General features: G+C 61.7%; 53 protein-coding genes (2 of these 53 cut by a window edge). 30 read left to right on the top strand and 23 right to left on the bottom strand.

The window, feature by feature from the left end:
* The 3 genes from GAL01_RS01615 to aspS all read left to right on the top strand — a co-directional run.
* Positions 1 to 331, top strand: partial view of a DUF2076 domain-containing protein gene (locus GAL01_RS01615; RefSeq protein ID WP_062033911.1) — the end only. The gene continues 437 nt to the left of window position 1, outside the view; only the last 331 of its 768 coding nucleotides appear in the window; its start codon lies off the left edge, out of view; it ends in the stop codon at positions 329 to 331.
* Between the two features lie 143 nt (positions 332 to 474).
* The gene (locus GAL01_RS01610) at positions 475 to 2,046 is read left to right on the top strand and encodes an FAD-dependent oxidoreductase (protein WP_062033724.1); all 1,572 of its coding nucleotides are present in this window, start codon (positions 475 to 477) and stop codon (positions 2,044 to 2,046) included.
* A 93-nt stretch (positions 2,047 to 2,139) separates the two neighbouring features.
* Positions 2,140 to 3,936, top strand: a complete 1,797-nt coding sequence (gene aspS / locus GAL01_RS01605) for an aspartate--tRNA ligase (protein ID WP_062033721.1) — start codon at positions 2,140 to 2,142, stop codon at positions 3,934 to 3,936.
* Positions 3,937 to 4,046: 110 nt separating this feature from the next.
* Here the strand turns inward: aspS and GAL01_RS15915 are convergent, their stop codons facing one another.
* Positions 4,047 to 4,511: a hypothetical protein gene (locus tag GAL01_RS15915; RefSeq protein WP_099253031.1), complete on the bottom strand. Its 465-nt coding sequence runs from the start codon at positions 4,509 to 4,511 to the stop codon at positions 4,047 to 4,049.
* A gap of 340 nt (positions 4,512 to 4,851) precedes the next feature.
* Here GAL01_RS15915 and GAL01_RS01595 point away from each other — a divergent pair, with 340 nt between their 5' ends.
* Positions 4,852 to 5,124, top strand: coding sequence for a YXWGXW repeat-containing protein (locus GAL01_RS01595; protein ID WP_062033715.1), 273 nt, complete (start codon positions 4,852 to 4,854; stop codon positions 5,122 to 5,124).
* 42 nt (positions 5,125 to 5,166) lie between these two features.
* Here the strand turns inward: GAL01_RS01595 and xth are convergent, their stop codons facing one another.
* A complete protein-coding gene (xth, locus tag GAL01_RS01590; protein WP_062033712.1) occupies positions 5,167 to 5,943 on the bottom strand; it encodes an exodeoxyribonuclease III in 777 nt (258 codons plus the stop codon).
* A 4-nt stretch (positions 5,944 to 5,947) separates the two neighbouring features.
* Entirely contained in the window at positions 5,948 to 6,292 is a 345-nt protein-coding gene (locus GAL01_RS01585) for a HesB/IscA family protein (protein ID WP_062033909.1), read from the bottom strand.
* Between the two features lie 200 nt (positions 6,293 to 6,492).
* On the opposite strand from GAL01_RS01585, the gene GAL01_RS01580 reads away from it, so the two are divergent.
* The 10 genes from GAL01_RS01580 (at position 6,493) to GAL01_RS01535 (ending at position 16,355) form a co-directional block, all read left to right on the top strand.
* The gene (locus GAL01_RS01580) at positions 6,493 to 7,668 is read left to right on the top strand and encodes a deoxyguanosinetriphosphate triphosphohydrolase (RefSeq protein ID WP_062033709.1); all 1,176 of its coding nucleotides are present in this window, start codon (positions 6,493 to 6,495) and stop codon (positions 7,666 to 7,668) included.
* A 43-nt stretch (positions 7,669 to 7,711) separates the two neighbouring features.
* On the top strand, positions 7,712 to 9,520 hold the full coding sequence (gene argS / locus GAL01_RS01575; RefSeq protein WP_062033706.1) for an arginine--tRNA ligase: 1,809 nt from the start codon (positions 7,712 to 7,714) through the stop codon (positions 9,518 to 9,520).
* Positions 9,517 to 10,653, top strand: coding sequence for an SPOR domain-containing protein (locus GAL01_RS01570; RefSeq protein ID WP_062033695.1), 1,137 nt, complete (start codon positions 9,517 to 9,519; stop codon positions 10,651 to 10,653). Before argS ends, GAL01_RS01570 begins: the two co-directional genes overlap by 4 nt.
* Positions 10,654 to 10,663: 10 nt before the next feature.
* Entirely contained in the window at positions 10,664 to 11,422 is a 759-nt protein-coding gene (locus GAL01_RS01565; protein ID WP_062033691.1) for a segregation and condensation protein A, read from the top strand.
* Positions 11,419 to 12,018, top strand: a complete 600-nt coding sequence (gene scpB / locus GAL01_RS01560; RefSeq protein WP_099253061.1) for an SMC-Scp complex subunit ScpB — start codon at positions 11,419 to 11,421, stop codon at positions 12,016 to 12,018. Before GAL01_RS01565 ends, scpB begins: the two co-directional genes overlap by 4 nt.
* Before the next feature lie 9 nt (positions 12,019 to 12,027).
* Positions 12,028 to 12,639: a Sec-independent protein translocase protein TatB gene (tatB, locus tag GAL01_RS01555; protein ID WP_062033685.1), complete on the top strand. Its 612-nt coding sequence runs from the start codon at positions 12,028 to 12,030 to the stop codon at positions 12,637 to 12,639.
* Positions 12,636 to 13,421: a twin-arginine translocase subunit TatC gene (gene tatC / locus GAL01_RS01550; RefSeq protein ID WP_062033683.1), complete on the top strand. Its 786-nt coding sequence runs from the start codon at positions 12,636 to 12,638 to the stop codon at positions 13,419 to 13,421. The genes tatB and tatC overlap by 4 nt, the downstream gene beginning before the upstream one ends.
* A gap of 24 nt (positions 13,422 to 13,445) precedes the next feature.
* Positions 13,446 to 14,708 carry a serine--tRNA ligase gene (gene serS / locus GAL01_RS01545; protein ID WP_062033681.1) on the top strand — a complete coding sequence of 421 codons (1,263 nt, stop codon included), beginning with the start codon at positions 13,446 to 13,448 and terminating at the stop codon, positions 14,706 to 14,708.
* Between the two features lie 12 nt (positions 14,709 to 14,720).
* A complete protein-coding gene (locus tag GAL01_RS01540) occupies positions 14,721 to 15,488 on the top strand; it encodes an META domain-containing protein (RefSeq protein ID WP_062033679.1) in 768 nt (255 codons plus the stop codon).
* Between the two features lie 255 nt (positions 15,489 to 15,743).
* Entirely contained in the window at positions 15,744 to 16,355 is a 612-nt protein-coding gene (locus GAL01_RS01535; protein ID WP_174694417.1) for a helix-turn-helix domain-containing protein, read from the top strand.
* A gap of 38 nt (positions 16,356 to 16,393) precedes the next feature.
* Here the strand turns inward: GAL01_RS01535 and GAL01_RS01530 are convergent, their stop codons facing one another.
* A complete protein-coding gene (locus GAL01_RS01530) occupies positions 16,394 to 18,913 on the bottom strand; it encodes a helicase-related protein (RefSeq protein WP_062033904.1) in 2,520 nt (839 codons plus the stop codon).
* 135 nt (positions 18,914 to 19,048) lie between these two features.
* Here GAL01_RS01530 and GAL01_RS01525 point away from each other — a divergent pair, with 135 nt between their 5' ends.
* From GAL01_RS01525 to GAL01_RS01515, 3 genes are all read left to right on the top strand, one after another.
* Positions 19,049 to 19,936, top strand: coding sequence for a ferredoxin--NADP reductase (locus GAL01_RS01525; protein WP_062033678.1), 888 nt, complete (start codon positions 19,049 to 19,051; stop codon positions 19,934 to 19,936).
* Positions 19,937 to 19,964: 28 nt separating this feature from the next.
* Positions 19,965 to 21,359 carry a glutathione-disulfide reductase gene (gene gorA, locus GAL01_RS01520; RefSeq protein ID WP_062033677.1) on the top strand — a complete coding sequence of 465 codons (1,395 nt, stop codon included), beginning with the start codon at positions 19,965 to 19,967 and terminating at the stop codon, positions 21,357 to 21,359.
* Positions 21,360 to 21,439: 80 nt separating this feature from the next.
* Complete coding sequence (locus GAL01_RS01515) at positions 21,440 to 23,479, top strand: FUSC family protein (protein WP_062033676.1); 2,040 nt, start codon at positions 21,440 to 21,442, stop codon at positions 23,477 to 23,479.
* Positions 23,480 to 23,485: 6 nt separating this feature from the next.
* Here GAL01_RS01515 and GAL01_RS01510 read toward each other — a convergent pair whose 3' ends face one another.
* Both GAL01_RS01510 and GAL01_RS01505 read right to left on the bottom strand, forming a co-directional pair.
* Positions 23,486 to 24,310 carry an alpha/beta fold hydrolase gene (locus tag GAL01_RS01510; RefSeq protein ID WP_062033674.1) on the bottom strand — a complete coding sequence of 275 codons (825 nt, stop codon included), beginning with the start codon at positions 24,308 to 24,310 and terminating at the stop codon, positions 23,486 to 23,488.
* 66 nt (positions 24,311 to 24,376) lie between these two features.
* A complete protein-coding gene (locus GAL01_RS01505; protein WP_174694416.1) occupies positions 24,377 to 24,790 on the bottom strand; it encodes a hypothetical protein in 414 nt (137 codons plus the stop codon).
* Positions 24,791 to 25,020: 230 nt separating this feature from the next.
* On the opposite strand from GAL01_RS01505, the gene alkB reads away from it, so the two are divergent.
* The 5 genes from alkB to gltX all read left to right on the top strand — a co-directional run bounded on the left by alkB (position 25,021) and on the right by gltX (position 30,218).
* Complete coding sequence (alkB, locus tag GAL01_RS01500; RefSeq protein WP_062033668.1) at positions 25,021 to 25,674, top strand: DNA oxidative demethylase AlkB; 654 nt, start codon at positions 25,021 to 25,023, stop codon at positions 25,672 to 25,674.
* Between the two features lie 47 nt (positions 25,675 to 25,721).
* Positions 25,722 to 27,110 (top strand): class II 3-deoxy-7-phosphoheptulonate synthase, encoded by a 1,389-nt coding sequence (locus tag GAL01_RS01495; protein ID WP_062033665.1) that lies wholly within the window; start codon positions 25,722 to 25,724, stop codon positions 27,108 to 27,110.
* Positions 27,110 to 28,324, top strand: a complete 1,215-nt coding sequence (locus tag GAL01_RS01490) for a beta/alpha barrel domain-containing protein (RefSeq protein ID WP_062033662.1) — start codon at positions 27,110 to 27,112, stop codon at positions 28,322 to 28,324. Before GAL01_RS01495 ends, GAL01_RS01490 begins: the two co-directional genes overlap by 1 nt.
* The gene (locus tag GAL01_RS01485) at positions 28,321 to 28,785 is read left to right on the top strand and encodes a hypothetical protein (protein WP_062033659.1); all 465 of its coding nucleotides are present in this window, start codon (positions 28,321 to 28,323) and stop codon (positions 28,783 to 28,785) included. Before GAL01_RS01490 ends, GAL01_RS01485 begins: the two co-directional genes overlap by 4 nt.
* Positions 28,786 to 28,883: 98 nt before the next feature.
* Positions 28,884 to 30,218 (top strand): glutamate--tRNA ligase, encoded by a 1,335-nt coding sequence (gltX, locus tag GAL01_RS01480; protein ID WP_062033656.1) that lies wholly within the window; start codon positions 28,884 to 28,886, stop codon positions 30,216 to 30,218.
* Between the two features lie 46 nt (positions 30,219 to 30,264).
* Here gltX and GAL01_RS01475 read toward each other — a convergent pair whose 3' ends face one another.
* From GAL01_RS01475 to cysS, 4 genes are read right to left on the bottom strand one after another with little or no spacing between them, the layout of a single operon-like run.
* Positions 30,265 to 31,149: an aldose 1-epimerase family protein gene (locus GAL01_RS01475; protein WP_082790822.1), complete on the bottom strand. Its 885-nt coding sequence runs from the start codon at positions 31,147 to 31,149 to the stop codon at positions 30,265 to 30,267.
* Positions 31,146 to 32,156 carry an ion channel gene (locus GAL01_RS01470; RefSeq protein WP_082790821.1) on the bottom strand — a complete coding sequence of 337 codons (1,011 nt, stop codon included), beginning with the start codon at positions 32,154 to 32,156 and terminating at the stop codon, positions 31,146 to 31,148. Before GAL01_RS01470 ends, GAL01_RS01475 begins: the two co-directional genes overlap by 4 nt.
* 4 nt (positions 32,157 to 32,160) lie before the next feature.
* A complete protein-coding gene (locus GAL01_RS01465) occupies positions 32,161 to 32,937 on the bottom strand; it encodes an RNA methyltransferase (RefSeq protein ID WP_062033653.1) in 777 nt (258 codons plus the stop codon).
* A gap of 2 nt (positions 32,938 to 32,939) precedes the next feature.
* A complete protein-coding gene (cysS, locus tag GAL01_RS01460) occupies positions 32,940 to 34,298 on the bottom strand; it encodes a cysteine--tRNA ligase (protein ID WP_062033898.1) in 1,359 nt (452 codons plus the stop codon).
* Between the two features lie 85 nt (positions 34,299 to 34,383).
* Here cysS and GAL01_RS01455 point away from each other — a divergent pair, with 85 nt between their 5' ends.
* Positions 34,384 to 35,781: an MATE family efflux transporter gene (locus GAL01_RS01455; protein WP_062033650.1), complete on the top strand. Its 1,398-nt coding sequence runs from the start codon at positions 34,384 to 34,386 to the stop codon at positions 35,779 to 35,781.
* Here GAL01_RS01455 and GAL01_RS01450 read toward each other — a convergent pair.
* The gene (locus GAL01_RS01450; RefSeq protein WP_062033647.1) at positions 35,735 to 36,949 is read right to left on the bottom strand and encodes an MFS transporter; all 1,215 of its coding nucleotides are present in this window, start codon (positions 36,947 to 36,949) and stop codon (positions 35,735 to 35,737) included. The two genes, GAL01_RS01455 and GAL01_RS01450, sit on opposite strands and share 47 nt — an antisense overlap.
* Before the next feature lie 99 nt (positions 36,950 to 37,048).
* Positions 37,049 to 37,519, bottom strand: coding sequence for a BON domain-containing protein (locus GAL01_RS01445; protein ID WP_062033644.1), 471 nt, complete (start codon positions 37,517 to 37,519; stop codon positions 37,049 to 37,051).
* Positions 37,520 to 37,884: 365 nt separating this feature from the next.
* Between GAL01_RS01445 and rpsD the strand changes: the two genes are divergently transcribed.
* The 3 genes from rpsD (at position 37,885) to GAL01_RS01430 (ending at position 40,832) form a co-directional block, all read left to right on the top strand.
* On the top strand, positions 37,885 to 38,502 hold the full coding sequence (gene rpsD, locus GAL01_RS01440; protein WP_062033641.1) for a 30S ribosomal protein S4: 618 nt from the start codon (positions 37,885 to 37,887) through the stop codon (positions 38,500 to 38,502).
* 163 nt (positions 38,503 to 38,665) lie between these two features.
* Complete coding sequence (locus GAL01_RS01435) at positions 38,666 to 39,070, top strand: hypothetical protein (protein WP_062033638.1); 405 nt, start codon at positions 38,666 to 38,668, stop codon at positions 39,068 to 39,070.
* A gap of 214 nt (positions 39,071 to 39,284) precedes the next feature.
* Positions 39,285 to 40,832, top strand: a complete 1,548-nt coding sequence (locus GAL01_RS01430) for a peptide chain release factor 3 (RefSeq protein ID WP_062033635.1) — start codon at positions 39,285 to 39,287, stop codon at positions 40,830 to 40,832.
* 38 nt (positions 40,833 to 40,870) lie between these two features.
* On the opposite strand, the gene mtnK is transcribed toward GAL01_RS01430, so the two are convergent.
* The 8 genes from mtnK to aroB form a co-directional block, all read right to left on the bottom strand.
* Positions 40,871 to 42,058 (bottom strand): S-methyl-5-thioribose kinase, encoded by a 1,188-nt coding sequence (gene mtnK / locus GAL01_RS01425; protein ID WP_062033632.1) that lies wholly within the window; start codon positions 42,056 to 42,058, stop codon positions 40,871 to 40,873.
* Positions 42,055 to 42,753, bottom strand: a complete 699-nt coding sequence (locus GAL01_RS01420; RefSeq protein WP_062033629.1) for an NUDIX hydrolase — start codon at positions 42,751 to 42,753, stop codon at positions 42,055 to 42,057. The genes mtnK and GAL01_RS01420 overlap by 4 nt, the downstream gene beginning before the upstream one ends.
* A 69-nt stretch (positions 42,754 to 42,822) precedes the next feature.
* Complete coding sequence (locus GAL01_RS01415; RefSeq protein ID WP_062033625.1) at positions 42,823 to 43,665, bottom strand: exonuclease/endonuclease/phosphatase family protein; 843 nt, start codon at positions 43,663 to 43,665, stop codon at positions 42,823 to 42,825.
* A gap of 17 nt (positions 43,666 to 43,682) precedes the next feature.
* Positions 43,683 to 44,366 (bottom strand): carbonic anhydrase, encoded by a 684-nt coding sequence (locus GAL01_RS01410; RefSeq protein ID WP_062033621.1) that lies wholly within the window; start codon positions 44,364 to 44,366, stop codon positions 43,683 to 43,685.
* A gap of 117 nt (positions 44,367 to 44,483) precedes the next feature.
* On the bottom strand, positions 44,484 to 47,123 hold the full coding sequence (alaS, locus tag GAL01_RS01405) for an alanine--tRNA ligase (protein WP_062033619.1): 2,640 nt from the start codon (positions 47,121 to 47,123) through the stop codon (positions 44,484 to 44,486).
* Positions 47,124 to 47,205: 82 nt separating this feature from the next.
* Positions 47,206 to 47,769, bottom strand: coding sequence for a GtrA family protein (locus tag GAL01_RS01400; protein WP_062033617.1), 564 nt, complete (start codon positions 47,767 to 47,769; stop codon positions 47,206 to 47,208).
* Positions 47,770 to 47,936: 167 nt separating this feature from the next.
* The gene (locus GAL01_RS01395; RefSeq protein ID WP_062033616.1) at positions 47,937 to 49,076 is read right to left on the bottom strand and encodes an OmpA family protein; all 1,140 of its coding nucleotides are present in this window, start codon (positions 49,074 to 49,076) and stop codon (positions 47,937 to 47,939) included.
* A 316-nt stretch (positions 49,077 to 49,392) separates the two neighbouring features.
* A complete protein-coding gene (aroB, locus tag GAL01_RS01390) occupies positions 49,393 to 51,084 on the bottom strand; it encodes a 3-dehydroquinate synthase (protein WP_082790820.1) in 1,692 nt (563 codons plus the stop codon).
* Positions 51,085 to 51,143: 59 nt separating this feature from the next.
* Between aroB and GAL01_RS01385 the strand changes: the two genes are divergently transcribed.
* The 3 genes from GAL01_RS01385 to GAL01_RS01375 all read left to right on the top strand — a co-directional run bounded on the left by GAL01_RS01385 (position 51,144) and on the right by GAL01_RS01375 (position 53,537).
* The gene (locus tag GAL01_RS01385) at positions 51,144 to 51,566 is read left to right on the top strand and encodes a hypothetical protein (protein ID WP_062033613.1); all 423 of its coding nucleotides are present in this window, start codon (positions 51,144 to 51,146) and stop codon (positions 51,564 to 51,566) included.
* 10 nt (positions 51,567 to 51,576) lie between these two features.
* Complete coding sequence (locus GAL01_RS01380) at positions 51,577 to 52,500, top strand: tyrosine recombinase (RefSeq protein ID WP_082790819.1); 924 nt, start codon at positions 51,577 to 51,579, stop codon at positions 52,498 to 52,500.
* Between the two features lie 62 nt (positions 52,501 to 52,562).
* Entirely contained in the window at positions 52,563 to 53,537 is a 975-nt protein-coding gene (locus GAL01_RS01375; protein WP_062033608.1) for an acetyl-CoA carboxylase carboxyltransferase subunit alpha, read from the top strand.
* A 44-nt stretch (positions 53,538 to 53,581) separates the two neighbouring features.
* Here GAL01_RS01375 and GAL01_RS01370 read toward each other — a convergent pair whose 3' ends face one another.
* Entirely contained in the window at positions 53,582 to 54,352 is a 771-nt protein-coding gene (locus GAL01_RS01370) for a competence/damage-inducible protein A (RefSeq protein ID WP_062033605.1), read from the bottom strand.
* A 99-nt stretch (positions 54,353 to 54,451) separates the two neighbouring features.
* On the opposite strand from GAL01_RS01370, the gene GAL01_RS01365 reads away from it, so the two are divergent.
* On the top strand, positions 54,452 to 55,345 hold the full coding sequence (locus tag GAL01_RS01365) for an SMP-30/gluconolactonase/LRE family protein (protein WP_062033602.1): 894 nt from the start codon (positions 54,452 to 54,454) through the stop codon (positions 55,343 to 55,345).
* A gap of 1 nt (position 55,346) precedes the next feature.
* Here the strand turns inward: GAL01_RS01365 and GAL01_RS01360 are convergent, their stop codons facing one another.
* Positions 55,347 to 56,351: a bifunctional GNAT family N-acetyltransferase/(deoxy)nucleoside triphosphate pyrophosphohydrolase gene (locus GAL01_RS01360; RefSeq protein ID WP_062033599.1), complete on the bottom strand. Its 1,005-nt coding sequence runs from the start codon at positions 56,349 to 56,351 to the stop codon at positions 55,347 to 55,349.
* Between the two features lies 1 nt (position 56,352).
* A protein-coding gene (locus GAL01_RS01355; RefSeq protein ID WP_174694415.1) for an aromatic ring-hydroxylating oxygenase subunit alpha crosses the window boundary here: on the bottom strand, positions 56,353 to 56,914 show its end. The gene runs 608 nt beyond the window's last position; 562 of the gene's 1,170 nt are visible here — the last part of the coding sequence; the start codon falls outside the window, past its right edge; its stop codon occupies positions 56,353 to 56,355.

Below are 56,914 nucleotides of genomic sequence, written 5' to 3'. Positions count from 1 at the left end.
CCAGCCGGGCATGTTTCAGCGCGGCGGTTCGGGCTTTCTCGGCTCGGCCCTGACGACGGCTGCGGGTGTGGCCGGCGGCATGATGGCCGCCAACGCGCTTGAAGGCCTGTTCTCCGACCATCACGGTGGCGGCGGCGACGCAGCCGGCGGCTGGGGCGCGGGTGGTGACACGATCATCAACAATTACGGCAGTGATGCGTCGACGGCCGATCCCTTTGGCGGTTCGGGTACCGATGCCGGTAACTTCTCCAACTCCGATTTCGGCGGTGGCGATTCCGGTGGAGGAGACTTCGGCGGCGGTGACGGCGGCGGATTCGACGACATGTTCTGAGTCTGTCTCCACCGGACAGATATTTTTCAAAAGCCCGTCCGGACGTGATGTCCGGGCGGGTTTTTTGATGTTTGCCAACCTGTCGCCTTATGCTGCGTTCGCTCTCATGACTGACCTCTTTCCCAACCGGGAGGCCCCATCCGATGTCCCATTCCGTCCAGAACGCCGATTTCCGTGATCTTTCAGCCTTCGACGCGCTTGAGGACGGCAGGATCACCTCGTTTTCCCTGGACGGGGTGCCGGTGGTTCTCATCCGCGATGGCGAAGAAATCCACGCCTTCGCAGGAAAATGCCCGCATAAGGAAGCGCCGCTGGAACAGGGGGCGTTCTGCCGGACCGAAAAAGGCAGCGTGCTGGTCTGCCCCTGGCACAAGGCGGTTTTTGATGCGACGGATGGAAGCCTTGTCGAACCGCTGGCCCTTGATCCGCTGCCGCGTTACCCGGCCCGGATCGTTGATGGACGCGTTCTGGTCGGGCTGAAGCCGGTGCAGCGTGTCGCGCCGCAGAAACGACAGGAAGGCGACAGCGTCCTGCTTCTTGGCGCCGGTGCGGCGGCTGTCAGCGCGGCTGTGACGCTTCGGGCGGAAGGCTTCGCGGGCACCATTACGATGGTGAGCGAGGAAAAGGATCTTCCCTACGACCGCACGGCCCTGAGCAAGACTGTTCTCGTCAGCGAATCCGAAAAAGCGCATGCGCCTCCGGTCCGGGAAGAAGAATTCTATACCGAGCGCGACATCACGCGCATCCGGGGGCATGTGGCGCAGTTCGATCCGCAGACCCGGACCGCAACCCTGGAGGGCGGGACGAAGCTGACAGCCGATCATGTCCTGATCGCCACGGGTGCGGTCACTAAAAAGCCTGATATTCCCGGGGTGGATATGAAAGGCGTCTATACGCTGCATCGGGAAGCGGACGCTGAGCGGATCGCCGCCATTCTGGACCCCGACTTGGCGGTGACGATCGTGGGCGCGGGATTCATCGGGCTTGAAGCAGCCTCATCCCTGCGACAGCGGGGCGTTGGTGTGACAATCATTTCCGACAGCGAAATCCCGATGGAAAAGCAGTTCGGCCGCGAAATTGGCATTCGTCTCCGTCAGTTGCATGAAGAAAACGGCGTGGCGTTCGTCTCGGACGCGCGGGTGACGAAGATTTATGCCGATGACGGCAAAGAGGGGACGGCGTCTGGCGTTGAACTGGACGACGGCACGCGTCTGCCCGCCGCTTTTGTGCTTCTGGGCGTCGGGGTGATGCCGGTTACGGATTATGTTTCGGGTCTCGAACGCGACAAAAGCGGCGCGATTGTCGTGAACGGCCAGATGCGCGTGACGCGGGGCGACGACGTTGGGGCCTATCCCAGTGTCTATGCCGCGGGAGACGCCTCGGCTGTCTTCCATGACGGTGCCCCACGGCGAATCGAGCATTGGCGTCACGCCGAAGTGCAGGGGCGGATCGCGGCTCTGGCGATGATGGGACATGATACTCCGAACGTGCCCATGCCGTGGTTCTGGACGCAGCAGTTCGGCAAGAAAATCGAGCTTCTGGGATGGGGCGAGAGCTTCGACAACGTTGCGCTGGAAGGCGATATCCGCGGTTTCAAGTTCCTTGCGACCTATCTGAAGGATGGCAAACCCATCGCGCTGGCCGGAGCAGGCCATGCGGCCGACATGGCGCGGGCTGCGGTCGATTTCGACGGCTTCATGAAGGAAAAGGTCTGAACGCGCCCCTGAAGTCGCAGAAAACTTGACATCAGAGGGCCGTCCCGGCTTCCTGCGCCCACTTATCCGCACAGGACGTTGAAGAGGCCCGACATGCATCCATACCGCACCCATGACTGTAGCGCCCTGCGTGAAGAGAACGCCGGGCAGACCGTCCGTCTTTCCGGCTGGGTGCACAGCAAGCGCGATCACGGCGGCCTGCTGTTCATCGACCTGCGCGACCATTATGGCGTGACGCAGATCGTCATCCCCTCGGGCACGGATCTGCTGGAAAAGGTCGAGCGCCTGCGTGTCGAGAGCGTCATTACCGTGACCGGCAAGGTTGTGGTGCGGCATGGATCGCAGCGCAACGCGAACCTGCCGACCGGTGACGTCGAAGTTCTGGCCGAGGCTCTGGACGTCCGTTCCAGCGCTGAAGTCCTGCCGTTCCAGGTTGCGGGCAACGAGCATTACCCCGAAGAACTGCGCCTGAAATATCGCTACATCGACCTGCGTCGCGACAAGATGCACCAGAACATCCTGCTTCGCAGCAAGGTCATCACGAGCCTGCGTCAGCGCATGATCGCGCAGGGCTTCACCGAGTTCCAGACGCCGATCCTGACGGCCTCGTCCCCCGAAGGCGCGCGTGACTTCCTCGTCCCGGCCCGTCTGCATCCGGGCAAGTTCTACGCCCTGCCGCAGGCGCCCCAGCAGTTCAAGCAGCTTGCCATGGTTGCCGGTTTCGACCGTTACTTCCAGATCGCACCCTGCTTCCGTGACGAAGCCTCGCGCGCGGACCGAAGCCCGGGCGAGTTCTATCAGCTCGATTTCGAGATGTCCTTCGTCACGCAGGAAGACGTCTTCACGGTGCTCGAACCCGTTCTCGCAGGCGTGTTCAACGAGTTTACGCCCGAAGGCTGGAAAATCACGGACGGCGCATTCCCGCGCATTCCGTATGCCGACGCCATGCGCGACTACGGTTCCGACAAGCCGGATCTGCGCAACCCGCTGATTATCAAGGATGTGACGGAAGCGTTCCGCGATTCCGGTTTCGGTCTGTTCGCCAAGATCGCAGCGTCCGGCGGCCAGATCCGCGCCATTCCGGCTCCGGGTGCGGGTGACCGTCCGCGCGGCTTCTTCGACAAGCTCAACACCTGGGCGCGTGAGAGCGGCGCCGGTGGCCTGGGCTACATCATTTTCGAAGCCGAAGGCGGCAAGGGCCCGATTGCCAAGAATCTCGAAGCTGATCGTGTCGAGAGCATCCGTGAAGCCTGCGGGCTCAAGGCTGGGGACGCCGTGTTCTTCGTAGCAGGCAAGGGGGACGAAGTTGCCAAGTTCTCTGGCGTCGTCCGCACCAAGGTCGCAACCGAACTGGACCTGATCGAGAAGAATGCGTTCCGCTTCTGCTGGGTCGTGGACTTCCCAATGTTCGAGCTGAACGAGGAAACCGGAAAGGTCGACTTCTCGCACAACCCATTCTCCATGCCGCAGGGCGGGCTTGAGGCGCTGAAAACGCAGGACCCGCTGACGATCAACGCCTACCAGTACGATATCGTCTGCAACGGCGTGGAGCTGTCCTCCGGCGCGATCCGGAACCATCTTCCGGAAGTTATGCTGCGTGCCTTCGAGATCGCAGGCTACGGCCCGGAGGTCGTGGAAGAGCGCTTCGGCGGCATGCTGAACGCCTTCCGTTACGGTGCCCCGCCGCATGGTGGTGCCGCACCGGGCGTGGACCGTATCGTGATGCTGTTGGCCGATGAGCCGAACATTCGCGAAGTCATTCTCTTCCCGCTTAACCAGAGTGGCGAAGACCTGATGATGGAAGCCCCGGCCCCGGTCGAACCGGCCCGTCTGAAAGAGCTTCATCTTGCGCTCGACCTGCCGAAGCCCAAGCCGACCGCCAGCAAGTAAACCTTAAGCAGCCTCATTCGCTGTTTCAGAACCGGCATCTTCCATTCAGGAGATGCCGGTTTTTTATGCTGCCTGTTCTGCTTCGTTATTTCCAGGTGTGGGCCGCGGAACTACCAGTGGACCCGGATGCCCGCGGTCACAGCTGCACTGCCGCCTGCGGCACCCTGGATGGTATCGCGGTGTCCTCCGAAGAAGCTCGCCGTCAGGTCCACGCCCGGAAGTGATTTCAGCGGATAGGCAAAAGTCGTCGTCACGCCTTTTTCTTCCATCAGCGGCGATTGTGCTGCCCGTTCGACGTCCAGAGGGCCAATTTTTGAGAGATTCGACAGATCCAGCTTCATCCACTCCCGTCGCACCACGGGGGACGTTCCTGTCTGGTCAAAACTTAATCCGCCTGACCCGGATCGACCTGTCATGCTGTCCAGCAGCGCAGGATCCCGCAGGGCATCCGGACGGGGCATCCGTGTGCGGGCGGTATGATGTGCGGGCATGAAATAGGCGGGGACCTGGGCGCGAAGCGGGAAGGCCCAGACGCTGCCGAGAATACAGGCCGCAAGCCGCCAGTCTGTGTACATGATGAAACCCCCAACGAAAAAACGAAATGAGGGTCTGCGGTAATGGCGTGCGAACCGGATGTGCAAGATGTAGGCGCACACTACGTTGTGCGTCAAAAATGATACAGTCAATATAAGATATTCAAATTCAAAGACTGGAAATAAATTCAATTCTAAATTTGTATCTTAAAAGACACATATCAACTTGTGTATCTTTCCGTTACAGGCGTAGGGAAAGGCATCATGCATGAAACACAAAATCATGGTTTGCCCGGATTCCGCCACAGATGCGCCTCAGCTGCGACAACACATTCCCGGCATCATCTTTCCGTGACAAGGCGTCATGAGAAGGAGAGCATTGATGCTGAAACATCTGTCAGGGATCTTGGCTGTTTCCGCCCTGTTTGCAGGTACGATGGCGATTGCGCCGATGTCGGGAACAGCCCATGCCCAGTTCGTGCCCTATAGTGGCCCATATCGGCAGCCCCCGCCGCCGCCGCATACGCTTCCGGAGACCATTCCCCCCCATCGCGGAGACCTGCACTGGGTGCCGGGCTACTGGCGCTGGAGTGGCAACGGGTATCAGTGGCAGCCGGGCCATCTGAGTCGAAAACCCAGTCTGCGACACGCATGAGGGGACGTAAGGGGGGCAGGGTGGACTGTTCCCCTTACGCCTTCAAACCGTAACGAGAACCGGAACGTGATCGGAGGCCTTTTCCTTCGTCCGCTCGTTCCGGTCGATCACGAAGGCTGTCAGACGCTCCGTCAGGCGGGGTGACAGGAGCGCATGGTCGATCCGCAGGCCCGAATTTCGCTGGAACGCGGCCGCCTGATAATCCCAGAACGTATAATGTCGGCCCGCAGGGTGAAGGGCGCGCAGGGCATCCGTTAGCCCCATCCATTTTAACCTGCGGAACGCCGCGCGCGTCTCGGGTCGCACCAGTGCGTCATCCGGTGAGAGCGCGCCGGGCGCCAGGTCCTCGTCTGTCGGGCAGACATTGAAATCGCCGATGAACGCAAACGGCTTTTCCGCATCGAGCAGAACACGCGCGCGTTCCGCTAAAGCGTCAAAAAACGCCAGCTTGGTCGCGTAACCGTCTTCGCCGCCGGAATTGCCGTTGGGCAGATACAGATTGCCGATCGTGATGCCGTCGAGTTCCGCCTCGATATAACGGGCAGACGGATGATCGAAGCCCGGAAGCGTATGGTGCGTCACCGTGAAAGGCCGGCGTCCGATCAGGGCGACGCCGTTATAGGCTTTCTGTCCCGAGGTTGCGACATGTAGCCCGGCTTCTGCGAACACGGCCGGAAACTGGCTGTCTTCGCATTTGATTTCCTGAAGGCACAGCAGGTCACAGTCCGGATGGCGCTCCAGCCAGTCCTGAACGTGATGGACGCGGGCGCGTATGGAGTTGATGTTCCAGCTCGCGAAGGTGAACGGCGTCGTGCTCATTGGATCAGGCCAGCGAGAAGCTGGTGCCGCAGCCACAGGACGAGGCCGCATTGGGGTTCGTCACCGTAAAATGCGCCCCCATCAGCTTGTCCACGAATTCCAGCTCCGCGTTTTCCAGCAGGTCGAGGCTGGTCGTATCCACGAACACGCGCGCGCCGTCCCGCTCGATGATGACATCATCCGCTGCCTGATCGCGTTCCAGTTTGAACTGGTACTGAAATCCGTTGCATCCTCCGGCCAGAACCGCAACGCGCAGCGCAAGCCCCTCAGGTTCGGGCTGGGCTGCGATGATCTCCTTGATGCGGGCGGCCGCACTGGCGGAAACGCTGAAAGGCACGGTGTCGGACATGGGTTCTGTTTCCCGGACTCTGGTAAAGACACTCTGAAAAGACAACTGCGGTCCTGATTATATGGCCAGAGCGTCCCCCAGAGCAAAGGGGTGGGTAGAGGAGGCATGCTTGCGCGGGCACAATGCTGGCGTAGAATGGTCCCGTGGGCCGCCCGAAACGGCGCTCTCTCGGCCCGACGGCTCACGCAGGACATGTCTTGATGGTAGCGATCTACGCGGTACAGGATTCCGGCTCCCCTACGGATTTCAGGGGCCGACTCTACCCCGAAGTGGAAAGCCCGGTCCGCTCGCCCTGGCAGCGGGACCGTGACCGCGTACTGCATTCTGCGGGGTTCCGGACCCTGCAATACAAGACACAGGTCTTCATCAATCACGAAGGCGATTTTTTCCGCACACGCCTGACACATTCGCTCGAAGTCGCGCAGATCGCCCGCTCCATCGCCCGCAATCTGGACCTTAATGAGGATCTGACCGAAACCGTGGCGCTTGCTCACGATCTCGGTCACACGCCGTTCGGCCATGCCGGGGAAGACGCCCTCGCACTTGCGATGAAGGACTGGGGTGGCTTCGATCACAACACCCAATCCCTGCGGCTCGTGACTGCGCTCGAAGCCCGCTACCACGCCTTTGATGGCCTGAACCTGACATGGGAAGCGCTGGAGGGCCTCGCCAAACATAACGGCCCGGTCAAACGCCCGACGCCCTATTTCGCGGAATACGACGCAAAACATCATCTGGACCTGCAAAGCCATGCTTCGGCGGAAGCGCAGGTAGCCGCCATGTCGGACGATATCGCCTATCACGGCCACGATCTCGATGACGGTCTGCGCGCCGGGCTGCTGTCTTTTGAGGATATTGAAGACCTGCCGCTGGTCGGAGACGCCCTGCGCCGGTCCCGCGAGATGGAGCGTCAGATCGGGCGTGAGGCGTCTGATCAGGCCCAGCGCGTGCGTCATGAAACCATCCGCGTCGTCATCAACCAGCTCGCCACCGACCTGACGGACCAGACGCGCCGGAACCTCGAAGCGCTCAATCCGCAATCGGCCGACGACATCCGTAATGCCGGCTATCCCGTGGTGGCGTTCAGCCCGGAAATGCGTGAGGCCAACAAGACCATCCGCAAGTTTCTCTATGCCAACATGTACCGCCACTGGCGCGTCAACCGCATGGCGCGGAAGGCCAAGATCGCCGTGCGCGAAATTTTCGACATCCTGTCCGAAGATCCCGGCCTTCTGCCCGATCCGCTGCGGGGCCGGGCGAAAGCCGCCGATGACGTACAGCGCAGGCGTCTGGTGGCCGATTATATTGCCGGAATGACCGATCGTTTCGCCATGGAAGAACATCGACGGTTGACGGACCTCTCCGTGCTGGGCTGATAGAGCCTCTGATTTGAAGACGCGTTACAGGAATCGAGCTGAAATGGCCGCTGACACCACGACCCTTACGACTGACTGTCTCTTTGCCCGCACCCGGGTTCAGGTGTGCGATGCTCTGCGATCGGTCGTCCCCGGCCTGCCGGAAGAGGTGGTGCAGCGCGTCGATCTGACCCCTACCCGTGATCCGTCCCACGGTGATATGGCGACAAACGCCGCCATGCTGGCCGCCAAGCCCGCACGCCGCAAACCCGCCGATATTGCCGCCGAACTGGTCGCGAAGCTCTCCGCACTTCCGGAGATCGCGAAGGCCGAAGCGGCAGGGCCGGGCTTCGTGAACCTGACGCTCAGGCCCGAAGTCCTGCAGGGCGTGGCCGTCTCGGTTCTCAAAGCTGGCGAGCGTTATGGCCGCTCCACAATGGGGCAGGGGACGCGCGTGAACGTGGAATACGTCTCCGCCAACCCGACCGGCCCGATGCATGTCGGTCACTGTCGCGGCGCGGTGGTCGGTGACGCGCTGGCAAACCTGCTCGAAGCCGCAGGCAGCCCGGTGACGCGCGAATATTACATTAACGACGCCGGAACGCAGGTCGTCGCTCTGACCTGGGCCACATACTGGCGCTATCTTCAGGCCATCGGCACGGAGATTTCCGCAGACGATTTCAGCCCGCTGACCCCGAATGGCCTGCAATATCAGGGCGAGTACCTGATCCCTGTTGCCGAGAGCATTGTTAAGACGCATGGTCGCGCGCTCGCCAATGCCGAAGGTGGTCCCGCCGATCCGTCCGTCTGGTTCGAGACGGTGCGCCGTGAAGCCCTGACGCAGATGATGGCAGCCATCCGCGAGGATCTGGAAGCGCTGGGCATTTCGCACGAAGTCTTCGCCAGCGAAGCCGAAACGCTGGCCAGCGGACGCGTCGATGCCGCGATCGCCAAGCTCGACAGCAAGGGTCTGCTCTATGAAGGCGTGCTGGAGCCGCCCAAGGGCAAGATGCCGGAAGACTGGGAAGCCCGTCCGCAAACGCTGTTCCGCTCCACCGAATTCGGCGATGATCAGGACCGCGCACTCCGCAAGTCCGACGGCACCAACACCTATTTCGCCAACGATATCGGCTACCACGCCCAGAAGGCGGAGAATGCCGACGTCCTGATCGACGTCCTCGGCGCCGATCACGGCGGGTACGTTTCCCGTATGCGCGCGGCGATTTCGGCCCTGACGGATGGCAAGACCGGCTTTGAGGTCGTGATGTGCCAGATCGTGCGCGTCGTGAAGAACGGCGAGCCGGTGAAGATGTCCAAGCGCGCTGGCACGTTCGTGACCCTGCGCGATCTGCTCGACGAAGTGGGCCGTGACGCCGTGCGCTTCACGATGCTGACCCGTAAGGCCGACGCGCAGATGGAATTCGACCTGGACGCCGTTGTCGCCCAGACGCGCGACAACCCGGTGTTCTACGTCCAGTACGCCCACGCCCGCTGCCGCTCGGTCCTGCGTTCGGCCGAGACGATGTTTGGCGCGGATGCCGTGACGCCGGAAGCCCTGTGCAGCGCTGACCTGACCAACCTGTCTTCGGACGTCGAACTGGCCGTCCTGCGTCGTCTGGCGGCTTTCCCGCGCAGTGTCGAAGCCGCGGCTACGGCCCGTGAGCCGCACCGCATCGCGACCTATTGCATTGATCTGGCCTCCGACTTCCATGCCCTGTGGAACCGGGGCCGCGAAGATACCACCCTGCGCTTCCTGCACGAGAACGACCGCGCAACCAGCCTCGCCAAGTTGGCGCTGGTTTCGGCCATTGCGGGAACGCTGCGCTGTGCCCTCACCATTCTCGGCGTCGTGCCGGTAGAGGAAATGCGATGAGCCCGGAAAACGATCAGGATCGCAACCGCCCCGATCCCGGCGATTACGCCCGCGCCCCGAAACAGCCTGCGGGTCCGGCTTCCGGACCACGCCCGCAGGCGCGTTTCGACCGCGAGCGGCTGAGCAACGATTATGACGACGAGCCCTCGCCGCGCCGCCGTCCGGCTGCTGCCGGGGGAGCCTCCGGAGCCGGGCGTCTGACATCGGTTCTGGGTAGTGATCCTGCCACGCGCAAGCTGGTCGGCGGTGCGGTTGGCATCGGCGTGGTGCTGATGCTGGCGGTCGGCGGCTGGTCGCTCATGGGCGGCCACCATGGTGGCATCCCCATCATCGGTCCGCCGCCGGGCCCCGTGAAGGACCGTCCCGCCGATCCGGGCGGAATGCAGATCATGAGCGGTGATGACGGAGAAACCGACATGACCGGCAACGGCGAGGCGCATCTCGCGCCCGGCCCCGAGCAACCCGATACGAAGGCGCTGGCCCGTCAGTACGGCGTCCCTCCCGGCACACCGGCACCGGGAACATCTGCAACAGACGCACCGAAAGCGGATGCCCCGGCACAGGGAGCCGCCACTCCGGACAAGGCTTCGACAGCCCAGACGCCTGCGATCCCGCCCGAAGGGGCTGCGCCTGCGGATACGGGGCAGATGTCTCCAGGGACCGCGCTGCCTGCCACAGTTCCGGAAAAGCCGCAGGATCAGGCTGCTGCCCCGGCCGAGCCTCCAAAGGCTGCGCCTGTCAAGGAAGCCTCCAAGAAGGAAGAGGCGCCCGTCCATCATGCGGCGCGACCGGTGGAGAAGCCGCTGCCCGCGCCTGTGCCCAATCCCGATGCTGTCGCATCGCCCAAAGCCGCCGCTCCGGCTGCGGAGAAAGCCGAGACGGCCGGTGGTTCGCATGAAGTGCAGCTCGGTGCGCTCGACAGTGAAGCCGCGGCCCGCAAGGAATGGGACAGTCTGCGCCATCAGGCTCCGGCCCTGCTCGCCGGGCATACCCCGTTGTTTGAAAAGACCACGCGTGGGGATCATACATTCGTGCGTCTGCGGATCGGCGGATTTGCGGATCTGAAGGCTGCGCGGGCTTACTGTGTGAAGCTGCACGCACAGTCCGTCGCCTGTACGCCAGCCCAGTTCTGAGCGCTGGCGTTTGAGCGAGACACTGCATCTGACGCTTGACGGGTTTGAGGGGCCGCTCGATCTGCTCCTCGATCTGGCCCGCAGGCAGAAGGTGGATCTGGCGAAAATCTCCATCCTGCAACTGGTGGAGCAGTATCTGGCCGTCGTGGACAAGGCCCGTGCGGAAGCGCGTAGCCTGCGGCTGGAACTGGCGGCGGACTGGCTCGTCATGGCGGCCTGGCTTGCCTGGCTGAAATCCAAACTGCTGCTCCCCGCCGAAAACGAAGACCCGGACGCCGAAGACGCCATCGAGCTGCTTCAGGAACGCCTGATCGAACTCGAACGGATGCGTGCCGCCGCCCGGTGGCTGGCCGAACAGCCCCGGCTTGCTCTGGACGTGTTCCGGCGCGGGGAGGGCGAGGACCATACTGAAATCGACCGCTCCGGCCTGCGCGTGGACATGCCTGCGCTCATCACCGCCTATCTGTCTGCCCGGCGCAGAACAGGGCGCCGGACAGTCTATGCGCCGCGTGCCCGCCGCTACTGGAGCGTGCAGGACGCGCTGTCCCGTCTCAAACGCCTCCTTGGAACGGATAGTGTGGTCGGCTGGCACACTCTGACCTCCCTCCTCCCGGACCCGAACGAACTGGATGGCGAAGAAGGGCCTTACGGACGCAACGCAGCACTGGCAGGGACGCTCCTCGCGGGGCTGGAGATGGCGAAAGGCGGGGCGCTGGAACTGCGGCAGCCCGAGGCTTTCGGTATCATCGAATGGCGCGCCGTATCATGAGCGACTCCGGAATGCTCGACCGGGCCTGCCGCCTGGTGGAGGCACTGGTTTTCGCCAGTCCCGAACCCGTCAAACCGTCTGCAATCGCAGAACTTCTCAGAGCCCAGTCCGTTGCCGTCGCAACGGAGGAGGCGATTGAGGCCGTCCGTACACTCTATGTCGATCATGCCATCGAAATGGTGCTGGTCGCGGGGGGGTGGCAGTTCCGCACCCGCCCCGAATATGCCTCGGCTCTGACGAAAATCGTGGAAAAGCCGCGTCGCCTGAGCCGGGGGGCCATGGAAACGCTGGCGATCGTGGCCTATCACCAGCCTTGTACCCGTGCGGAAATCGAAGCCATTCGAGGTGTTTCGCTCGGGCAGGCCATTCTTGACGCCCTGCTGGAAGACAGTTTGATCGCTCCGAAAGGGCGCAAGGAGGTGCCCGGTCGCCCTGTCCTGTGGGGCACCACGGCCCATTTTCTGGAAAGTTTCGCCCTCCCGGATCTTGCCGCTCTGCCGCGCAGGGAAGATTTCCTGCTGGATCGGGCCTCCACAGAAGTGGAAGACGATGCGCCGAACGGTTCTACCGTAGGCGGAACGGAGCAGACAGGCTAGGAATGTCGCATGTTTGACTTCAGTTTCTCGGAAATCGCGCTGTTCGTGATGGTGGCGATGGTCTTCATCCGCCCGAAGGACCTGCCGGTTGCCATCCGCACCCTGTCCAACGGGCTGAAGGCGATGCGGCGCATGGCCTCGGAGTTCCAGTCCCATGTGGACGAGATGGTCCGTGAGGCCGATCTGTCCGAGGCGCGGGACCAGTTCCGTGATCTGAAGAGCTTCAACCTGCGCGACCGCGTCACGAAAGCCATCGACGGTGACAATTCCATCCGGCGCAGTCTGGATCTGGATGCCTCCACGAAGGCTTCGGCCGCTGCACTGCCCAGGGTTCCGGCCGCACCGCCGCTTCCGCCACCGCCTGCGTCGTCCCTGACCGATCTGGAAACGGTGCCCTACAATGCCCGTCCTCAGTTCGAGCCGGCCGTGGACCTGCCCGCGCAGGAGGAGCCGGACGTCAACGAAGATGTCGCGGGCGCTCCGTCCATTCTGCCGCCCAGCACGGCCCGGCGGCTTCAGCATGAACGTTCCCGCTGGCGTGCCCCCGACATCCTGCCGCCCGTCCGGGCCATCCATGCTGGCCGGCGCATCCCCATCGCGAGCGGAAAGGACGGCGAATGACCGACACCGACAGCATCAACGACACGCCGATGCCGCTCCTTGAGCATCTCGTGGAACTGCGCAAACGCCTGATCTGGTCGATCGTGACCTTCGTGATCGCGTTTGCCATCTGCTACCATTTTTCGGGCGAGATCTACCGCTTTCTGGCGGCCCCGCTCGGCAACATCATGCGCAAGAACGGCGAACAGCCGCACCTGATCTACACCGCGCTGTATGAGGCTTTCTTCACCTATATCCGCGTGGCCGTTTTCGGCGCGACCTGCCTGTCTTTTCCCATGATCGCCATCCAGGCCTGGATTTTCATCGCGCCCGGACTGTATCGCAGCGAAAAACGCGCCTTTGCGCCGTTCCTGATCGCCACGCCCATCATGTTCCTGATCGGCGCGGCACTCGCCTATTATGTCGTGTTTCCTTACGCGTGGCAGTTCTTCCTCTCTTTCCAGACGCCGCAGAACACTGATGGCGGCATGCAGATCGAACTTCAGGCGAAAGTCTCGGAATATCTGACGCTGGTGACGAAAATGATCCTGGCGTTCGGGGTCTGTTTCGAACTGCCCGTCATTCTGACGCTGCTGGTCCGTGTCGGCCTGCTGAGCGTGGCGCAACTCAAGCGTTTCCGTCGCTATGCCGTCGTCGCGTCCTTTGCGGTTGCGGCCGTCATTGCGCCGCCGGATGCGATTACGATGCTGAGCCTCGCCATTCCCCTCGTCGCACTGTACGAGGTATCCATCCTGACGGCCCGGTTCGTGGAACCGAAACCGATGGCCGCCGACGAAGACTGATGACACCTGCCGGAGCCCTGAACCATGCATGACCTGAAAGCCCTGCGCGCCGACCCGGCCGCTTTTGACGCTGCTCTCGCACGTCGGGGCCTGTCACCCGTGGGACAGCAACTCGTCAGCGAAGACGAAGAGCGCCGCGCTGCTCTGGTCGCGCTTCAGGACGCACAGGCCGCCCGCAAGACGATCGCCAAGGAAATTGGCCTGCTCAAGCGGCAGAAGCTCGACACTGCTGAGATTGAAGCAAAGGCCGTAGCCCTGCGGGATCAGATCGCCGGGCTTGAAGAGCGTGCCAACACGATCCAGACCCGGATCGACGATGTGCTGAAAGCCCTGCCAAACCGTCTTGACGCCTCCGTCCCGGACGGCAGGAGCGAAGACGACAACGTCGTCGTCCATGTCCGAGGCGAAAAGCGCGAGCTGGCTTTCGAGCCGAAACAGCATTTTGAGCTTGGCGAAGCGCTGGGCCAGATGGACTTCCCGACCGCGGCCAAACTGTCGGGCACGCGTTTTGTGGTTCTGCGCGGTGCGCTGGCGCGTCTGGAACGCGCCCTTGGCCAGTTCATGCTCGACACCCATACGACCGAGTTCGGCTACAGCGAAACCAGCGTGCCGCTTCTGGTCAATGACGACGCGATGTATGGCACGGACAAGCTGCCCAAATTCGCCGAGGACTCGTTCCGGACTGAAGACGGCCGCTGGCTGATCCCGACCGCCGAAGTGCCGCTGACGGCCTCTGTCATGGGCGATATCCTGCCCGCCGATGCCCTGCCGATCCGCATGACCGCACTCTCGCAGTGCTTCCGCTCCGAAGCTGGCTCCGCCGGGCGTGACGTGCGTGGCATGCTGCGCCAGCACCAGTTCACGAAATGCGAACTGGTCTCGGTCGTGCGGCCGGAAGACAGCGAGGCCGAGCATGAGCGCATGACGCAGGCTGCTGAGACGGTTCTGGAGCGTCTCGGCATCACGTTTCGTCGGATGCTGCTCTGCGCGGGCGATACGGGGTTTGGCGCGGCCAAGACGTTCGATCTGGAGGCCTGGCTGCCGGGCCAGAAGGCATGGCGCGAGATTTCCTCATGCTCCAACACGCGCGATTTTCAGGCGCGCCGGATGAATGCGCGCTATCGTGCGGAAAATGGACCGGCCTTCGTCAACACGCTCAACGGGTCCGGTCTTGCTGTCGGCCGGACGATGATCGCGGTCATGGAGACCTATCAGAACGAAGACGGCAGCATTGATATTCCCGAGGTTCTGCGTCCCTATATGGGTGGGCTGAACCGCATCGGTTGAGGAACCCTGCGCATGATGATCACGCTCCGCCGCTTCGTCCTGACCTTGTTGGCCGCAGGTTCTGTCCTGTCCAGTTTGCCTGTTTATGCCGCCAGTCCGACGGTGGATCGGGCGAATGCCATGCACACGCTGCACGGTCAGGCGCTGTATCGTGAGCGCATGGCCCTGCCGCCGGGCGCGGTTCTGAGTGTCTGGATCGAGGATACGGGCGCCACGCATGGCGCCCCCCTCGTCATGGCCGAGCAGCGCGACGAGATCCATCATGGCGTTCCCATTCCCTATACGCTGACCTATCCCGCGCTGCCGCCGGGGGGGCATTATGTGCTGAATGCGGAAATCACGGTCGAGGGACGGCGGCTTTTCGCCACGCCGGATGGGGGCGTACCACTCGATCACCCGCAGCTTCTGCTGCGGCGTGTCGCGGAAACGACCGTTCGGGCGCCTTACGGAACGTGGCGAATCCAGAGTGTCGGTGCCCTGAATTTCCCCAATATGCCTGAAGCACCGGGCCTGACCCTTCAGCAGGACGGGACGGTTTACGGAACGGATGGCTGCAACCGCCTAATGGGCCACTTCAGTCTTGAGGCCCGGACACTCCGCTTTCAGCCACTGGCCATGACGCGCAAGGCGTGTCTGTCGCCGCTGATGGAACAGGAACGGCAGATCGGCGCATTTCTGCCGACCGTGACGTCTTGGTCGCGGGAAGGAGAGAATCACCTTGTCCTGCACGGGAGCAAGACGTCTGACACGATGGTGCTCGTTCCGCAGGATGCACCGTAAGCAGACTCAAAAAGACGGGGTCTTTCAGGAAACCTTTCGTCTTGTGAATTTTTAAAAGGGCAGGGGGGTATGATCCCTCTTTTCCTGAAAAGCGAAAGAGGACTAATCTGATCCAGCTACCGCTATCTTCCAAAATGGATCGAGCAGACAGAGGCTTTTGCGCGACGGCGCGGGAACCCTGACGGGCGGGAAATTTCTGTTGCACGACAGGCGCAGAACAGAACGCGCCGTGGCCGTCAGTTCGGAGGCTTAGACATGAAAACGACACTTCAGCTCGGGCTTGGGCAGAAATGGACGTCTTATTCCGCATCTGATTGGTCAGTGCGCGAGGTCCGGGAAATCGTAACGCTTGCGGCAGGACGTGTCTGTTTCAGAACTGAAGGGAAATCGCTTGTTCCAACACAGACTTCCGAAGCGGCATACAAGGCATGGATCAGAGAAACGGAGGCCGTATTGACCAAAAATGCCATTCCACAGGCGCAGCTTTCCCCCGGACTTGAGCTTGGGCGTCGTATTCGGCTTCTGCGGGAAATGGCCGGCCTGAGCCAGAATCAGCTGGCCGAAAAGGTCGGAATTTCGCGTTCGGCCGTGGCTTTCTGGGAAACGGGGCACTCAGGCCATGTGGGAAAACATCTGGGCGGTCTAGCCGAGGTTCTGGGAGTGGAGCCCGAAGTCCTTCTGACGGGCATGGCTTACAAGGCGATTCAGGCCACCCTGACGCCTGATGAAGACACGATGCTTGCCCTCTACCGGCAGCTCGATCCGCTCATTAAGTTGCAGGCCCAGAAATGGATCGAACGACGCGTGCGTCATAGTGAAAGCGAAATCCAGAACGCAAAAACGGGTCGTTCGCCTAAGTCCGCCTGATTAAAACCGGCCTGACATCCGTCAGGCCAGTGCGCGAATTACGAAGGTCGTTTGCGCGTGCTCCCCGAACGCTTGCCGCCTTTCGCAGGAAAACTCCGCCCGCCCGGATGGCCTCCCGGCTTTTTCGGCCCGGAAAAGGAGCTTCTGTCTCCCGGTCTGCCGCCGGATCTCTCGCCGCCGCGCCCAGGACGCCCCCCGATACGCTGCTGTTTCTGGCTTTCGCGCATCCGGCTCTGGGTCCGCAGAACCTGTTCGATCCAGTCATTGAGAATGGATGTGTTGATTTCCGCGTCCTGACGCGCCGGATAGGCGTCCGGGAAGCGCAGTGCGAGCCAGCGCCAGGCCACCAGCCGCTTGTGACGTTTCTCGGCCCGCTCCAGTTCTTCGCGTCCCGCCTGCTCCGGATGCGGCAGACGCCCCGTGCCCGGCGGCGGTACCGGTCGCCCGGCCGCATGATCCGCCGCCCACTGGACAAGGCGCTGGATCCCGTTGTCCCGCTCGTCGATCGGGCACATGGCATAGGTCCAACGTGTCGAAAGATCGAGGTTTTCCACGCCTTCCAGAGCGGCTGCGATTTCCAGCGCCTGTTCCATGTCGGCAAGGCGGTAGTTCGGGTCATCCGCACGCAGAACGGCGTGTTTGATGCGTGTCAGAACGCCGTAGAGACTGTCGCTGGCAATTTCTTCGGCAACGGCCCGGACGATATCCGAATCCGGCTGAACCAGCGGGCGGAGTTCCGTGACGACTTCAGGTGGCGCACTCAGCATCTTTTTGACGAAGGTCGGGCTGCCCGCTCCGGCCAGCACGCAGACAAGTCCGTTTTCATGCTTGCCATAGCGTCCGGCGCGACCGCCGATCTGTTTGACTTCCTGCGAGACCAGATCGCGCGTCTGGCGTCCGTCGAATTTGCGTAGTGCACTGAACACGACCCGCCGGATCGAGAGGTTCAGCCCCATACCGATGGCATCCGTCGCGATCAGGATATCGGCCTCGCCATTGTTGAACCGGGCGGCTTCGGCACGACGGACTTCCGGGCTCAGAGCGCCGTAGACTACAGCTACGCGACGCCCGCGCGCCATGAGTTCGGCGCGCAGATCCAGAACTTCGCGGCGCGAAAAGGCGATGACTGCATCGCTGGGCTTCAGTTCATCGAGATGCAAGGTCTCACCCGCTTTGAGCGGGCTTTTGCGTTCGAGATGGATCTCATCCACCGGATCATCGCAAAGCTCGGCGATGCGCTTGACCAGCGGGATACAGTCCGGCGCGCCAAGGATGAAGACATGCCGTGCCGGAACACCCATGATGGCAGCCGTCCAGGCGGCCCCACGGTCCGGATCGGCGAGCATCTGCGCTTCGTCGATAATCGCGACATCCACCGGATTGTGGAACGGGCACATCTCGACCGTTGCCGCCAGATGGCGCGCGCCGGGCATTTCGATCCGCTCCTCGCCCGTGGAGAGGGATGCCGGAACGCCGCGTGAGAGCAAGGACTCGCGGAATTCATGGGCGAGCAGGCGCAGGGGCGCGAGCGCCAGGCCGCTCTCGGCATTCGCCAGAGCATTGAGCGCTGTGTAGGATTTTCCGGAGTTCGTCGGACCCGTTACCAGGGTGATACGCCGTTTCAGCGCGCGTGCCGTGCGGAAATGGGCCGCGAACCGGTCCAGAGCCGCGACACGGGCAATGGCCGCATTGCCCGCCTTGTTGCCCAGATCCAGAACTTCCGGCCGGTCTTTCGTTTCGCTGCGCCACTGTGGCAGGAATGTCCGAAGCCGTTTGAGTTCTATGGGATCGAAAAAGAACAGCTCGATTCCGTCCGGTCGCGTTTCGCGGCGCGCAACGGGAATCCGGTTTTCCGCAACCCAGCGCAGCGCCTCGCGGCGGGAGCAGTGCAGAACGCCGGGCAGATCATCGAAGCTGACGAGTCCCTCTTCCCACTGCCGCAGGCGTTCAAGCTCACGGGCACGGCGTTCTTCGGCACGGGCCTGAATGTCGGCCTGTTCGCGAGCGCGGCGTTCTTCCGCAATGCGCAGATCGTCCTCAAAGCCCAGATCGACGCTGCCGAAGGCGCTAGCAATGCTCTGTGAGAGCTTTTCAAGCTGGCCGCTCGACAGGATCAGTCCGGTGTCGGCGAGATCGGCACGCACATCCTCCAGAACGGCGCGCGGAGAATCGCCCATCTCCTGCCAGCGCGTCATCAGGACATCGTCCAGTGTCCGGCGCAGGGCAGGCATGTCGGCGCGCGGGTCATGGGTGCGGGCCGCCGCGTCCTGCGTGTCGGCTTTACTCACCCAGACTTCACCGGCCCTGCGGCACAGATTCATGAGCTGGGATGCCCAGGTCTTGCGGCGCACAACGCATAGCGCCTCGATCAGCCCATCATGGGACAGGCTTGCCTCCGGGCCTTCAAGCCGGCGCGCAACCTGACGCAGCAGGGCAGGGCGTTCGCGCGATGTAATTTCGAGCGGGCTTCCGAAGTCAGCCTCGGCCCGCGCAAGGGCGCGTTCGGCCGGAGAGAGTGTGTCGGAAAGAGGGGCGTCCGGCATGGAGTCGTCTGTCATAAGAGTCTTGTGCGTCATTCCGGCATGCGCTTCAACGCACATGGGTTTCCCGAGCGGTGACGATTGGGCTAAAAGACCCGACCCTTATCAGGTCCGAGACCTGTTATCCGTTCCGCACCGGAGACAGAACCAGACATGTCTACCCCGACTTTTGCCGCCCCTACTCCCGAGATCGACGAGCCCATCACCGGCTTGGTGCCGTTCGAAGGTCATCCGAAGCAGTATCGTCTTGCCGAACCGAGCAAGGAATACGCGCATCTGTATCCGGCCAAGGTGCTGACGGTCCACCACTGGACGGACCGCCTGTTCAGCTTCACCACGACGCGTGATCCGGGCCTGCGTTTCGAGAACGGCCAGTTTGCGATGATTGGCATTGAAGTCGAGGGTAAGCCGCTCCTGCGCGCCTATTCGATCGCGTCCGCGAACTACGAAGACCACATGGAGTTCCTCTCCATTGCGGTTCCCGATGGTCCGCTGACCTCGCGTCTGCGCCATGTGAAGGTCGGCGATACAGTTCTGATCGGCCGCAAGCCGGTTGGCACGCTGCTGCTCGACAACCTCAAGCCGGGCCGCAACCTGTATTTCCTGTCCACAGGCACGGGTCTGGCACCGTTCATGAGCCTCATCAAGGATCCCGAGGCCTATGAGCGCTATGAGAATGTGATCCTCAGCCACACCGTCCGCATTTCGGGCGAGCTAGCCTATGAGAACCACATCCGCCACGAACTGCCGGAGCACGAATTCCTTGGCGAGTACGTGAAGGATAAGCTGCGTTACTACCCGGCTGTGACCCGCGAAGACTATGCCGTGACCGATCGCATCACCAAGCTGATCGAAACGGGCAAGATCTTCGAGGATCTGGGCATCGACAAGCTCGATCCCGAGCATGACCGCGTCATGATCTGTGGCTCGCCGGAAATGCTGGCTGACACCGAAGCTCTGCTGGAGCGTATGGGTTTTGAGGAAGGCAATATGAGCACGCAGGGTTCGTATGTCGTCGAGAAGGCCTTCGCCGAGCGCTGAGGTCTCAAACAGGGTACGAAAGGCCGGAATGATGCAGGATTTTGATCTGTTCGTTATTGGTGCCGGATCGGGCGGTGTGCGCTGCGCGCGTATCGCCGCCCAGAACGGAGCGCGCGTCGCGATTGCGGAGCGCCGTCACTGGGGCGGAACCTGCGTCAATCTGGGCTGCGTGCCCAAGAAACTGATGGTTTATGCGGCCGATTATGGCCGCGAGATCGCCGATGCCCCGTCCTATGGATGGGACGTCGCGCCGGTCCCGCATGACTGGTCCACGCTGATCAGCGCCAAGGACCGCGAGATCGAGCGCCTGAACCGCATCTATGTCTCGATGCTGGAAAAGGCCGGGGTCACGCTGTTCACGGGCGATGCGCGTTTCGTGGACGCCCATACGGTCGAAATCGGCCCGTCTGAACTCGCACCGGATGCGTCCGTCCAGCAGGTCCGTGCGAAGAACATCGTCATCGCCACGGGTTCCACGCCCACGCGTCTGAACATCCCCGGCGCGGAACATGCGATCGTCTCGGACGATGCCTTCCATCTGGCGGACCGCCCCGAGCGCGTCGCCGTGATCGGCAGCGGCTATATTGGCCTTGAATTTGCAGGCATTTTTGCCGGGCTCGGCTCGAAGGTGGATCTGGTCTTCCGCCAGCAACATCCTTTGCGCGGCTTTGACAACGAACTGCGCGCCCATCTCTCCGAACTGCTGCCGCTGAACGGCATCAAGGCGCATCCCGGTCGCTCCCCGGAGCGGATCGAGAAGGTCGGCGAGGCTTTCCGTCTGCATCTTGATGGTGGGGACGTCATTGAGACGGACTGCGTGTTCATGGCGACGGGCCGTCATCCCAATCTGGCTCCGCTGAAGCTTGACAATGCGGGCGTGGCCACATGGGATGGTCGTATTCCGGCCAAGCCTGACGATGCGACGACGAACGTGCCCGGCATCTATGCTATCGGGGACGTGACGGATACCTACAACCTTACGCCCACCGCCATTGCCGAAGGTCACATTCTGGCCGAGCGCCTGTTTGGTGAGCCGGGCCGCGAATGGTCCTTCGCCACGACGCCCAAGGCCGTGTTTTTCTCCCAGCCGCTCGCCACGGTTGGTCTGACGGAAGAAGACGCCGTGCAGACGCATGACGTGGACATCTACACGTCCAGTTTCACCCCGATGCGCCAGACGCTGTCGGGCCGTAAGGGCAAGGCCCTGATGAAGCTGGTCGTGGACGCAAAGAGCCAGATCGTGCTTGGCGCCCATATGGTCGGCCCGGATTCCCCGGAAATCATTCAGGGCCTTGCCATCGCGATCACGGCAAAGCTGACGAAGCGGGATTTCGATCGCACGATCGGCCTGCATCCGACCAGTGCGGAGGAATTCGTGACCATGCGAAGCCTCACGCGCCACGTTCCCCGAAAAGCAGGCTGACACATCATGACGGCGCGTACTGGTCTCACGGAGGCCCGGCAGTCGGGCCGTCACAGAATTTCTGAAGGGCAAGACCGGGCATGAAGTTTGGCTGGCTGTTTGCCCCGTCCATCACGTCCGTCATGTTCGCCCTCCGCACCACGGTCGCCTCGCTTCTGGCTCTGGCGATTGCGCTGTGGATGGAACTTGGTGAGCCGCAATGGGCCGCCATGACCGTCTGGATCGTCGCCCAGAATTCACGCGGCGAGAGTATTTCCAAAGGACGCTGGCGTCTGGTCGGCACCGTCATCGGGATGGTGATGGCCATCGTGCTCATGGCAGCGTTCCCGCAGTCTCCATGGCTGTTCCTGCCGGCTCTCGCCATCTGGGTCGGGCTGTGCGCGGGCCTTGCCACGCTGACACACAACTTCCGCGGTTATGCGCTCGTGCTTGCGGGCTATACCTGCACCATTATCGCGCTGGGCGCGGTGAAAGAGCCGGATCACGTCTTCAACATCGCGATGGCGCGGGGAACCTATATTTTCCTCGGCGTAATCTGCGAGACGGCGATGGGCATGATCGCGCTGCCCAACGTTGCTGGTCGTGCGCGTGAAGAGCTGCGTAACCGTCTTCAGGCCATTCTCACCCGCGCCGTCCCGGCGCTGACGGCCGTGCTGCGCCAGAAAACGGGCGCGACGGATGATCTGTCCGCACTGCTGGGCTCTCTGCAGGCCTCCAGCGATCAGATCGAGTTCAGCCGCATCGAGATCCGCAGCGAAGGCAACGAGGTCGAGCACGCCTATGTCACGCTCGGGCTGGTTGCGCGCGTCCTGTCGCGTGGACTGGGTCTGCGCACCCGCATGACGTCCGTGACGCATCAGCCCGAAGCCCTGCGCCCCTTCATGGAAAGCATGGCCAATGCTCTGGACGGCTTGCCAGAGCGTCTGGTGACGGATCGTCGCGGCATCGGCGCCCTGATGCAGGCCGAAGCCCTTCTGGCGGAGTGCCGGGGGCGCATGCAGACGGTTCTGCCCCGCGACGACGAGGACTCCCTGAACGAAGGAATCATTCTCACAGGCGTGGAAGTCATGCTGTCCGACCTGTGCGAGACCCTGCGGTCCTATCGGGCCAGCGTGGATGGAGCCCCGGTCTCGGAGCGGCATCGCCTGACCCGCAATCCGGACTGGCGCGCATCCATGCGAAACGGTATCCGCACAACGGTCGCGCTGCTGTTCGGGGCCTATGTCTGGGAAGTCACGGCCTGGCCGCAGGGCAGTGTGTTCCTGACCTTCATCGCCGTGGTCTGCGCGCGTTTCGCAACCTTTGAAAACACCGTTCTGCTGAGTTCCGCATTTTTCTACGGTGCGGTTTTCGCGGCTCTGGGAAGCATCATCCCGGTCTTTATCGTTATGCCGGTTACGGCGAATTATCCGTTCTTCTGCCTCGTGGTCGGGTTCTTCATGATGATCGGCGGGCTGGCCGCCCGCAATCCGTCCACGGCGGTCATGGCGGCGTCCTATGGGACATTCTTTCCGTTCCTGCTGGGGATGGACAATCAGGGACGCATCAACGAGCTTGGCTGGTTCAACACCACCATTGCCCTGCTGCTGGGCCTCGGGGCGGGTGTGGTGATCTTCCGTGCTATCCTGCCGTTTACGCCCGCCCGTGCGGGCGAGGTTCTGCGCTATCAGCTCAAGCGTAGCCTGCGACGGCTGGCTTTGCCGGGTGTCGTGATGGACGAATATGTCTGGATCAACGAAGGCACGCAGAGCATGGAGCGCGCCGTGCGCTTTGCGGGCTCCCTGTCCAGTGACCGGGCGGAGGCCATGCTGCGCGGAACGCTCTCGGTGCTGACGGTCGGGCGAAACGTACTGATGCTGCGCAAGCTGGCACAGCATGGAAGCCTGCCGGACACGGCAGTGGCGGCGGTGGACGGGCTGGTCCGCAACCTGTCCCGCCGCAAGCTGCCTCTGACGCATACAACAGCGACCATCGACCCGACGCTGGATGAACTTTATGCACTGGAACGCCAGTCGCAGGATCCGTCGATCCGCCACGATCTGGTTCTGGCCATTGGTTCCCTGCTGATCGTGCGCACTGAAATGCCGGTCAGCAGGGCGTTTCTCAAAGGGGCGTTCTGACGCGTCTCAGGGCGTGGCGAGGAAGCGGAGCAGATCTTCGTTCACGCGCTCGGCATGGGTCATGAAAAGTCCGTGCGGGGCGCCTTCATAGGAAATCCAGGTCGAGCCCGGAATGGCGGCCGCGGCTTTCTCGCCGGAGATGCCAGCCGGAACGGCAGAATCGGCCGTGCCGTGGATCACCAGTGTCGGGACGGTGAAGGCCTGCAGGTCCGAACGGAAATCGGTCGTGCCCCACGCATCCACACAGTCCAGCGTGGCCATCGGACTGGCCATGCTGGCCAGCAGGAAGGACCAGTCCAGCACGCCCTGACTGACAGGGTGATGGAGCATGCTGACGCCGTAGAATTCGGGAATGAAGTCTTTCAGGAAGCCGAAACGGTCCTGACGGATTTTCTGTTTGATGCCGTCGAACACGGAGATGTCCACGCCCTTGGGATTGTCGGACGTCTTGAGCAGGAACGGCACGACGGACGACAGCAGAACGGTCTTGGAAATGCGCGAGCGGCCGTGGCGGCTCAGATAGCGGGCGACTTCACCGCCCCCCATGGAGAAGCCGACAAGCGTCGCATCCCACAAATCGAGCTGTTCGAGAATGACAGCCAGATCGTCGGCGAAGGTATCGTAGTCGTAGCAGTCGATCGGATGGCCGGACTGGCCAAAGCCGCGACGGTCATAGGTGATGACCCGATAACCCGCTTCCACCAGTGCCAGCGTCTGCTTTTCCCACATGTCCCCGGTTAAGGGCCATCCATGGATCAGGACAACGGGCTTGCCTGCGCCCATATCCTTGACGTGAAGGCTGGTTCCATCAGTGGCGGTGATATACGGCATGGTTCTGATCCTCGAAGGAGTTCATACGGGGATCAGAACTTGCTGCCGGGGTTTTGGTTGCGTGTCTTACCAGCCGTTTCCGCGCGGTGCGACGTAGCCGTTGCCGGTGGCGTCGCCGAGCTGGCCAGACTGCGTGTTGTTGCTGCCCTGATAGGACGATCCGAACTTGGACAGGTTTGCGCCCGTTACGGAATCACGTTCCACCCCGGCCTCGTGATCCGGATCCGGACCATGCTCGAAATCGTTGGACGGCGTATCGGAATAGCCCGGAGGCGGCTTGCGATGGCCGCGCGCACGGAAATGCTCGCCGCCGGTTGTGGCCTGCTGCTTGGCATCCGTCTGGCCCTGATCCGGCTGCACGGGAAGGGTCGTGCCGGAGGCATAAGGCTGACCGAATGTCGCGGTCTGGGCTTGTGCCGCCCCGGCCACCAGGGCAGTTGCCAGCAGGGCATGGCAGAAGAAACGGGAAGAGGACAACATGTGATCCAGTCCTTGGCCGATCATAACAACAAGACTGCCTTCCGGACGAGAGAGAACGTCATGTTCCGACCTTCCCGGCAAGACGGCATATGACACTATAATCGGCCTGCTTTGAGCCGGGTTCAAGAGTTCTTTTCCCCTGACAGAGGCCGCAGAAGGCTCCCATATGAAAGTCATGCCGATATTCGAGATGTTTTATCGCCGTTTGAAAGCGTCTGAGGAATAACCGGATGGAGGATCTTTTCGCCTCTCTGCGTCCCCGGACCGTTCTGGCGGAAGGTGCGGTATGGCTGCCCGGTTTTGCCTTGCCCGATGCCCCCGCGCTCCATCAGGCCATTGCGGATGTGAGCGCCATCGCGCCCTTCCGGCATTTCCACACGCGCATGGGGGCGATGTCCGCCGCCATGACCTCCTGCGGAGCCTGCGGCTGGACGGCCGATCCCTCCGGATACCACTATACCCGGACCGATCCCGAAACCGGCGAGCCCTGGCCACCAATGCCGGACGCACTTCGTCATCTTGCAATCCGGGCCGCATCGGAAGCGGGGTATGATGGCTTCGAACCGGAGTCCTGTCTCATTAACCGCTATATGCCGGGAGCGGGTATGGGGCTCCATCAGGATCGCGATGAGGGGCGGCCGGAAGCGCCGGTTGTGTCGGTTTCCCTTGGGATCCCGGCACGCTTTTCGTTTGGCGGCACGAGCCGGAGCGATCCGAAGCGTATCATCGAACTTCTGGATGGGGATGTCGTGGTCTGGGGTGGGGCATCGCGCTTTGCATGGCACGGGGTCTCCCGCATTCGCGAAACATTCCATCCGCAGACAGGTGCCATGCGATACAATCTGACGTTTCGCGCTATCAACGCCGCGCTTTTTCGGCCATAACCAGCCCCCCGCAACTCCTGCATTCACATCCTTCCGGAGGGCATTTGATGCACCCCTCGAGCCAGACCCCGACGTCCACCAACACGATGTCCTGGTCTCCTGCAAGCTGGCGTTCCCGCCCCATCGTCCAGGCTCCATCCTATGCGGATGAAGCGGCGCTTGCTGCTGTCGAAGCTCGTCTGCATCGATATCCACCGCTGGTCTTTGCGGGGGAAGCCCGCCGTCTCAAGACGCGTCTGGCCGCGGCGTCGCGCGGGGAGGCCTTCGTCCTGCAGGGCGGCGCCTGTGCTGAGAGCTTCGACGAGTTCACTGCCGACATCGTGCGCGACACATTCCGCGTCCTGCTCCAGATGGCGGTCGTGCTGACATTCGCCGCCAAGGTTCCGGTCGTGAAGATCGGGCGCATGGCCGGACAGTACGCCAAGCCCCGCTCGTCCAATACCGAGACGATCAATGGCGTGACGCTGCCGTGCTATCGCGGTGACATCATCAACGGTCCGGAATTCACGCCCGAAGCCCGTATTCCCGATCCGCGCCGTATGGAAACCGGATATTTCCAGTCCGCCGGCGTGATGAACCTGCTCCGTGCTTTCGCGCATGGTGGTTACGCGAACCTGCATCAGGTCCATAGCTGGAATCTGGGCTTCGTGGAGCGCTCGCCGCTCGCCGCGCGCTATCAGGATCTGGCCCATCGCATTGACGAGACGCTGTCCTTCCTGCGTGCCTGCGGGTTCGACGGCTCGGCTTCGCAGATCGACGAGACGGAGTTCTACACGTCTCACGAAGCCCTGTTGCTGCCGTATGAACAGGCCCTGACCCGCGTGGACAGCACGAGCGGCGATTACTATGACTGCTCGGCACATTTCCTGTGGATCGGTGACCGCACGCGCCAGCCGGACGGTGCGCATGTCGAGTTCCTGCGCGGTGTGCAGAACCCGATTGGTATCAAGGTGGGCCCGACCACGACGGTTGCGGATCTCGAGAAGCTGCTCGAAATCCTGAACCCGAATGACGAGGCCGGTCGCATCACGCTGATCTCGCGCATGGGCAAAGACAAGGTGCGCGAGCATCTGCCGCCGCTGCTCGATGCCGTGAACCGCACGGGCCGCACCGTGACCTGGCTGTGCGATCCGATGCATGGTAACACCACGACCACGTCCAGCAAGATCAAGACGCGCTCTTTCGACAACATCCTTGGCGAAGTGCTCGGCTTCTTCGACGTCTTCGAGGCTGCAGGCCGTCGTCCGGGTGGCATCCATCTTGAAATGACGGGTCAGGATGTCACGGAATGCATCGGCGGCGCACAGTGCCTTACCGAAGACGATCTGGCTGGTCGCTATGAAACATTCTGTGATCCGCGCCTTAATGCGGAGCAGTCCCTTGAAATGGCCTTCCTTCTTGCTCAGGAATTGACGGGACGAGCAGGAAAGAAATAATGACCGCTTCCGATCCCCAGAAGACTCCACAGGCCGCGCTCCGGCGCGCGCTTGGCACTCTCGGCCCGCTGGACGAGAAAACCATCGAAGCGCGGACGGACGCCTATTTCGGGCGAACGCGGCACATCGTGGAGCATTTCGGGGATTCCCGCGTCACCTATGCGGTGTTCATCCGCCGTCCGGTGATTGCGGCCTGCGGTCTGGTCACGCAGTGGCTGAAGAACGTGGCGGAAGCGCAGGGCTTCGACCTTGAATGCCGGGAAATGTACGCCGAAGGCGAGTGGGTCGGCGCGGGTGAACCGCTGCTCTACCTGAGCGGCAGTTTCAGCCGTCTGGCGCCGTTGGAAACGCTGGTGCTCCAGCGGATCGGCTCGACCTGCGTGGCCGCACATAATGCCTATCAGATGGCCATGGCACTCCCCTCCATCCCGTTCCTTGCCATGGACGCCCGTCACTGCGCGGGCTTTGAGATGCAGGAACAGATGGCCTATGCAGCGGGTGTCGGCTCCCGCGCGGCCCGAAAGGAAGGCGCACGCGGCTTCATCGGCAACGCCAATGACGCCACGGCCGGTTTTTTCGGTCTCGAGGCAGGGCTGGGCACGATGCCCCATGCCCTGATCGGCTATGCAGGCTCCACGCTGCGTGCGGCGGAGATGTATGACGAGGTGTATCCGAACGATCCGCTGACGGTTCTGGTGGATTACTTCGGACAGGAAATCACGGATGCGCTCGCCGTCTGCCGCCGCTTCCCGGAGCGTGCTGCGAAGGGCCATCTGAGTGTCCGTCTCGACACACATGGCGGTCGCTTCCTTGAAGGACTGGACCCCCAGACCTCATATGGAGTGCTTGAGCGTCACACGCCGGGCACCATCCGCCGCTACCGTTCCGATCAGGAACTGCGCGATCTGGTGGGGACGGGCGTGTCGGCGGCGGCGATCTGGCGCATGAGGGAGGCTCTGGATCATGCAGGCTTCCATCATGTCAGAATCGTTGCGTCTTCCGGCTTCAACGTCGCCAAATGTTCGACGATGCGGGACGCTCATGCCCCGATCGACGTGATCGGCAGCGGGTCCTTCATTCCCGACCGCTGGTCCGAAACCTATGCAACGGCTGATATCGTGGCCTATGACGGGCAGCCCCGCGTCAAGCTCGGACGCGAGTTCCTGCTCCAGAAGGTCCGTGACAGCCACGAGACATCCAAGGACATTTCATGACCGACGATACGATTGACCCTGTCGAAGGCGCCCCCGAAAACGGCACTGAGGCGGGGACGTGGAACGTGCGCATCATCGACCTGTCAGGCGCGACGGAAGGCGAGGATGATACGGTCGAGGTGGTCAAGGACTTCATCGACCTGATGCACGCCAACGCCTATGCCCGCGCCTATGTTCGCGACAGCATCGAGCGCTGCCGGACGCCGGGTGCGAGCAGCAAGGAAGTCATCGAGAACTGGCTGGCGTTCGGTGAAAACGCCGAAGTCGTGGATGCCGGCGAAGATGGCTGGAAGTCCTCCACCGAGCTCGAAGACTTCGCGGCCAGCCGCGCCACGCCGATGGAGCGTGACTGGCGCGCCATTGATCCGCGTCGCCTGGTTGACGACGAGGAAATCAATGGTCCGCCGGATGAGGATGATGACGAAGATGACGAAAACCGTCACGAAGTGATCCGTCACTGAATATCCGCTGCAAAGGATGGGGAGGCTCCCCATCCTTTGCGCAGCCTTCCTGAAAACCCGCTCTGGCAACGCGGCGCATCATGCGGCATTAAGGCGTCATGAAACTGCGCTTCGCTCCGTCCCCGACCGGTTACCTGCATGTTGGCAATGCGCGCCTTGCCGTCGCCAACTTTCTTTTCGCACGCCATAACGGCGCAAAATTCCTGCTGCGGATCGACGATACCGATACCAGCCGGGGCAAGCCCGAATATGAAGAGGCAATCGGCAAGGACCTGTCCTGGCTGGGGCTGAAATGGGACGAATATGTCCGCCAGTCCGAGCGGCTGGACCGTTATGCCGAAGTTATTGAAAAGCTGAAGGCAACAGGCCGTCTTTATCCCTGCTTTGAAACGGAATACGAGCTGAACGCCAAGCGCGAAGCCCGCATCCGCTGCGGCAAGGCGCCGATCTACGACCGCGCCATGCTCAAGCTCACGGCCGATCAGCGTGCCCGCGCTGAAGCCAACGGCAAGACGCCGCACTGGCGCTTCCGCCTCAGCGATGGTAGCCGCAAGTGGAACGATCTCGTCATGGACGAGTGCTCGGTCAAGCTGACGGCCATTTCCGATCCGGTTCTGGTGCGTGGGGACGGCACGATCCTCTACACGCTGGCCTCCGTGATCGACGATCTGGACATGGGCATCACCCATATTGTCCGCGGCGAAGATCATGTGACCAATACCGGCGTGCAGATCGACATTGCCGAAGCCTTGGGTGCCAAGCCCAACCGCTTCACCTTCGCGCATCTGCCGCTGTTGCTGGATTCCGATGGCGGGAAGCTGTCGAAGCGGTTCGACTCGCTCGCGCTGAAATCCCTGCGTCAGGACGGGCTGGAGCCGATGTCGATCGTCTCTTATCTCGCCCGAGTGGGGTCCTCGGATGATCCGCAGATCATGACGATGGACGAGGCCATTGCGGCTTATGACATCTCGCATGTGTCCAAATCGGCCGCGCGGTTCGACATGACGCAGCTTCTCGCTCTGAACCGCCGTGCTCTGCACAGCCTGCCGTTCGAGGCTGCGAAGGCGCATCTTCCGCCAGAAGCCGACGAGACGTTCTGGAATGCCGTGCGCGGAAACGTGGACCTCTCCGCCGAAATTCCGCACTGGTGGGACGTGGTACACGGCACGATCGTCCCGCCGTCCCAGCCCGAAGATCGTGAGTTTCTTCAGCAGGCCCTCGACACTCTGCCGGCCGAGCCGTGGGGCGAGGACACCTGGAAGGACTGGACCAATACGCTCAAGGAAGCCTCGGGCCGCAAAGGGCGCACCCTCTTCATGCCGCTGCGTCTGTCCCTGACGGGTGAAGATGCCGGCCCGGAACTGCATGTTCTGCTCGGTCTGATGGGACGCGAGCGCACGGTGGCCCGTCTGCGGGACGCCATTCAGGCCTGAGCCTGTTGCCCGTCGCGCTCGTTGAAAAGCACGACGGGCCTGTTTTTCAGATTGCCTTAACGGACCAGAAGGCAGTCCAGCTTTCGCCCGGCTTCAGGTGCAGAAGACCGGGTTTCTGTGAAAAATCCCCCTTGAAGCCGGCCGGTGTCGCATAGCCATACCAGGGCTCGATGCACAGGAAATCGGCTCCCGGTTTCGTCCACAGACCAAGCTCTTTAAATCCGCCCCAGACGAAACGGAGACCTGCGCCGTCCGGCCCGACCATGTCCACGGACCGGCTTTCGGGCTTCTCCATGATGAGAGCGTCTTTTTCAAAAAGCTTATCCGTCAGCGCAAGGACATTGTCCCGGACCGGCGTATGCTGTTTTTCCGGCAGAAGCAGGCCGTCAGCGCCAATACGACGGACGGGCAGCGGTTCGTCGTATTCAAAAATCAGCCGGTAGCTGTCTTTGGCGACACCATCCTTCAGGGGCCAGCGGAACGCCGGGTGTGCGCCAAGGGAGGCATGGAGCGTGCTGGTGCTGTCCGGATTGTGCAGATGATACGAGACGCGCAGCGTGTTGTTCTCGATCAGATAGACCATCCGCAGCCGGAAGGCGGACGGGAAGAGCGCGCGGCTTTCGCCATCGTCCACCAGTTCCAGCGTACAGCCCTCGGGCGTCCGCGCTATCCAGCGGAAGGCCCGGTCCCGCGCCAGGCCGTGCTGTTTCAGCCGGACAGGCGTGCCATCGAGCGTGATCTCATGTTCGGGGAGCCTGCCGATGATCGGGAACAGGACCGGCGACTGTCTGGGCCATGCCGGTCCTGCGTTCCAGAGCAGATCGTCCGTCCCGTTGCTCAAGGCGACCAGTTCGGCGCCATGGCTTCTGACCGAGGCCTTCAGCAGGCCGGTCCCGAAATCATGTCTGTCGTCCGTCACGATATCCGTCATGGGATGTCTCCTGTCAGGGGGGTAGGATCAGGCGTTTGCGGCGTATCGCCCGGCTCGGTCGTGTGGAAGCGACGGAAATCGACCTCCACGCGTCCATCCGGACGATTGGCGATCATATCCGAAAAACGGTAGCCGTGTTTCACATGTCCGATTTCGTAGGCATGACGGGCGAAAACGGTCTGGGACGAGATTTCGTCCGTGCCGTCCATCGTGATGATGATTTCCGCGTTCTGATCAATCAGCGTCTCGGCTGACAGACCGAAAAGCGGGCTCTGTGCGTCGATCAGATGGGTCGCGTTCAGACTGATGCGAAAGATCGGCATGTGGGACTGCACCAGCGTAAGCCGGTCGAACCGCCGGACCAGACGTCCGCGCTCGTCCGGCATCAGGCGGGTGAGCGTCATCTCGATATTGGCGGACAGGATCAGGGTGCGGCGCTGGTTGGCGATGCGGATCGTGAGGGTGGGGATCACGTCGTCATAGGAGACGACCGCCACATGACTGAAGAGCACGCGGGCGCGGGGGCGGGAGAAGCGGGCGAAGACCAGTCCTGTGGCGAGCGCGTTCAGCATCATGCCTGCCAGAACTTCGAACGAGACGATGGTGTTCGTCAGGCGTCCGACGGGCGACATGGTGCCGTAACCGACGGTCGAAATCGTTTGAACGCTAAAGAAAATATCGTCGAGGAAATCCCCATCCGCAATGCCGCTGACGCTGTGCGGGATGACGTAATACATCAGCGCAAAGGCGATATTGATGACCAGATACAGCCCGATCGAGGCCCAGAAGAACATGAACCAGCTCATGGTCATCAGGGTATGATAGAGGTCTCCAAGAGCTCCTGAATCCAGACCTGTGCGGATGATGTCGCTGCGGCCGTTCTCTTCGAGGACATGCGCCCGGATCCTGTTGACCGTCTCGACGACGGTGGGATGTCCGTGCTGTGATTCTGGCGCCCCCGGATCAGGTCGGGCTTGCATCCGTTTCCGGTGGCGCCAGTGGATCATGGGGTCAGCTCCTGTTCCTGCGGGCGCTGCTCAGTTCGCTGACAACGCCGTGAAGGGTGCGAAGCTCCTGTTCCGTCACTTCGCCTCGGGTGAAGAAATGACGCAGGTTCCGCAACATTCCGGGGCGTTTCTGCTCATTTCTGAGGAAATTGGTCTCATCCAGATCGCGGACGAGGTGGGACATGAAATTCTCCATCTCCCCCTTCGTCGCCACATGCGTCTCGTTAGTCATGAGTTCGCGCGGTGGCGTCATGTCTTCGGTCAGGAACCATTCATAGGCCATGATCAGCACGGCCTGTGCGAGGTTCAGCGACATGAATTTCGGGTTGAGCGGATAGCGGACCAGCGTATCGGCGCGGGCCATATCCTCGTTATCCAGACCGGCGCGTTCGGGCCCGAACAGAATGCCGGTGCGCAGGCCACGGGTGGAGGCGACACGCAGTTCGGCGGCGGCACCTCGCGCAGTCATGACCGGCTTGACCACATGGCGCGGGCGCGGGCACGTCGCGAAAATGCGGTGCAGGTCGGCCACGGCATCGTCCACCGTCTCGAACACCTGAGCCGCGTCCAGGATCCGGTCCGCGCCCGACGATGCATACCAGGCGCGTTCCTGTGGCCAGCCGTCGCGCGGGGCGACAATGCGCAGATGGAACAGGCCGCCATTCGCCATGGCGCGCGCCGTCGTACCGATATTCTCGGCAAGCTGCGGGCGTACCAGGATCACAACCGGATCAAAATCTCCAAGGGGGCCGATATCCGCCCCGCCGTCACGTCCGGTCATGGTTACGCCTTCCGCCAGGTTGTGCCACCGGGGCCGTCTTCAAGGGTAATGCCATCTGCCGCAAGCTGCGCACGGATGGCATCGGCACGGGCGAAATCGCGGGAGATGCGGGCAGCAAGACGTTCTTCGATCAGCACGTTAATAACACGAGCATCCACACCGGACTGGAACCACTCTGCAGGCGTCACATTGAACAGACCCAGCATTTTTCCGGCAGCCAGCAGGCTGGAGGCTGCGTCCTGATCGCCCTGCATGGCGGCATCCGCTAGCGGGTGAAGGGCGGCGATGGCCAAAGGCGTGTTCAGATCGTCGCACAATGCGTCCATGACCGCTGCCGGAACAGCCGCACCCGGCTGCGCATCGCCACGTTCAAGCGCACGGTACAGCCGGTCCAGAACCCGACGCGCTTCCTCCAGCTTGTCCCAGCTGAAATCCAGCGTAGAGCGGTACTGCGCGCCCAGATAGAGCAGCCGCAAAGGCTCAGCAGGCGAGCGGTCCAGCACTTCGCGGATCGTGAAGAAATTGCCGAGCGATTTCGACATTTTCTCGCCGTTCGACAGCAGCATCCCGTTATGGACCCAGTGCGTGGCGAATTTGCCATGCGGATGGCAGCACATGGACTGCGCGCGTTCGTTTTCATGATGTGGAAACAGCAGGTCGTCGCCGCCGCCATGAATGTCGAAGCTCTCGCCCAGATAACGGTGCGACATGGCCGAGCATTCGATATGCCAGCCCGGACGTCCGCGCCCATAGGGGCTGTCCCAGCCCGGCAGGTCCGGCTCGGACGGCTTCCACAGCACGAAATCGCCCGGATCACGCTTGTAGGGCGCGACTTCAACACGGGCGCCCGCGATCATGTCATCGAGCGAGCGGCCCGAAAGTGCGCCATAGGACGGGAAGCTGCGGACTGCGAACAACACATGCCCTTCGGCTTCATAGGCATGACCGGTCTCGATCAATTGCGCGATCATCTCCAGCATATCGTCGATATGATGGGTGGCGCGGGGCTCGATATCGGGCGGCAGAATGAAGAGTGACGCGAGATCTTCATGAAAGGCCTGCGTCGTGCGTTCGGTCAGGGCGGAAATGTCCTCGCCGTTCTCTTTCGCGCGCGCGTTGATCTTGTCGTCCACGTCGGTGACGTTGCGGACGTAAGTGACGCGCGGATACAGCGTCCGCAGCAGGCGAATGAGGATATCCGCGCACATCATGGCGCGCAGGTTGCCCAGATGCGCGCGGTCATAGACGGTCGGTCCGCAGAAATAGACGCGCACATTCTCAGGATTGAGGGGCGTGAACGGTCGCTTTTCGCGAAGATGGGTATCGTGCAGGCGGAGCACGTGTGCAGCAGGATCGGCCATATGCCGATCAATGCGCCAGCCTTGGTTTGGGCGCAACAGGCTTTGTTACTCTTGTCGGCAGGTTTGACGCCTGTATTAGGGGAGCATGAGCAGCACCTTTTTCAGTCATCCGCCGTCTGACCCGACAACGCCACGCAATCATGCCCTGACGCTGGTGCGGATTGCGCTGCCGCTGGCCCTGTCGCAGCTCTCCGAAATGGCGATGGGTGTCACGGATACGGTCCTGCTCGGTGGACTGGGTGTGACGGAACTGGCCATTGGTGGTCTGTCCAGCACGTTTTTCTTCACGACGATGGTGACGTTCCAGGCCGTTCTCGGCGGGGCAGGGGTGCTTCTGTCGCATGGACGCGGCGCGGAAGATCATGGCCGCACGTCCCATGACGGGCGCAGTGTCATGAGTGCGACGCTCGTACTCGCCATTGCGGTTTTCGTTCCGTGCGCCCTGCTGCTGGCTTTTTCGAAAACTATTTTCACGGCCATCGGTGAACCGGCGGAAGTCATCACGCATGGCAGCCGTTTCATTGATATTCTGCTGCTGTCACTTCTGCCTGATCTGGCCGTTATCGGGGTGCTGCGTGTCGCGCTGCCGGCGCTGGGCGCCGAGACGCTGCTGCTCTGGATCATGCCGGCCATGGCGATCTGCAACGGGCTGACCAATGCGGCGCTGATCCACGGCTGGGCGGGGCTTCCCGCGATGGGGCTTTACGGTTCCGCAACGGCGACGACCCTGACCGGCTGGGTCGTCAGTTTTGCTCTGTTCGGCCTCTGTCTGACCCATCAGCGCGTGCGGGCGGTACTGAAACCCGCGCCCGTGCAGTGGGCCGTCATGAAGGATCTGCTGAAGCTGGGCGGTCCCATGATGATGGGAGCGGCGGCCGAAATCCTGATGTTCCAGATCACCAGTCTGCGCGCCGGTGAGCTCGGAACACACAGCCTCGCGGCCCATCAGGTGGCGGTCAATGTTAGTTCGCTGCTGTTTATGGTGTGTCTGGCGATCGGTCAGGCTACGAATGTGCGCGTGGCGTACTGGCGGGGAGCGGGCCGCATGGAGCAGGGTCGTCGTGCGGCTCTGACCGGAATCGGCATCGTCCTGATGTGGAGCTTGGCCACTTCCTCGCTACTGCTGCTCTGGCCGGAAAAGATCCTGCCGCTCTATTTCTCGAATCGTGCGCCGGACCCCGAAACCACGGCGCTGGTCGTGACACTTCTCAAAATTGCGGGGCTCTACCAGATCGCGGATGGCCTGCAATGCGTCTTCAGCGGCGCACTCCGGGGCTGCGGAGACGCCGTGACGCCGATGCTGATTGCCGTGGCAAGCTATGGTCTGGTCGGTCTGGTGTTCGGAGGATGGCTGGCCTTCCACCAGCATGTTGGTGTGGAAGGCCTCTGGATCGGCATGGCGCTGGCGCTGGCCACGACCTGTGTGGCCTTCGGGATCAGGCTGCTTCGCGTGATGCGCAAGCCCGTGCCTGCCACATCGTGAGCCCGTAGATCACCAGTCCCAGTGCCGAGAACAGCGCCCCGCCCCAGCCAACGGATCCCAGGCCGAGCCCTGAACTGACCAGCACCGCCCCCAGCCATGCTCCGAAGGCATTGGCGAGATTGAACGCCGAATGGTTGAGCGAGGCGGCGAGGGTCTGTGCATCCCCGGCGACTTCCATCAGGCGGGTCTGGAGGGCAGGGGAGAGCATGATGATCCCGGCCGGAACCAGAAAAGTGACCGGCAGCATGGCGTAGGGCGAGGGCAGCAGCAGCCAGAACCCCAACATGAAGACAATGCTTCCCGTCAGGGAGACGATCACCGTCCGGTCGATGCTGCGGTCAACCATGGCTCCGCCAAACGCATTGCCCGCCACCATGCCCAGTCCCCACACGACCTGATAGACGGCCACCAGCCAGCCCGGAAGCTGTGTGACCTCCGTCAGGCCGGTCGTCAGGAACGTGTAGATCCCGAAAAGCCCGCCAAACCCGACCGCGCTGGTCAGCAGCGTCAGCAGAACCTGCGGGCGTTTGAACGCACCGAGTTCGGTCAGTGCGGTTGCGCCCGGATGCGGCCTGTCACGCGGTGCGAAGAACCAGATCCCCACAAAGCATACGGCGCCCAGAGCCGCGATCGTGCCGTAGGCCACGCGCCATCCCACGTGATTGGCGGCATAGGTCGAGAGGGGCGACCCGATAACAGTCGAAATCATGATGCCCGACAGCACCCGTCCGACCGCCCGTCCGCGTCGGGCACGCTCGACCATCGAGGCGCCGATCAGAGCCGAAACGCCAAAGAAAGCCCCGTGAGGCAGGCCCGTGATGAAGCGCATGAGTTCGATGCCCGCGAAGCTGGGCATCAGGATGCTGCCTATATTGCCCGCAATGAACAGGCATAACAGGCAGAGCAGGAGCGTGCGGCGTGGCAGGCGCGCACCCAGGATCGCAATCAGCGGGGCACCGATGACGACGCCCATGGCATAGGCCGAAATAGCCCAGCTTGCCTGCGAAATGGTGATGTTCAGGGAGTGCGAGAATTCCGGCAGCAGACCCATCATGGCGAATTCGCCGGTGCCGATGGTGAATGTTGCCAGCATGAGGGACAGCATGGCCGGTCCGACACCGTGGGGTGGGCGCACCCGTTCGACGTCGAGAGGTTCGATGGAGTCCATAAGGGGAATTCCGGGAATGGAGGTCAGGACCGTCCTGCCAGTACCGGATCGTGAAACGCTGTCGCGGCTCCCCATCTCGGAGGAGCCGCGACGAACAGATCAGTTCTCGGTCGGCAGTCGGATGGTCTGACCCGGATAAATGTCATCCTTGGCTGTGACAAGCGGTTGATTTGCGTCAAGCAGCTCATCGCCGGTGATGTCCTGCGGCAGCTTGTCAGCCACTTCGTCCAGCGTTTTGCTCGTCTTGATTTCCAGAAACTCTGGCTCCGGCGTTCCGGCCGGAACGGCGATTTCGGCTTCAACCGCCGAGACGCCCGCGACATTGCCTGCCGCAAGGATCATCTGGTCGCGGTCCTTGGCGTTGTCCGCCTTGCCGCGCAGATAGATCGTGCGGTCGTCGATCACCAGATGGGACATGTGCATCTGGGCGAGGCCGAATCTTTTGAAGGCACGCTTGATGACGCTCTCCCCGGGCTTGGGGGGCAGAGGCGCATCAAGGGACTGCACCAGTCCTTCGAGGGAACCTTCGCCGATACGGCCGGCTTTGGGATTGAAGCGGTAGGTTTTCATGCGGAAACTCGAAAAAACGTGTTGCTCCCCTTCAGGAGTGCTCGGGAAAAAGCGAAGGGGAGTTCCGGACAGTTAGCGCAGCCGGAGTTGATGTGGTTGCGTACTTTCCGCGCCCCCACTGCAAGAAAATGACATGGCTTGCAAGCAGGTTTTGATTGACCCCGTCCGGGGACTCCTGTAGGCGCGACGGCACAGCCGGAAACGTGGACGTACCGGCCGGTCCAACAGCGCGGGAGTCTGCAATCCCGCCGGTCCGGCATCTGGGTGCGCGCCCGCCCTTTCCAATCCGGGAGAGGGCCTACCGGCACAACAAAACGGACCGCCATGCAGCATGGGGCGGTTCTGATGAGTACAGGGGTCAACCCATGTCAAAGCGTCTTGAGAGCAAGTACAAGATCAACCGTCGCCTCGGCGTCAACCTGTGGGGCCGTGCCAAGTCCCCGGTCAACCGTCGCGAATACGGCCCCGGCCAGCACGGTCAGCGCCGCAAGCAGAAGCCGTCCGACTTCTCCATCCAGCTGATGGCCAAGCAGAAGCTCAAGGGCTACTACGGCAACATCAGCGAGAAGCAGTTCCGCAAGTATTATGACGAAGCCGTTCGTCGCAAGGGCGATACGTCCGAGAACCTGATCGGTCTGCTCGAGCGTCGTCTGGACGCCGTTGTGTACCGTCTGAAGTTCGCGATCACGCCGTTCGCATCGCGTCAGTTCATCAGCCACGGCCATGTCACGGTCAACGGCAAGAAGGTGAACATCCCGTCCTACCTGGTGAAGGAAGGCGACGTCATCGAAGTCCGCTCCACCTCCAAGCAGCTCGCCATTGTGCTCGACGCTGTTCAGACGGGTGAGCGCGACACGCCGGAATACGTTGAAGTCGATCACCGCCAGATGAAGGGCACGTTCCTGCGTGTTCCCGTTCTTTCGGACGTGCCGTACCCGGTGCAGATGGAACCAAACCTGGTCGTCGAGTTCTACTCCCGCTGATCCTGAGCCGGGCTTTATTGCCCGGATCGGAATGCGACCGGAAAAAGCCGGATGGGTTCTCCCATCCGGCTTTTTTTGTGCCAGGGCCGCAGGCTGCCGTATCCTGTTGCACGGATAGTCTACTGGTCATTACTGTTGCATGACGTTTGCAAAGGATCCGGGGATGCGCGCTCTTACCGCTGCGGGATTATGCCTGATGCTTCCGGCACTGCTCAGTGCGCCTGCCCTTTCCCGAGGGATCAATACTTTTGTCCCGCCAGTGCACGTCCCGGTCGACCTTCCACGGAATTACACCGTGACGTCTGCGCAAACCTCTGAAGGTTCCGGGCATTATGTGGACGCCCCGCAGGCACGGGCCATGGCGCCGCCCCCACTCCGTCTCACGCGTGCAGGAAAAGCCTGGCAGTTCCTGCGCAGCGTTCTGCCCGGCGGGAAGGGAGATATCTCTAATTCTGGCAGTCTACATGACCCTGTTTCAGGGAGCGCCATCGGGAAATTCGGCGAGGCCTATGCAACATCCGGCCCGATGGGAAGCGGGATCGCACCCCATGGGAACACCGTGGACTAGGAAGAGGTGCCGCCAAACCGGCATTTCCCGGAAGAGTAGCCCTCCGGTCTCTTGACGGGGCAGGGGTCCTTCTGCACATTGCCGCCTCCCGATGGAATAGGCTTCGATCAGGGTTGTCCTCTGCTTCTGCTGCCCGGTGATCTGCCTGCCTGGGCACTCTGTCTGGGCACCATGAAGGTTCCAGTCCCGGGTCTTTCTTTTTACCGGAGGCATCATGTCAGAGGCATTGAGCGCAGAAATTAACCGCGAGATCGCACGTCGGCGCACCTTTGCCATCATCTCCCATCCGGATGCCGGTAAGACGACCCTGACCGAACGCATCCTGCGGGCGGGTGGTGCGATCCAGATGGCGGGCAATGTCCGGGCCAAGGGCGAACGTCGCCGTACCAAGTCCGACTGGATGGGCATTGAACGCGACCGTGGCATTTCCGTCGTGACCTCCGTCATGACCTTCGAATATGGCGACTGCGTCTTCAACCTGCTCGACACGCCGGGCCATGAAGACTTCTCCGAAGACACCTACCGTACCCTGACGGCCGTGGATTGTGCGGTCATGGTCATCGACGCTGCGAAGGGTATCGAAGAGCGGACACGCAAACTGTTCGAAATCTGCCGTCTGCGCGACATTCCCATCGTCACCTTCATCAACAAGATGGACCGTGAAGCGCAGGACTGTTTTGCGCTGCTCGACGAAATTGCCAACACGCTCGCGCTGGACACGTCCCCGGCGACATGGCCGATCGGACGCGCGGCCAAGTTCATCGGCACGTATGACCTGCGGACGCAGGAAGTGCACACAAAAGAACCCGTCGGCGAGGATGATCCCCGCATTGTCCAGATGCGCGAGGAAGTCGAACTGGCCGAAGCCGCATTGCCTGAGTTCGACCGGGAATCCTTCGACGCCGGCCATCTGTCCCCGGTCTTCTTCGGTTCTGCCATGAAGGAAATCGGCGTCACGGATCTGCTGGACGCGCTCGTGGCCTACGGTCCCGCACCCCGTGCGCAGCAGACCGAAACGCGCGAGGTCAAGGCCTCCGAAGATCAGGTTACGGCGCTGATCTTCAAGATTCAGGCCAACATGGACCCGAACCATCGAGACCGTATGGCCTTCGCCCGTGTGTGTTCCGGTCGTCTGACCCGCGGGATGCGCCTCAGGCATGTCCGGACCGGCAAGCAGTTTGCCCTGCATACGCCGCAGTTCTTCTTCGCCCGTGACAGGCAACTGGCGGAAGAAGCCTTTGGCGGTGACGTCGTGGGTATTCCGAACCACGGCACATTGCGGATCGGCGATACGCTGAGCGAGAGCGAAGATCTGCGTTTTACGGGCGTGCCGCACTTCGCGCCCGAAATTCTGCGCCGTGTCCGTCTCGATGACGCGATGAAGGCCAAGAAGCTTCGTCAGGCTCTCGTGGAGTTGGCCGAGGAAGGCGTGGTTCAGCTCTTCCGCCCGCAGGACGGCCTTTCGCCGATCGTGGGTGTGGTCGGAACGCTTCAGCTTGACGTGCTCCAGTCCCGTCTTCTGGGCGAGTATGGTGTGACCATCGGTTTCGAGAGCACTCCCTACTCGCTGGCCCGCTGGGTGACCGGAGACCGCGCCAAGATCGAGATGTTCCAGGACATGAACCGCTCCGCCATGGCCGATGATCTGGATGGAGATCCGGTTTTCCTCGCAACATCCTCCTTCATGATGCGCCGGACTATCGAGATGAACCCCGATCTGGCGTTTCACGACATCAAGCAGATCGGCATGTCAGCCACCTGAGAGGAAAACCCCCGCTCTGTAAGGAGCGGGGGTTTTTCTTACAGTCCCATCAGGGACAGGATGTCGGCAAAAGATCGCAGCGGCGTCCCCTGCACAACCAGCGTCCGTCCGATCTGGAGCGCCTTCTGGCGTGCGAGCAGGCGCGCTGCATCCGTGTTGCACAATCCATAATCGGCGACCTGTGCAAAGCCAACTGTGCGCCGGATCATCTCGAGCCCGCAGAACCCTGCCGTATCGCGCAGGATGCCGTTCAGGAACGTCTCGATCAGGTCCTGACGGGCCGCAGGGCCGGAAAGCGCCCACAGATCGCCACCTTCCTTCGAGAGGCTGGAGCGCAGTTCTTTTGAGAAGCTCTGCCAGAAGGCCTGCATTTCGTCTCTGAGCATCGCAGCCTTGTGGGGGGCCGCGCAGAGATGCAGCGCCAGATTGCCCAGATAAAGCCCGCAATCGAATCCGACCGGCCCCATCGTCGCGAATTCGCCATCAATAACGCGCACATCCGAACCGTCCAGCATGATGGAACCGGTATGCAGGTCGCCGTGAAGGAGCGCCTGTCTTGCCGTCAGGAAGCGCTCCTGAAGTCGGCCGACAGCAAGATGCAGCGTCTGGTCGTTCTGAAGCGCTTTCACATCCTCACACAGACCGGCTTCCGGCGCCGGATTGCGGCCGCAGACGCGATACGGGTCCGTCAGAATCAGATCGACCGTAATGCGGGTGAGGGCGGTATTGCCGGAGAACTGCTCCAGCAGGCGCGCGCCCGTTTCGAATGGCTGGTTCACCCATCCCGTCGCCTGCACCGTTTTGGCGACATACGTCCCGATGACGGCAGAAAATCCCGGCACGGCCCGATCCGCGATCAATGCCGATCGCAGGACTTCATGGGCCGTCAGGCATTCCATGACGATCAGAAACAGATCGGCATCATAGGCGAACAATTCCGGCAGCAGCCCCGGAACCGCAGGCGCCACAGTCTGCATATAGCGCGATTCATACAGAGCCCGCTCCAGCGGCATGGGCCAATCCGGTGCCACGCGGACATGAGGCAGCGCCTGTTTGCAGCACAGTGCCCCCGTCGGACCCGTGACCAGAAATACCGTGTTGAGGTTGCCGTCGCTGACCTCCCGGATGGTCCAGTCCGCAGCCTCACCTCCAAGCCGCTCTGGTAGATCCGGCTGCTGTGCAAGCCATTCCCGCAGCCCCGCAGCGTCCAGAATATGATAGGTCATCGGTTTTGCTCCAGCATGGCGGAGAGAGTTGGGACGAGAGGCGTGGGTAGTGTCATCTCAGGCCGGATCAGCATCAATGTTTGATATTCCGCATTGCCCAGACGGCTGCAACGCTCTTTCAGCGTTTCGAAATCCAGCGAGGTGGTGATGTTCATCCCGACATCCACGATATGCGTCTGCGGATGTTCGCAGGCCAGAAGACACGCTCCGACCTGACATGCCACATCTGTCAGCCCCAGTTCTTCAAGACATTCCGCCGCCAATTGTGCGGCCAGATCAATCCGGGTTTCACCTTCGCGGCTTTCCACATTCCCCGCTGGCGCGCCCTGCCAGTATCCAGGCAGATAGATGGAGTTCTCCGACCGCTGCCCGATCACGATCCCGTCCGTTGTTCGCAGCAGTCCTACAACCGCCAGTGGACGCAGAACTTCGGGTCCATAAATATTAGGGTCCCGCATCTGGGCCAGAACCCGCCGGTATTCCGACCAGTGCCCGCTGATGATCTCTGCTCCGATCACGTCGGCACAGAAAACGCGCCCGTTATAGAGTGTGGGATGTTTTGCCAGCGCTGTGTTCCAGTGCGATGCCACACGGCTTTCGATCTCCGGAGACAGGTCCGGCATTCCCCGCTCAACCCGGACCATGACCTGAGGGGCTAAAGGGGTCACGGGCCATGCGGATCGGAAATCAGGCATCGGTCGCTCCGGACAGGACGGCGGAAAGGGCTCTTTCATGGACCGGAACCTCCGGGCCCGCAACGCCTCTCAGGGCATGTCCAGCCGGACCGAAACCGGGCAGTGATCCGAAAGTCCGGCGGGGATCGTATCGTTTCTGTAAGTCATGACCCGCAGGCTGTCCGGCACGAGCCAGTTGCGTGCGGCATTGCCCAGCAGGATATGGTCGATGAAATATTCGCCGCCCCAGCAGGGACTGGCCTTGCCCGCAGTCGTCAGTGTCACGGGCGTTTCAGTCTCGATCTGCTGCATCAGGGGGTCATGCAGCGTCAGGCGCCGGTTGAAATCTCCTAGAACGGCATAGGCCTCGCCCTCGTCCTGTCGTTCGAGCATCCAGTCCTGCATAACGCGAACCTGCTGGTACAGGGTAGGGCAAGAGTGCTGACGCTGGTTCAGCGGCTGGTCCCAGCATCCCGTCTTGAGATGCACGACAAGCAGGCGCAAACTAGCATGCGCGTCGCTGATGGTGACATCCAGCCCGCCGCGGAGTTGATGGGGCGCGCTGGGTGCCGCGACATTGAGGGCAGAGAGTTCTTCATTGACTGTTACACGCAGATCGCGCCGTACGGCGACCCCCACCCTCTGCACCACCGCATCAGGCGTCATGACGATCTGGTATGTTTTGGGGCTGAAAACGCGGGAAGCGACGATCGGACCGTCCACTTCCTCAAAGGCCACAACATCTGAATCCAGATGCCTGGCATAGGCCGCGAGCTTTGAAAAATTGCGATGCTCTCCACCTGGAACATCATCGGGCAGCGCCTCATCGCCCGAAGGGCGCAGGGTCAGCCAATCCATGTTCCAGGTCGAGAGTTTCAGAATATGTGCTGAAGCCGTTCCCATGCTGCCGATCCCGATGAGACCGGCCAGCATGGAAGCAGTGGCCTGTTTCAGGCCGCCTGTCCTTCGGTGGCGCACATTTCCTCAAGCACGTTCTCGACGGAGCGTGTCTTGCGGGTGCTCTCATCAATGATGAGGATCTCGCCCTTGGGAATATCGTAGAACCAGCCCTGAAGCTTCAGTTCGCCCTGCGCCAGTGCCCGTACGACGGCAGGGTGGGTGCGAAGATGCACAAGCTGGAGCATGACGTTGTATTCGGCCAGAGAACGGATATCTTCCGGACCGGCATCTTCGGCCTTGAGATTCCCAAGGGCCGCACGGGCCGCTTCGCCATGACGCATCCAGCTCTTGACCGTCGGAAGATTGTCCAGCTTTGGGGAATTCAGATCCATCAGGGCGCCCATGGCGCCACAGTTGGAATGCCCGCAGATAATGACGTTCTTCACCTTGAGCGCACCGACCGCATATTCGATCGCGGACGACACTCCGCCGAGCATCTCGCCATAAGCCGGCACGATATTGCCGACATTGCGTACGATGAACAGCTCACCCGGCTCTGTCTGGGTGATGAGACTTGGGCTGATCCGGCTGTCTGCGCAGGTGATGAACAGGGTTGATGGAGACTGGCTGGAGGCCAGGCTCTCGAACAGTTCCGCACTCTCGGGATAAACGTCGGTTTCGAATTTCCGGACGCCGCCCAGCAGTTTCGCCAGAGTATCACGACCACAGGCCATGGTGTTCTCCTTCATCTTGAACTACCGGGCAGTTAGAAGGCTTTATCAGGACAGGTAAAGCATGATTCCGGCCAACCCATGCTTTGTCACTGCCCTGACATACCATGATGCGATTGCTTATGCTGCTCCCAATGTCGTGCGCAGCATTGCAAAGACCACATCCGCATTGGCATCCGGACCGCCAGCCTGAGCCATATCCGGCCGTCCACCGCCGCCTTTTCCGCCCATCAGGGCAGATGCCTCGCGCACGAGTTTGACCGCATCCAGACGGTCCGTCAGGTCTTTTGTTACGGCAATCACAATACTGCCACGACCATCGGCATTGGACATCAGCGCCACCACGCCGGACCCAATCTGCTGGGAGATGCTTTCTGCCAGTCCTTTGAGCTCCTTGGGGCTGACATCTCCCAGATCGCGCGCCGAAAACGTGATGCCGTTGATGCTTTCCGTGGCGCTCGCTCCTTCGCCGGTCGCAAGCTTGCGCTGAAGATCGGAAACCTGCGACGTCAGGGATTTGCGCTCTTCCAGCAGTGCTGCCACGCGGGCGGCAGCGTCGGTCACGGGAACCTTGAGCAGATCCGCGATCTGCTTCAGCCGGTTCTCGGTTTCCAGTGCCAGCGCTTCCGCTGCCAGACCACAGACCGCCTCGATCCGGCGTACGCCAGCCGAGACACCGCTTTCCGACACGATGCGGAACGGTCCGATTTCGCCCACGCGGCCCACATGCGTGCCACCGCACAGTTCGATGGAATAGGCCGTACGATCATCGTCGCCCTTGCCCATCGACACCACGCGGACCTCGTCGCCGTATTTTTCGCCAAAGAGCGCCATGGCGCCTTCCGCAACGGCTTCTTCCTGCGTCATCAGGCGCGTCTCGACCGGAGCATTCTCGCGGATGCGGGCATTGACCTCCGCCTCGACTGCGGCAAGTTCCTCATCCGTCAGCGGACGTGGCTGGCTGATGTCGAAGCGCAGACGCTCCGGTGCATTCAGACTGCCCTTCTGTGTGACATGGGTTCCGACCTGGCGGCGCAGGGCTTCATGCAGCAGATGGGTCGCGGAATGGTGGCCACGAACCGCTGTGCGACGGGCATGATCAATTTCGGCATGAACCGCCATGCCCGGCTTCAGCGTACCTTCGACAACCTTGCCGTAGTGCACGATCAGATCGCCGTTACGCTTCTGCGTATCCGTAATCTCGACGCGCACACCCGGAGCCGTCAGCGTTCCATGATCGCCGACCTGACCGCCGCTTTCGCCATAGAATGGTGTCTGGTTCAACAGGATCGCAACCGTGTCGTCGCCGGCAGATGCCGAAGCCAGTTCATCGTTGCCGCGGAAAATGCCCTGCACTTCCGCATCGGCCTTTTCCGAAACATAGCCGAGGAACTCGCTGGGGCCGTGCTTGTCCCGCGCATCGAACCAGACCGTCTCGGCAGCCGTATCGCCCGAACCGACCCAGGCCGCGCGCGCGCGCTTGCGCTGTTCGGCCATGGCAGTTTCAAAGCCGCTTTCGTCAACCGTGCGTCCCTTTTCGCGCAGGGCGTCCTGCGTCAGATCGAGGGGGAAACCGAACGTGTCATACAGTTTGAACGCCACATCACCGGGAAGGGCTTCCGTCTCGCCCAGACGATCCAGTTCGTCGGACAGCAGCGTGAGACCGCGTTCCAGAAGGGCTGTGAAGCGTTCTTCTTCGCCTTTCATCGTCTGGGTAATGAGTGCCTGATGCTGAACCAGTTCGGGATAGGCCGCGCCCATCTGCTGGATCAACGCCGGGAGCAGACGATAAAAGACGGGTTCTTTCGCGCCCATCATATGCAGATGGCGCATGGCGCGGCGCATGATACGGCGCAGCACATAGCCACGCCCTTCCTTGGATGGCAGGACGCCGTCGGCGATCAGGAAAGCGGTAGAGCGCAGATGGTCGGCGACAACGCGATGGCTGGACTTGAAAGCACCATCCGCGTCCTGATGCATGACATCGGCCGAGGCTTCGATGAGCGCTCGCATTGTATCGGTATCATAATTGTCGCGCTTGCCCTGCATGATCGCGGCAAAGCGCTCCAGTCCCATACCGGTATCAATGGAAGGCCGGGGGAGAGAATCACGAGAACCGTCCGGCTGATCGAGGAACTGCATGAACACGAGGTTCCAGATCTCGACAAAGCGGTCGCCATCTTCATCCGGGCTTCCCGGAGGACCGCCGAACACGCTGTCGCCATGATCGTAGAAAATCTCTGAACACGGACCGCACGGTCCCGTATCGCCCATCCGCCAGAAATTGTCGGACGTGCCGATGCGGATGATCCTGTCATCGGACAGGCCAGCAATTTTCTTCCACAGTTCTGCTGCGTCTTCGTCTTCCGCATAAACGGTGGCGAGCAGCTTGTCCTTGGGAAGGCCAAAATCGCGGGTCAGCAGCGTCCAGGCGAATTCAATGGCTTCGGGCTTGAAGTAATCCCCGAAGCTGAAATTTCCCATCATCTCAAAGAACGTATGATGGCGCGCCGTGTATCCGACATTGTCGAGATCGTTGTGCTTGCCGCCTGCGCGCACGACTTTCTGCGCCGTGGTTGCGCGGGAATAGGGGCGGGTTTCCTGACCGGTGAAGACGTTCTTGAACGGCACCATGCCAGCGTTGGTGAATAGCAGGGTCGGGTCGTTCTGCGGCACGAGGGACGCCGAAGGAACGATGCGGTGGCCCTGCGCACCGAAGTATTCGAGAAAGGCCGATCTGATATCGTTGGTGCTGGTCATGATAAGGGAGCGTCAGTTCCGGGAAGACAGGGAAATATGCTGTCTGTCCTAGACTATTGTGGCCGCCTTGGAAATGCAGCCGTCAGTCAATGCGGTCATGCGATCTGAGGCTGTGATCCTGAAGGCCCGACAGGTCCGGTTCGGGTTCCGGTGCTGTCAGTCCGGCGGCGGGGATTTCTACAGCCATCTGCACGAGTTCCAGCGGAGTTTCCGGCGTCTGAGCACGAAAGACGAGGCGTCTCGAAAGATTGAAATTGGCCACCATGCCGCACAGCGCTCCCGCCGCCAGCGCCAAGGCAGGAAAATGCACGGTCAGCGGAACCGTAGCGTATAGAAGGAAAACCATTCCGCGGTTGAGGAGAAAGCCGAACGAATTGGCCAGCAGGAATCGGAGCCATTGCAGGATCATGTGCTGGTTGTCGGCGGCTGAGAGCCGGAAAGTCCAGAAGCGGTTGAGGCACCAGTTTCCGGTGGCCGCGACGAAATAGGCAATCAGGGTCGCTGCGATCAATCCTGTCGGCTGGCGCAGCAGGGAGACGGTTCCCCAGTCCACAAGAAATCCGATTGCACCCACGGTTCCAAAGCGCAGGAACTGGTCAATGACTTCCGGGCGGCTGCGCGGATAAAAGATACGGCTGCGTCGCAAGGAGTATGTCTCCGGTGGGGCGGGTTGGGATGGCTCTAGCGTGCTGGGAAAGAGGCATGCAAGGGCGTTCTGTTTTCAGTCCACATGAGCGCATAAAAAAGGCGCCCCGAAGGACGCCTTTTTTCCGAAACCGAAGTCGAAGACCCTGGCGTCAGATCATGTCTGAATTACTTCAGGATGATCTCGACGCGACGGTTCTGCGGCTCGCGGGTGTTCGGGCCGGTCGGAACCAGCGGGTTGGACTCGCCGTAGCCGTGGATGTCGATGGCAGCAGCCGGAACACCGTCACGGATCAGTTCAGCCTTCACGCTGGAAGCGCGACGGTTGGACAGGGCGAGGTTGTACTTCTCGCCGCGCGGGCCCGGATGGGCAGCGGAGTTATCCGTGTAGCCGTTGACTTCGATGCGCGTCGTCTGGACGTGCGTGGAAGCCTGAGCTGCCTGGGCAACGATCTCACGGGCGCGGCCCGTCAGGTCAGACTTGTCCCAGTCGAAGAACACGAGATACGTGCGGGCCGGGGTCGGAGCCGGCGGAACGATGACCGGAGCCGGCGGCGGCGGCGGGGGAGCCGTGTCGAAGGCATAACGCAGGCCCAGGATGAACTGGTGCGAGAAGCGCTGGTCGAAGTTCACGTTGCCCTTGTGGACGCCAGAACCGTTATACGCCGTGGAGCGATAGGGGCCGTCCGAGAACGTCTGACCGATGAAACGGTATTCGGTGGTGACAGCAAGGCCCGGAACATTCGGGATGTCATAGGCTGCACCGACGATGCCCTGGTACGCGAAGCTGCCCTGCGTTCCGCCCATGCGGTTCACATTGCCGTTGTCGTACTGGGTCGTGGTCGGGTTGTAGTGCTGCCACAGGTAGCCAGCGCCAACACCAACGAACGGCGTGACAGGAACGTTCAGGCCAAAGTTGGCGAGATCAATGTCATACAGGACATTGACGAGACCGCCATAGGCCTGATCGGAACCACGGGTGGAACCCGTTGCTGCAGTGTGGGCGCGGTGGTTGATCTGAGAGTAGTTGTACAGACCCTCAACTTCAACGCGCAGACCATTGCCGAAGCCCCAGCCGAATGCACCGAAACCGGTGAAGCCGTCATGGTGACGGTACTGGGAGCTGGAACCGGCATTGCTGCCTGTGCCATCGGCCTGTGTCGTCGGCGAGAAGTGACCGTGCTGGTTCTGGACCAGATTGTACCCACCACCCAGGTCGACATAGGGGCCGGTGATCGTGCTGGCCATGGCAAGCGACGGTGCGGCGACCATCGACGTCATGGCAAGGAGTGCCGTGCGGAGACGCATGTTTTCGTCCTCTTAGTGACTAACGTTCGAGCCGTTGGAAAATGCTTTCACCAACGGACCCAGCGCGATGCATAAGCGCATATAGAACTCAGAGTTCCCGGCGACAAAGCCACTCAGGGGGTTCCAGCTCTACTCGGGGAAGGGGAGTGACATAAAAGCCACAATCCATTTCGCCCGCTTCACGATCTACGCCTCGCGTCTATGCTGCCTTAGCTCAAGGTTCCAGCCGACGCCAGAGCCTCCCGCAGAAAGCAGCTATGCAAAAGCGGTGGCAAAACAGCTATTTAGCCGAGGTATGACGAAATTTTAACATTCATCACGGACGGCAACCCTCGCTTACGAGCAGATTACGCACTGTTTCTGCGGGAATTTCGCGTGTGGAGAAGGCTTTCCCGATCCCGCGCAACAGGACGAACGCAACCTTTCCGTCCTGCATTTTCTTATCCCGAGTCATGTGGTGCAGAAGTATTTCTGCCGAGAACGAGTCCCTGAACCAGTCAAAGCTCACCGGCATACCCAAACTGCGCAGATGCCGGTCCAGTCGATGCAGGTCTTCGACGGGGGCATAACCCAGCTCCACGGAAAGCGCCATCGCCAGATGAATGCCGATTGAAACCGCTTCGCCATGCAAAAGACGTCCGTCATATTCCAGTTCCGCTTCCAGAGCGTGACCGAAAGTATGCCCCAGATTGAGTAGGGCGCGTCCTCCGACAGAAGCCTGTTCCTTTTCGTCGGCAGCCACGACGGCCGCTTTGAAAGCACAGGCGCGGCGCACGGCTTCCGCAAGAGCCGCGGGATCGCCTTCCAGAACATTCTGTCCGTAGTTTTCGCACCAGGCGAACAGGTCCGGATCTGCGATCAGGCCGGATTTGACGATCTCGGCATATCCGGCAATGCGCTGACGTCTTGGGAGGGTGGCCAGGGCGGACGTATCTGCCAGAACCGCGACAGGCTGATGGAACGCCCCGATCAAGTTCTTGCCTGCCGCTGCGTTGATCCCGGTTTTGCCTCCGACGCTGCTGTCCACCTGTGAGAGCAGCGTTGTGGGGATCTGCACGAAAGGCAGTCCGCGCAGGGCCGTAGCTGCAACGAAACCGGCAAGATCTCCGACCACGCCACCTCCCAGCGCCACAATGGTCGTCTTGCGCTCGATGCCCGTGGATAGAAGCCGGTTCATCACATCGGCGTAGCAGGCGAGGGATTTGCTCTCCTCGCCGCCGGAAACCGAAATCACGTCCGCACGGATGCCCGTTTCTTCGAAAGACGCCAGCAGACGCGGCAGATGCAGGCCGGCCACGATGTCGTCAGTAATGACGACCACGCGTTTCTGGGGGAGATGCGGGGCGAGCAGCGCGCCGGCACGGGAAATGAGATCAGGCCCGATCAGCACGTCATAGCTGTGATGGCTGAGCGAAACATGCACCGTCTCCGGCCTGCGATATTCCTCCAGAACTTCCCGTACCCGATGCACGCCCTGTTCCACGGTTTCGTCTCCACAATCGATAATGATGTCTGCTTCGGCGTAAACCGGATAGCGCAGCCCGACGAGCCGCTCCAGAACTTCGTCGGGACGTCCCTGGGCCAGGAGCGGTCGCCCCGGGCGGCCTGCAACCCGCTTGACCAGCACATGCACGGGCGCGCGCAGCCAGATCGAGACCGCATGACGGCGCACCAGCCGACGGGTTTGGGCGTCCATCCAGGCACCGCCTCCCGTTGCAAGGATGCACGGTGGCCCATCAAGAAGGCGCTGGATGACGCGCCGTTCCCCGTCCCGGAACGCGGCTTCGCCATGTCGGGCAAAGATTTCGGGAATCGAGCTTCCGGCAGCGCGTTCGATCTCGACGTCGGCATCGACGAAGGGCAGGCCGCAGATCTGGGCGAGACGCCGTCCGATAGTGGTTTTGCCAGCCCCCATCATCCCGACGAGGACAACCGTGCGCGACGGTATGCCATCGGATGAGAAAAAGGGTTCCGACTTGGCTGAAAGGGAGAAAGGCAGGCGTGACATGCCCTGCTACCTATCATAGGAGAAGGGGCACGTCCTGCCCTCACTTCGAGACCTTTTCCATGGCCAATATTGATCGTTCCATTTTCCGCCTGCCGTTCATTGGCGGAGCTATTGCCGTCCTTCTCGTTCTGGGGGCTGGCGGAGCGTTTCTGCGTCTGGGCATGACTGCCACTCCGCCGGAGCAGACCATGGTGCACAAGGATCTGTCGGGTGCGGCTTTCGCAAGCTCCACCGCGCCGCAGGCAGAACTTCCGGCCATGCCGCCCGTGCCTGCAGCCCAGACCGCGGTTCAGACGACGGCCCAGAGCCCGGCTGCTTCTGTTGTTGCATCTGGAACGACTCCGGCAGCCCCGGCTGCTGCTACTGCCGCCGCGCCCCTGACCCCTTCGACTCCACTGCCAACAATGCCTGCTCCCAAGGCTGCTCCAGCGCAGTCCATGCCTGCCGCTCCGGTCGCACCGGTTTCCGCTCCCCGACACTGAGCATCCTGTCGTGTCGCGCTCCGGTGACGGCAGGCATGTCGAGGCCTTCCTTGAAATGCTGGCTGCCGAGCGCGGCGCGGCGCTGAAAACCCGACAGGCTTACGCCTCCGATCTCTCCGATTTCGCGGCGCACTGCGCGCCCGTGTCCCTCTGCGACGCGCAGGGGAGGGAGGTTCAGTCCTATCTGGCCGAACTGTCCCGCGCCGGTCTGGCGGCACGAACCGCAGCGCGACGGCTGTCCTGTCTGCGTCAGTTCTATCGTTTCCTGATGCTCGAGTCGGTGCGGGAAGACGATCCGACCGAACGGCAGCAGGCTCCTAAAATTGGGTCTTCCTTGCCCAGACCGCTCGACGAGGCTGAAATCCGCCTCCTGCTCGAAACCGGCACGCAAGGACATGAAAACGAACGCCGGGACGTCGTCTCCCGGGCTGCGCTGGAACTGCTTTATACGACGGGGCTGCGCATTTCCGAGCTTCTCGCTTTGCCAGCGACCTGCGTCCATGTGCGCGGCCCCATGCTGCTGGTGCGGGGCAAGGGCGGACGGGAGCGTCTGGTGCCTCTGTCCCGGAGCGCGCGGGAGGCGGCCGACCAGCTTGTGCATTTTGACAGGGATCTGGGAAGTCCGTGGCTTTTCCCGGGACGCAATCCGCAAAAACCTCTGACGCGGCAGGGATTCGACAAGATCCTGCTCGCCTGCTCCCTCAAGGCCGGTGTCGACCCCGACCGCGTCAGCCCGCATGTTCTGAGGCATTCTTTTGCCAGTCATCTTCTGGCGCATGGGGCGGACCTGAGGGCGCTTCAGATGCTGCTCGGGCACGCGGATATCGCGACGACCCAGATTTATACGCAGGTCATGTCCGAACGTCTGCGACAGGCTGTGAGCGCGCATCATCCGCTCGCCCGCAAAGGGGCATCTGCGCTCGCGGAAGACTGACAGAAGCATTCCGCCTGTCTCAGGGACTGTTTCCCGGCGCGCAGGCGTGCTATCGGGCGGCCATGCGCCAATTCCTAGATTTCGAGAAGTCGGTCGCCGAACTCGAGACCAAAATCGACGAACTCCGCCAGATGGGCAGCCAGGGCAAGGCCTCAGGCACCAGCGGCATCAATATCGATGACGAGATTGCCCGTCTGTCCGAAAAGGCCGACAAGCAGCTCCGCTCAACGTACTCCAAGCTGACGCCGTTGCAGAAAGTGCAGGTGGCCCGTCACGCCCAGCGCCCCAAGGCACTGGACTACGTGCGTCTGCTGACGACAGACTACACCCCCCTGTCCGGCGACCGCGCCTTCGGTGACGATGACGCCATGATCGGTGGTCTGGCCCGTTTCCGCGGAGAGCCGGTCGTCGTTGTCGGTACCGAGCGTGGTCACGACACCGAGACGCGCCTGAAGCACAATTTCGGCATGGCCCGTCCCGAAGGTTACCGCAAAGCACAGCGCCTGATCGAAATGGCCGGACGCTTCGGCCTGCCGGTTCTGAGCTTCATCGACACTGCGGGTGCCTGGCCGGGAATCGACGCCGAAGCGCGCGGACAGGCCCAAGCCATCGCGAAGTCGATCGACGTGTGTCTCAAGGCGCCCGTACCGCTGATCGCGACCGTGATCGGCGAGGGTGGTTCGGGCGGCGCCATCGCCATCGGTGCGGGTGACCGCATCCTGATGCTCGAACATTCGATTTATTCCGTGATCTCGCCGGAAGCCGCAGCTTCCATTCTGTGGCGGGATCCGAAGCTGGCCCCTGCCGCCGCAGAAGCTCTCAAGCTCACCGCGCAGGATCTTCAGTCCCTCGGCCTGATCGACCGGATTGTCCCCGAGCCCATCGGTGGCGCCCAGCGCGCGCCGGAAGAAGCTGTAACGGCTATCGGGAATGCGATTTCCGAAGAACTCGAGTCCCTCAAGGGACTGACAGGACCGGCGCTGATCCAGAAGCGTCGGGACAAGTTCCTGTCCATGACCCGCACACCTCTTCACTGAGGTCTTCATGAAAGCCGCTGCTTCGTGCAGCGGCTTTTGTTTTTTCAGGCCGTCTGTTTGTGTGGAGGCTCACCCAACAGGGGTTCACGTCCATGCGCCATGATGAGATCATGGACCGCCTGTGCGGCCTGACCGACGATCGCGTTGTCATAACCCTTGGCCACGAGGGCTACGCCACTCGCCCCATCCGGCAGGTGATAGGGATAGGAGCCGAGATCAATCGTCGGAAAGTTCTCCTGCAACGTTGCCAGATCGGACGCGAAATCGCCTTCCTTCAGTCCCGCGGCATGCCAGCTTGCGGAAACGAGGGGCGCGCCCTTCTCCATCTGTGGAACCAGCCATGCGACCATGGAGGCAAAAATCGACGGCACTCCGGCCATCACATGCACATTGCCGATGCTGAAACCGGGCGCTACGGAAACCGTGTTGAGGATTGGCGTTGACCCTTCCGGTAGATAGGCCATGCGCTGACGGGCGACATTGAAGCGATCCGCCCCAAGCGCTGCCTCCAGTAACCGGAAGCTTTCCTCATGTCGGACCAGTGGTGCCCCCATGGCCGTGGCGACGCATTCGGCCGTGATGTCGTCATGCGTCGGCCCGATCCCGCCTGACGTGAAGACGACATCGAATGCCGCGCTACACTCCCGGACGGTCCGGACGATCCAGTCTTTGATATCGGGAATGACACGGACTTCCATGAGCCGGATCCCCTGCGCGTTGAGCGCCTGAGCCAGAACGCGCGTATTGGCGTCCTGTGTGCGTCCCGAGAGAATCTCGTTGCCAATAACGAGAAAACAGGCAGTTTTTTGAAGCATCTGTCCGCTCCTGATAGTCTTCGCCACAGAACGTAACGGGTCGTCCCGCGTTGTCGAGAACAAACCCGTCCCGCATTTTGGTTTTCATCAGGAGAAACCATGACCACCAGCCCGCTCCATCAGCCCGAATGCCTCCTGGATCTGCGTGCAACACTCGGGGAAGGCCCGGTCTGGATTCCAGGCGAAAAATCCCTTTATTTCGTCGATATCCCCGAAGCGAGGATTCACCGTTTCACGCCCGAGACAGGGGCTCATGAAAGCTGGAGTGCGCCAGACCGTGTGGCCTTTCTCCTGCCGGTCGAAGATGGGACGTTTCTGGCGGGCATGCCTGACGGTCTGCGCCGTTTCGACCCGCGAACAGGTGCTTTCTCCGATCATAAATTTGTTGAGCCTGAAAAACCCGGCAACCGCCTGAATGACGGCTGTGTCGATCCGCAGGGGCGTCTGTGGTTCGGGACCATGGATGACAGCGAGGAGCAGCCTTCCGGCTCGATTTATCGCGTTATGCATGAAGGGAACGGCCTGAACATAACCCATCATGATGAAGGTTATACCGTTTCCAACGGGCCTGCCGTGTCCCCATGCGGGAAGACGCTTTACGTCTGTGACAGCCCGGAACAGACGATTTACGCCTTTGATATCCAGTCCGATGGCGAACTCGCGAACGAGCGGGTTTTTGCGCGGCTGGAACAGGGATATCCCGACGGAATCGTGACCGATAACGAGGGCACGGTCTGGTCCGGCGTATGGGGTGGCTCGCGCATTATGCGTTTCAAGCGGGATGGCACGGAGCTTTCGTCTATTCCCATGCCGGTTACAAACGTGACCAAGGTCGCGTTCGGTGGCGACGACCTGAAGACCGTTTTCGTGACAACGGCACGCAAAGGACTGGATGCCGAAACGCTTGCGAAGGAGCCGCAGGCCGGTTCGCTGTTCGAGTTTCGCACGGATGTCGCAGGTGTGGACCAGCAGGTTTTCCGTCTTAACGGCTGACCTAGCCCAGAAGCTCCTGCAAAAGCGGGATCAGCGGAAGGTCCGGGTCCGGCATGGGATAACGGCCCAGATCGGTGGCGGCCACCCATTCCAGCGTCTGACCTTCACGCGGGGTGGGAACACCCCGCCAGCGCCGCACCACATAAAGCGGCATCAGCAGATGAAACGGTCCGGCATTTTCGCTGACGAACGTGAACGGCGCCAGACAGGAACCGGTCAGATCCAGTCCGAGTTCCTCGCGCATTTCCCGGATCAGCGCCTGCTCTGGCGTCTCATCACGCTCGACCTTGCCGCCGGGGAATTCCCAAAGTCCTGCCAGACGTTTGCCTTCCGGTCTTTTGGCGAGAAGAATCCGTCCCTGCGCGTCCAGAAGTGCTGCGGCCACGACCAGCAGCGTACGCGGCTTAGGTGGTTCCATAGCGACAGGAACCGCTTCGGCCGGCGGCACAGGAGCTTCAGTTGGTGGCTGCGCTTCCAAAAGAAATGTCGTCCGGGGCAGTTCGAGCAGATCAATCGGACAATCCTGCCCGCGTGACACGAAGCGTCGGCTGGATGTGCCCGTTTTTGCAAAACCAAGTTTGGTCAGAACCGCCAGAGAGGCTGCATTGTCCTGCGCCGCATCTGCTGTGATTTTCTCCAGCCGAAGGACCGTCAGCCCCCATTCGATCACGCGCCGGGCCGCCTGGGTGGTGAGGCCCTGTCCCCATGCGCTCGGAGCCAGCCAGTAGCCCAGCGATCCGGAACGCCGGTCGTCAGACAGCACGAGACCGATTGCGCCCAGAAGCGATCCATCACGGGTGATGGCGAAATGATGCGCGCTGCCCTGCGCGCTGTCATGACGGGTGGAGTCGATCCACTGTTCCGCCAGATCGCGCGGATACGGAAAGGGGAGGCGACTGAGCATCCGCACGACGCTCCAGTCATTGATCAGACGATGGACGGCCGGGGCGTCTTCCGGCTGCAGGGCGCGCAGAACGAGGCCCCCTGCCTTGAGTTCAGGTGTCATGTCAGGATTGTGAAACCTGCTGGTCTGTAGGTTTGTCGGCTTGAACGCCGCATCGGGCCAGAAGCCGGCGCAGCATGTTGATGACCGGGAAGACTTCCTGATTGCGGTCGCCGCCCTGTTCGTTCCACGCAGCCTGTTCCAGCTCCACGATGTCCCGGTCTTCCTTGAAGATCCGCTCCGTGAAAGCAACTAGGAAGGGCCAGGCGATGTCCAGAACCAGCTTGGCCTTCGGGCGACGGATCGAGAGCAGTCCGAAGACACGGCAGGTCTTCTGTTCCACATCCTGCGGGACATAGACGATCCACAGATCCATGACCGGCGGTTCGTCGCCCGTGGCGATGCGGAGTGTCTGGTACGGATATTCCGTCCGGATCGTCATGACGTCTTTATGGGCGTATTTCTCGCTCGCGTCGCGGCGCTCGCCGAAAATGAACGTCTCGCCCCAGGGCTGCTTGCCGCCGGTACGCGCGAAGCTGTAGCGCGCCTCGACCAGTGTGGGTTCGTCCCGCCCGCCCAGAAAGCGGGGTTTCATCTGGCCCATCTGCTTCATGTGCATGAACTGA

This window comes from Gluconobacter albidus, assembly GCF_002723915.1.
Taxonomy (GTDB): Bacteria; Pseudomonadota; Alphaproteobacteria; order Acetobacterales; family Acetobacteraceae; genus Gluconobacter; species Gluconobacter albidus.
This window is presented reverse-complemented; position numbering and strand designations above follow the sequence as displayed.

Coding starts and splice junctions, on each gene's coding strand:
- cysS (WP_062033898.1), bottom strand. CDS start 34,298: ATGGCCGATCCTGCTGCACACGTGCTCCGCCTGCACGATACCCATCTT.
- GAL01_RS01595 (WP_062033715.1), top strand. CDS start 4,852: ATGCTGAAACATCTGTCAGGGATCTTGGCTGTTTCCGCCCTGTTTGCA.
- GAL01_RS01365 (WP_062033602.1), top strand. CDS start 54,452: ATGACCACCAGCCCGCTCCATCAGCCCGAATGCCTCCTGGATCTGCGT.
- GAL01_RS01385 (WP_062033613.1), top strand. CDS start 51,144: ATGGCCAATATTGATCGTTCCATTTTCCGCCTGCCGTTCATTGGCGGA.
- GAL01_RS01610 (WP_062033724.1), top strand. CDS start 475: ATGTCCCATTCCGTCCAGAACGCCGATTTCCGTGATCTTTCAGCCTTC.
- gltX (WP_062033656.1), top strand. CDS start 28,884: ATGAAACTGCGCTTCGCTCCGTCCCCGACCGGTTACCTGCATGTTGGC.
- GAL01_RS01465 (WP_062033653.1), bottom strand. CDS start 32,937: ATGACCGGACGTGACGGCGGGGCGGATATCGGCCCCCTTGGAGATTTT.
- aroB (WP_082790820.1), bottom strand. CDS start 51,084: ATGTCACGCCTGCCTTTCTCCCTTTCAGCCAAGTCGGAACCCTTTTTC.
- GAL01_RS01450 (WP_062033647.1), bottom strand. CDS start 36,949: ATGGACTCCATCGAACCTCTCGACGTCGAACGGGTGCGCCCACCCCAC.
- GAL01_RS01530 (WP_062033904.1), bottom strand. CDS start 18,913: ATGACAGACGACTCCATGCCGGACGCCCCTCTTTCCGACACACTCTCT.
- aspS (WP_062033721.1), top strand. CDS start 2,140: ATGCATCCATACCGCACCCATGACTGTAGCGCCCTGCGTGAAGAGAAC.
- GAL01_RS01445 (WP_062033644.1), bottom strand. CDS start 37,519: ATGAAAACCTACCGCTTCAATCCCAAAGCCGGCCGTATCGGCGAAGGT.
- tatB (WP_062033685.1), top strand. CDS start 12,028: ATGTTTGACTTCAGTTTCTCGGAAATCGCGCTGTTCGTGATGGTGGCG.
- GAL01_RS01570 (WP_062033695.1), top strand. CDS start 9,517: ATGAGCCCGGAAAACGATCAGGATCGCAACCGCCCCGATCCCGGCGAT.
- GAL01_RS15915 (WP_099253031.1), bottom strand. CDS start 4,511: ATGTACACAGACTGGCGGCTTGCGGCCTGTATTCTCGGCAGCGTCTGG.
- GAL01_RS01525 (WP_062033678.1), top strand. CDS start 19,049: ATGTCTACCCCGACTTTTGCCGCCCCTACTCCCGAGATCGACGAGCCC.
- GAL01_RS01455 (WP_062033650.1), top strand. CDS start 34,384: ATGAGCAGCACCTTTTTCAGTCATCCGCCGTCTGACCCGACAACGCCA.
- GAL01_RS01490 (WP_062033662.1), top strand. CDS start 27,110: ATGACCGCTTCCGATCCCCAGAAGACTCCACAGGCCGCGCTCCGGCGC.
- GAL01_RS01495 (WP_062033665.1), top strand. CDS start 25,722: ATGCACCCCTCGAGCCAGACCCCGACGTCCACCAACACGATGTCCTGG.
- GAL01_RS01415 (WP_062033625.1), bottom strand. CDS start 43,665: ATGCTGGCCGGTCTCATCGGGATCGGCAGCATGGGAACGGCTTCAGCA.
- gorA (WP_062033677.1), top strand. CDS start 19,965: ATGATGCAGGATTTTGATCTGTTCGTTATTGGTGCCGGATCGGGCGGT.
- rpsD (WP_062033641.1), top strand. CDS start 37,885: ATGTCAAAGCGTCTTGAGAGCAAGTACAAGATCAACCGTCGCCTCGGC.
- GAL01_RS01370 (WP_062033605.1), bottom strand. CDS start 54,352: ATGCTTCAAAAAACTGCCTGTTTTCTCGTTATTGGCAACGAGATTCTC.
- GAL01_RS01510 (WP_062033674.1), bottom strand. CDS start 24,310: ATGCCGTATATCACCGCCACTGATGGAACCAGCCTTCACGTCAAGGAT.
- scpB (WP_099253061.1), top strand. CDS start 11,419: ATGAGCGACTCCGGAATGCTCGACCGGGCCTGCCGCCTGGTGGAGGCA.
- GAL01_RS01475 (WP_082790822.1), bottom strand. CDS start 31,149: ATGACGGATATCGTGACGGACGACAGACATGATTTCGGGACCGGCCTG.
- GAL01_RS01430 (WP_062033635.1), top strand. CDS start 39,285: ATGTCAGAGGCATTGAGCGCAGAAATTAACCGCGAGATCGCACGTCGG.
- GAL01_RS01410 (WP_062033621.1), bottom strand. CDS start 44,366: ATGGCCTGTGGTCGTGATACTCTGGCGAAACTGCTGGGCGGCGTCCGG.
- GAL01_RS01360 (WP_062033599.1), bottom strand. CDS start 56,351: ATGACACCTGAACTCAAGGCAGGGGGCCTCGTTCTGCGCGCCCTGCAG.
- GAL01_RS01515 (WP_062033676.1), top strand. CDS start 21,440: ATGAAGTTTGGCTGGCTGTTTGCCCCGTCCATCACGTCCGTCATGTTC.
- GAL01_RS01395 (WP_062033616.1), bottom strand. CDS start 49,076: ATGCGTCTCCGCACGGCACTCCTTGCCATGACGTCGATGGTCGCCGCA.
- mtnK (WP_062033632.1), bottom strand. CDS start 42,058: ATGACCTATCATATTCTGGACGCTGCGGGGCTGCGGGAATGGCTTGCA.
- GAL01_RS01580 (WP_062033709.1), top strand. CDS start 6,493: ATGGTAGCGATCTACGCGGTACAGGATTCCGGCTCCCCTACGGATTTC.
- GAL01_RS01585 (WP_062033909.1), bottom strand. CDS start 6,292: ATGTCCGACACCGTGCCTTTCAGCGTTTCCGCCAGTGCGGCCGCCCGC.
- GAL01_RS01435 (WP_062033638.1), top strand. CDS start 38,666: ATGCGCGCTCTTACCGCTGCGGGATTATGCCTGATGCTTCCGGCACTG.
- tatC (WP_062033683.1), top strand. CDS start 12,636: ATGACCGACACCGACAGCATCAACGACACGCCGATGCCGCTCCTTGAG.
- GAL01_RS01505 (WP_174694416.1), bottom strand. CDS start 24,790: ATGTTGTCCTCTTCCCGTTTCTTCTGCCATGCCCTGCTGGCAACTGCC.
- GAL01_RS01470 (WP_082790821.1), bottom strand. CDS start 32,156: ATGATCCACTGGCGCCACCGGAAACGGATGCAAGCCCGACCTGATCCG.
- GAL01_RS01535 (WP_174694417.1), top strand. CDS start 15,744: ATGAAAACGACACTTCAGCTCGGGCTTGGGCAGAAATGGACGTCTTAT.
- serS (WP_062033681.1), top strand. CDS start 13,446: ATGCATGACCTGAAAGCCCTGCGCGCCGACCCGGCCGCTTTTGACGCT.
- GAL01_RS01540 (WP_062033679.1), top strand. CDS start 14,721: ATGATGATCACGCTCCGCCGCTTCGTCCTGACCTTGTTGGCCGCAGGT.
- GAL01_RS01485 (WP_062033659.1), top strand. CDS start 28,321: ATGACCGACGATACGATTGACCCTGTCGAAGGCGCCCCCGAAAACGGC.
- alaS (WP_062033619.1), bottom strand. CDS start 47,123: ATGACCAGCACCAACGATATCAGATCGGCCTTTCTCGAATACTTCGGT.
- GAL01_RS01420 (WP_062033629.1), bottom strand. CDS start 42,753: ATGCCTGATTTCCGATCCGCATGGCCCGTGACCCCTTTAGCCCCTCAG.
- GAL01_RS01375 (WP_062033608.1), top strand. CDS start 52,563: ATGCGCCAATTCCTAGATTTCGAGAAGTCGGTCGCCGAACTCGAGACC.
- xth (WP_062033712.1), bottom strand. CDS start 5,943: ATGAGCACGACGCCGTTCACCTTCGCGAGCTGGAACATCAACTCCATA.
- alkB (WP_062033668.1), top strand. CDS start 25,021: ATGGAGGATCTTTTCGCCTCTCTGCGTCCCCGGACCGTTCTGGCGGAA.
- argS (WP_062033706.1), top strand. CDS start 7,712: ATGGCCGCTGACACCACGACCCTTACGACTGACTGTCTCTTTGCCCGC.